Origin of the sequence: Kribbella antibiotica (genome assembly GCF_004349055.1) — a bacterium.
GTDB lineage: Bacteria > Actinomycetota > Actinomycetes > Propionibacteriales > Kribbellaceae > Kribbella > Kribbella antibiotica.
Genome location: NZ_SMKX01000030.1, coordinates 1 through 57016 on the forward strand (window position 1 = coordinate 1; position 57016 = coordinate 57016).

Sequence of the window (57016 nt, forward strand, 5' to 3'; positions counted from 1 at the left end):
CCTGATGGCCTTGGCGTTCCACAAAGATCAGGTTGCAGCGCGGTCCTGGGCGGCCAGTACGGCGTCGGCGTGCCGGGCGGCCCAGTCGCCTAGGGCGTTGATGGGGATGAGGAGGTCCTGGCCGGCGGGGGTGAGCGAGTACTCGACGCGGGGTGGGGCTTCGGCGTACCGGTGGCGTTCGGCCAGGCCGTTGGTTTCCAGGCGGCGGAGGGTTTCGGTGAGGACCTTCTGGCTGATGCCGCCGATGTGTTTACGCAGGTCGACGGGGCGGGCTGGGCCTTTGCTGAGGGCGTAGAGGACGACCATGGGCCAGCGGCCGCTGATGAGTTCGACCGCGACGCGCGCCTGGCAGTCGGCGTAGAAGGTCATAGGCTCATTCTGCCTGGCTGATGGGCACCGGATGGTGTCTTTCGGCCGGGCTAGCGTCGTGGCCATGCGAATCGGGACAGTGGGGAATGGTGGGATGGCGGAGGCGCTCGGGCGGCACTGGGTGCGGGCTGGGCACGAGGTGATGATCGGTGGGCGGGATCCGGAGCGGGCGGCTGCGACGGCCGCGCGGATTGGTGCTCATGCGGGTTCGTTGCGGGAGGCAACGTCGTACGGCGAAGTGGTGTTGCTGGCGGTTCCGGCCGAGGTAGTGGTGGAAACCGTCGCTGGGTTGGAGGTTGCGGCGGGCAAGGTGCTGATCGACTGCACGAACGCGATCGATCATCGGGACTTCACCCTCGCCCGCACCGCGACGGCGGAGGCGGTCAGCGGCGTGGCCCCTCACGCGCAGGTGGTCAAGGGATTCAATCTGGCGCCGGACACGGTCTGGCGGGATGGGGCAAAGGGGCTTGGCGTGCCGCTGTGTGGTGAGTCGGCGGCGGTGGAGCGGGTCGCCGAGCTGGTTCGGGATGTGGGTGGCGTGCCGGTGGCGGCCGGTGGACTGGTGCGTGCCCGGCTGCTGGAGGCGACGGCCGCCTTCGCGATCGGGATCTGGGCCAGCGGCGGGGACGTCCGAGGACTCTTCGCGCCACTCAGCGCAGCCATCGGTACGGCGGCTCCCAGCGCCTAGCACCGCGGCCCGGGGCTCAGCTTTCCCGCCGGCGGGCGAACAGTTCGTTCAGCTCGCCTTGGGGAATCTGGTCCTTCGCGAAACCGATCGTGCCGTGGGTGGCGAGCTCTTCGGCGCTGCGGCGGATGAAGCCGAGGGCGGCGCGGGCGATGCTGCCGCCGAGGCTGATGCGTTGCACCCCGGCCGCAAGCAAATCGGGGACTGTGAGGGTTGACGAGCCCAGACCGATCACCACGTTCACTGGACCGTCGACCTCGCGGACGATGGTGCTGATCGTGTCGAGGTCGTTGACTCCCGGCACGTACAAGCAGTCGGCACCCGCGGCGCGGAAGCGGTTGGCGCGGTCGATGGAATCGGCCAGCGAGGTGGGCGTCCGCAGCAGCTGCCCGTCCGTCCGGGCGGTCAGGACGAAGTCGGGCCCGGCCGCCTCGCGTGCTGCGACGATCCGGTCGACGGCGAGCTCGACGTCGTACAGGTCGTGGCCGTCGTAGTCCTCGATGTTCCCGCCGGCCAGTCCCGCGGCGCGAGCCAGCGTGATCGTCTCGGCAACCCGCGCGGGCGCAGCGCCATACCCATCCTCAAGATCACCACTAACCGGTACGGCGACCGCCGCCGCGATCTGCTCCATCCGCTCGAACATGTCGTCTCGCGACACGCTCGGCGCCCCGTCCGGCAGTGTGTGATCACCCTTGGCCAACGAGAACGCGATCCCGGCGCTGGTTGTCGCGATCGCCGAAAACCCAGCAGCAGCTAGCAAAACCGCACTACCCGCGTCCCAGGCATTCGGCATCACAAACCCGGTCGGGGCCTCGTGCAACGCGCGAAATCCACTCATACCGTCATCCTGTCACCGCCCACGGACAGTTTCGCTAGCGAGGCTGATGCCGGAAGAACAGCTCGCGGTCGAGTGAGTCCGGCCATGGGCGTGACCGGCGAGGCGAGAGACCGTCGCAGTCCTCGTAGCGGTCCGGGCTCGCCTCGATGATCCCCTCGCCACTTGTCGCGGCCGGTAGCCCCGCAACCAGTCCGGCCAGCCTGTCCGTCCTGATGTCGCCGACCACGGTGCTCCAGTCACCATGGTCGGAGTAGCTGAGCGGGACTGCCCGGTGGGTGCGGAACAAGGCGCTCAGCTCGGCATTGGCCGCGCGAGGCGCCTCGACCGAGAACCGCTCGACCGGCGTGCACACCTGAGTTCCTGCGCGCCGCAGAGCCGCAGCCAGTACGACGGCAGTCAGCAGCCGGAAGTCTTTCGCCGTACTGGGCATGGACTTGTCGAAGGACCCATGCGACTGACTCTGCCGCGCCCAATAGCCGGTCCGGGTGATACCCACGACGGCATCCGGGATCTCCCAGCCAGACAGGCCGTGCCGGAGCTGCTCGTGGATCGACTCCTCGATCGCCGTGAAGAACGACCGGGGCATCGACCCGAGCTCAACGTCCAGCTCGATAGTGATGCCGGTCCCGGGCGCCGCCGGGCCGACCCGGAGACCGATGGTGGCCAGATACGGATTGTCGTCAGTCGCAATCACATCGAACGCCGTCCCCGTCGACGCGACCCGCTCGATGCAGACCATCCCGGTGTCTCCGAACTCGACCGGTACGCCGTACGTCGTGGCCAGCACCTCGGCCAGAACCTCCTTCTGTACCTCACCAAGCAGCTCGACGGTCAACTCGCCGCTCTCGCTGTCGGCACCGAGCTGGATCATCGGATCGATCTCCTGCAGTTCCCGCAGTGCGGTCCCCAGCGCCGACACCTGGGCCGGAGAGGTCGCCCGCACCACGGCGTGCATCGTCGCCTTGCGCGTCACCGACGTCTGGCGGTACCCGATCTGCCCGATGCCGTCGCCGATCCGCGCGTCGACCCAACCACGCACGCGAGCGATGTCACCGGCTCCGGCCTGTCGCGCGGTGGCGAACCCATCCGGCGTGGCCACCTCGATGGCCTTCACTCGCTGCGGTTCGCGGCCGGCGACGCTGATCCGGTCGCCGACCCGCAGGTCGCCGGACCACAACCTCAACAACGCGGAGCGCGGCGTACCGGGTTCGGACTCGACCTTGAACACGACCCCCGACAGCTTCTCGTCGACGGACTCCCGGTCCGGCGCTAGCTGCGCGAGCGCGTCCTGCAGTTCGGCGATGCCCGCTCCCGAACGGGCTGAACCGGCGACCACCGGCCACAGCCGCGCCTCACGCGCCTGCTCCCAGCCGGTGGTCTCCAACTGCGACCGGGGTGGCGGATCACCGGCCAGCCAACGCTGCAGTGTCCGATCGTCCAGGTCGGCGATCAGCCCTAGCAAGTCAGCTGGCCGCGCCAGATCGAGCAGCGGCATCCCGGTGCGCGCCCGCAGCGCGGCCATCGCCCTGTCCGGGTTGGACTCCGGCCGGTCGGTCTTGTTCAGGAAGACAATCGTCGGGATGCCGAGTCGCCGCAACGTCCGGCCCAGTACGACGGTCTGCGGCTGCACGCCCTCGACCGCCGACACCACCAGGATCGCCGCGTCGAGCACGAGCAGCGAACGCTCCACCTCGGCCACGAAGTCCGGGTGCCCCGGCGTGTCCAGGACGTTCACCTGGGTGCCGTTGAGCTGGAACGACGCAACCGCCGCCCGCACCGTGATACCGCGGCGGCGTTCGACATCCATCGTGTCGGTGGCGGTGGTCCCGGCGTCGACACTGCCGAGGTGGTCGCGCGCACCACCGGCGTACAGGAGTCGTTCGGTCAGGGTGGTCTTGCCGGCATCGACATGGGCCACGACCCCGAGGGTGATCGGCGTGTTCACAACAGCAGACATGGGCAGTTCCTTGAGCAGCGCGCCGGAGACGGCACTGGTGGTCACGGGAACGGCGACCCCAAGAAAGGGGATACGCCGGTGGATCCCGAAGGATCACCGTGATCGTGAGTGCATCCGACGTCCACCGGATCGGTCACCCGATGGCATCACTCGAAGGAATGCACACTGCTCAAGCTGAACGACGCATGGCAAAAACGTAGCACAAGCAAAAGCCGCCCGCCCCGGAATTAACCGGGACGGGCGGCCTGCAGTCTGAGCGCTACTGGATCTGTGAAGCGGCGTCCTCGTCCAACAGCCACAACGTGCGGTTGCGGCCCTTGGGAGCGGAGGCGGGCAGAGTGCTCGTCTCCTTGAGGGCCTCGGCAACTGCCTCGGCCTTGTCGACGCCGGAGACGACGAACCAGACCTCGCGGGACCGGTTGAGCGCCGGAACCGTGAGCGAGACCCGGGTCGGCGGCGGCTTGGGGGAGTCGTGCACGGCGACTGCCGACACGTCGACGACCTCAAGCTGCGGGTAGCCCGGGAAGAGCGAGGCGACGTGGCCGTCGGGACCGACCCCGAGCATCAGTACGTCGAAGGCCGGTACGGCGCGGCCCTTGACGTCGCTGAGCGCGGAGATCGTGGCGGCCAGTTCGGTCGCGTACGCATCGGCGGCAACTTCGGCGGTCTGGCCGGTATCCGCGGGCATCGGGTGCACGCGGGCCGGGTCGAAGTCGACGTGGTTGAGCAGCGCGTCACGCGCCTGGGTCTCGTTGCGCTCAGGATCGCCGGGCGGCAGGAACCGCTCGTCACCCCACCAGAACTCGACCCGCTGCCAGTCGATCGTCGCCGACGCCGGCGACTCCGCCACAGCCTTGTAGATCGCCGCGGCAACCCGGCCACCGGTCAGGACCACTTGTGCGACCCGACCGTTGCTCTGGGCATCGACCAGCGCCGTGATGAACCGCGCCGCCACGGCGTGCGCCAGTGCCGTCGAGTCCCGGTGGATCAACAGCTCGGACTCGACTGCGCGCTCCGGGCCGGTCATGACCGACCCGCCACGCGCTTGCCGGTCGCCTTCTTGGCCGGTGCCTTATTCGCCACAGTCTTCTTGGCCACGGTCTTCTTCGCAGTCGCCTTCTTGGCCGTCGAACGAGTCGCGGTCGAGCGAGCAGCCGAAGGCTTGGCCGTCCGCTTCGGCGCAGGGGCCTTCTTCGCGGACGCGTTCTTCGACACCGCCGCCTTCTTCGCGGCACTCGCCTTCTTGCCGCCGGCGTGCGCCTCGAGCTCGGCTGACGCGGCCTTGCCTGCGACCGCTGCGGTCTTCGCGGCCGCCTTGCTCACCGCAGCCTGCGTCGAACGGCGATCCGCCTCGCTGACCGTCTTGGCCGAGGCAGGCAACTTCTCCCGCTCCACCATGCAGGCCAGCGTCTTCGCGTACACGTCGTCCGGGTCGAGTCGCCGCAATTCCTCGCTCAGCAACTCGGACGGCGTACGGCGCTTGAGCGCGACCGGACGGTCCGGCGCACCCGGAATCGAGAACGTCGCCACGGATCCGTCGGGCCGCGTCAACGCGATCGGCCCCGACGCCGTGAACATCCGTACGGCGGTGATGCCCGGACCGCGCGAGTTCTTGTGCTCAACCGGAACGCCCAGCCGGCATTGCAGCCAAGCCGCCATCAGGTCGGCCGAAGGGTTGCCCTTCGCGGAAACGACCTCGGCGGCCAGCACCTTGGTCGGGTACTGATCCAGGGCCGCCGCCATCAGCGCACGCCACGGCGTGAGCCGCGTCCACGCGAAGTCGGTGTCACCAGGCGCATAACCCTCAGCGCGGGCGGGGAAGTCGACGGTCGCCCGACGACCCGAGGCAGCGTCGGTGACCCGACGGCGAGCGAGCTTGCCCAGCGGGTCCTCGGCCGGAACCTTCGGTCCGCCACCCGGCCACCAGACGACGACGGGGGAGTCCGGCAGCAGCAGCGGCGTGATGACCGACTCGGGAACCCGGGCCAGCTCACCGTGCAGCCGCAGCAACACAGCCTCGCCCGGAACGCCCTCGCCGACCCGGACCTCTGCATCCAGGCCGGTAGCGCCACGCCCCGGCCGCAGGATCGCGACCAGTACGCGCGACGGGTGCTCGCGACCGGCTTCGTTCGCAGCCTTCATCGCATCGTGGTGCGACGCCTCGTCGACGACGACCACGATGGTGCCGACCATGCCCATCGCCGGAGAGCCTGCGCTCCGGCGGGCCTTCAGCAGCGCCGATGCGATCCCGCTCGACGTCGTGTCGGTGAGGTCGATGATCATGGCCGCCTCCACGTGCGTCCGTCGCGGGCCAGCATCTCGTGCGCCGAATCCGGGCCCCAGTCACCGGAGGCGTACTGCTCCGGCGTGCCGTGCTCGGCCCAGTAGTTGATGACCGGGTCGAGGATCTTCCAGCCCAGCTCGACCTCGGTGTGCTGCGGGAACAACGGCGGGTCGCCGAGCAGCACGTCCAGGATCAGCCGCTCGTAGGCTTCCGGCGACGACTCGGTGAACGAACCGCCGTACTGGAAGTCCATGTTCACGTCGCGGATCTCCATCGACGTACCGGGCACCTTGGCGCCGAAGCGCATCGTGATGCCTTCGTCCGGCTGGATCCGCAGGACCAGGGCGTTCTGGCCCAGTTCCTCGGTCTCGGTCTTGGTGAACGGCAGGTGCGGCGCGCGCTTGAACATCACCGCGACCTCGGTCACGCGACGGCCGAGGCGCTTGCCGGTGCGCAGGTAGAACGGGACGCCGGCCCAACGCCGGGTGTCCACGTCGACCCGCATCGCGGCGAAGGTCTCGGTCGCGGAGTGCGACGGGATGCCGTCTTCCTGCAGGTAACCCTTGACCTTGCTGCCACCGGCCCAGCCGGCGGCGTACTGCCCGCGGGCGGTGTGCAGGTCGAGGCGCTCAGGCAGCTTGACCGCTGCGAGCACCTTCTTCTTCTCCTGCCGCAACGACCACGCGTCGAAGGAGACAGGCTCCTCCATCGCGACCAGTGCAAGCAGCTGGAGCAGGTGGTTCTGGATCACGTCGCGGGCTGCGCCGATGCCGTCGTAGTACCCGGCCCGGCCGCCAATGCCGATGTCCTCGGCCATCGTGATCTGGACGTGGTCGACGTAGTGGCTGTTCCAGACCGGCTCGAACATCGCGTTCGCGAACCGGAGCGCCAGCATGTTCTGGACGGTTTCCTTGCCCAGGTAGTGGTCGATCCGGAAGACCGCCTCGGGCGGGAAGACCGACTCGACCACGCGGTTCAGCTCACGAGCGCTCTTCAGGTCGTGGCCGAACGGCTTCTCGATGACGACGCGCCGCCATGAGCCAGGCTTCTCTTCGGTCAGGCCGTGCTCGGACAACTGCTGCACGACCTGCGGGAACAGGCCCGGAGGGATGGACAGGTAGAACGCGTGGTTGCCACCTGTCCCACGGCTGATGTCGAGCTCGTCCACGGTCTCGCGCAGGCGCTTGAAAGCCTCGTCGTCGGTGAGGTCACCGGGGACGAAGCGGAAGCCCTCGGCAAGCTGCTGCCAGACCTCCTCGCGGAACGGCGTCCGCGCGTGCTCCTTGACCGAGTCGTGCACAATCTGCGCGAAGTCCTGGTTGGTGAAGTCGCGGCGGGCGAACCCGACCAGGGCGAAGCCCGGGGGCAGCAGCCCCCGGTTCGCCAGGTCGTAGACCGCCGGCATCAGCTTCTTCCGCGCCAGGTCCCCGGTGACACCGAAGATGACCAGGCTGCACGGCCCGGCGATCCGCGGCAGCCGCCGATCCTGCGGATCGCGCAGCGGGTTCACCGGGCCGACCGGCCCGTCGTCAAGCTCAGCGGTCATCAGCCGCAATCCTCCTGGTTACTTACTTCGTGAACAGAGAAAGCAATTGCTGTACGCCGCTCGCCGGATCGGTCAGGTGCAGTCGCAGCACCGGACGGTTGCGGTCGGCAAGCACATTCGCGTCGCCCGCGGCCTGCGCCGAGATCAACGTACCGAAGGTGAACGGGCGATCCGGGATCTCCACGTCGGCCGGGTGCGCCGCCGTGATCTGCAGGAACACGCCCTCGGGGTGACCGCCCTTGTGGTACTGGCCGGTCGAGTGCAGGAACCGCGGTCCCCACCCGAAGGTGACCGGACGACCGGTCTGGCCGGCGATCGCGGGGCGGATACCGATCAGGTCGGCGTCCCGCTCGGAGTCGAGATACGCCATGACAGCCACGTACCCAACTTCGTCGAGCTGACCCAGCAGTGCGTCGACCGCGCCCTGGAGCGAGTCCACACCGTCGAGCAGACCCTCAGATCCGCGTACCTCGACAGCGCCGTCGGTGAAGGCAGCAGCCTCCGGCTCCGGCTGGGCGTCGAGCAGGCCACGCGTGGCCTGCTTCGCGCTCTCGACGTCCGGCTGGTCGAACGGGTCGATCCCCAACAGGTAGCCGGCGACAACAGTCGCCACCTCCCAGAGCAGGAACTGCCCGCCGAGCGAACCCGACGTGAGTGCAGTCGGCACGCCACTGGTCGGCTTGCCGGCCAGCAGTGCGTTCGTCAGGTCAGCAGCCTCGCTGGTCAGCTCGGGCGCGCCCAGCTCGACAGCGACCGGCAGTACGCCAGTGCCCTGCTTACCGGTGCTCTCGGCAATCAACTGCTCGGCCCAGTCCGGGAAACCGACGATGTCGGACCCGTCGGCCGTGATGATCGCCTTGTCCCGGCCCTCAGAAGCAGCCAGTACGGCGCCCAGCCACAACGCCGGGTTGTCGGTCGAGTCGGCCTGCAACGCCGGAGCCGCCTCGGCCGCCTGGTCGAGCAGATCGGCGATGTCCGCACCGGCGAGACCGGACGGCACCAGACCGAACGCGGTCAGCGCGCTGTAGCGGCCACCCACGTTCGGGTCGGCGAGGAACGTCTTGCGGTAGCCCTCGTCGGCCGACAGCTTCTCGAACGGCGAACCCGGGTCAGTCACGACGACGATCCGCGATGCCGCGTCGATCCCGGCCTCGGTGAACGCCTTCACGAACGTACGGCGGTGGCTGTCGGTCTCGACGGTCCCACCGGACTTGCTCGACACGACCACGACCGTCTTCGACAGGTCACCGGCCAGCGCACGGGCGACGACACTCGGGTCGGTCGAGTCCAGCACGACCAGGTCCACACCCGCCGTACGGGTGATGACCTCGGGGGCCAGCGACGAGCCGCCCATGCCGGACAGGACGACGCGGGTGACGCCTTCGGCGCGCAGCGCGGCCTGCAGGGCCTCGATCTCGACCAGCAGCGGCCGCGAGGTCTCGTGCAGGTCCACCCAGCCGAGCCGGATCGAAGCCTCGGGCTCGGCGTCCGGGCCCCAGATCGTCGCGTCCTTCGCGGCGATCCGGGAGGCGATCTTGTCCTCGACGAGCTTGCTGACGACCTCGGACCAGTCGCCGTTGTGCGTGGTTACGGCAGTCACTTGGCGGCACCCTTCAGGGCTGCGGTGACGGTGTCCTGAAGCTCGGACCACGAGATGTCGAACTTCGAGACGCCTTCGTCCTCGAGGATCTGGACGACCTCGTCGTACGAGATGCCCAGCTTCTCCAGGTCGTCGATCACCTTGCGGTCACCGGCGTAGTCGCCGCGGACGGTGTCCCCGGTGACCTCGCTGTGCTCCTCGACGGCCTTGATGGTTGCCTCAGGCATCGTGTTGACGACACCGGCGGTGACCAGCTGGTCGACGTACAGGGTGGGGGAGTACGACGGGTCCTTGACGCCGGTGGAGGCCCACAGCGGACGCTGCGGCTTCGCGCCGGCGGTCTCGATCGCGCGCCAGCGGTCGCTGGCGAAGATCTCCTCGTACGCCTCGAAGGCGAGCCGGGCGTTGGCGACTGCTGCCTTGCCCTTCAGGGCCTTCGCCTCGTCAGTGCCGATCGCGTCGAGCCGCTTGTCGATCTCGCTGTCGACGCGGCTGACGAAGAATGACGCCACGCTGGCCAGCTTGGTCACGTCGTGACCGTTGTCGATCGCCTGCTCGACGCCGGACAGGAACGCGTCCACGACCGCCTTGTAGCGCTCGAGGGAGAAGATCAGCGTCACGTTCACGCTGATCCCGGCGGCCAGCGTCGCGGTGATCGCGGGCAGGCCCTCCTTGGTGGCGGGGATCTTCACGAGCACGTTCTCGCGCCCGACGATCTCCCACAGCTCCTTGGCCTGGTCGATCGTCTTCTGCGTCTCCCGGGCGAAGCCGGGCTCGACCTCGATCGAGACCCGGCCGTCCTGGCCGTCGGTGTCGTCGTAGATCGGCTTGAACAGGTCCGCGGCGTCGCGGACGTCGCTGGTGGTGATGACGCGGATCGCCTCGTCGGTCGAGATCCCCTGCGCGGCGAGCTTGCCGATCGTCTCGGCGTACGCGTCGGCGTCCGAGACGGCCTTGGCGAAGATGCTCGGGTTCGTCGTCACACCGACGACGTGCTTGTCCTCGATCAGGGCCCGCAGGCTGCCGCTGTTCAGGCGCTCACGGGACAGGTCGTCGAGCCAGATGGAGACACCCGCGTCGGCGAGTGCTTTCAAGCGATCAGTCATTGTCCGATGCCTTCTTCCGGAATCTTCTGTTGTGAGGTGAGTTCAGTGAGCGTCGGCCGGTCCGACCGGACCAGCTGCCGCGCGCTTCGGCGGTACGCCGGGACCGGAGATGCCGGCCGCCGTCGCGATGCTGTCCTTGGCTGCCTGGACGACCGCGGCAGTCGTGATGCCGAACTCGTCGTACAGCTTCTTGTAGTCGGCCGAGGCGCCGTAGTGCTCGATGCTGACGCTGCGTCCGGCGTCGCCGACGATGGCGTGCCAGCTCTGCGCGATCCCGGCCTCGACCGAGACCCGGGCCCGCACATCGGCCGGGATGACCGACTCGCGGTAGGCGTCGTCCTGCTCGTCGAACCACTCGCGCGACGGCATCGACACGACCCGGGCGTTGATGCCCTCGTCGGCCAGCTTGGCGCGGGCCTCGACGGCCAGCTGCAGCTCCGACCCCGTGCCGATCAGTACGACGTCCGGCGTGCCCTCGGTGTCGAGGAGCGTGTAAGCGCCCTTCCTCACGTTCTCGGTCGTCGCGTAGCCGTCGACTCCGCGCGGGAAGGTCGGGACGTTCTGGCGGGTCAGCGCCAGCGCGGCCGGCCGGTCGTTGTTCTCCAGTACGGCGGCCCAGGCGGCCGCAGTCTCGTTGGCGTCGCCGGGGCGGATGACGTCCAGGCCCGGGATCGCCCGCAGCGCCGAGACGTGCTCGATCGGCTGGTGGGTCGGACCGTCCTCGCCGAGGCCGATCGAGTCGTGCGTCCAGACGTAGGTCACGGGCAGCTTCATCAGCGCGGCGAGCCGGACCGACGGGCGCATGTAGTCGGAGAAGACCAGGAACGTGCCGCCGTACGGACGGGTGCCGCCGTGCAGCGCGATGCCGTTCAGGATCGAGCCCATGCCGTGCTCGCGGATGCCGAAGTGGAGGACGCGGCCGTACTCGTTGCCCTGGAAGGCCTCGGTGGAGTGCTCGGCCGGGATGAACGACGGCTCACCCTTCGGGGTGGTGTTGTTCGAACCGGCGAGGTCGGCCGAACCGCCCCACAGCTCGGGCAGCTCCGGCGCCAGTTTGGTCAGCACGTCACCGGAAGCGGCGCGGGTCGCGACACCCTTGGCGTCGGCCTCCCAGCTCGGCAGGGCGTCCTTCCAGCCCGCCGGCAGCTCCCGCTTGGCCAGCCGGGCGAACAGCTCGGCGCGCTCCGGGGAGGCGACCTGCCACTTCTCGAACTCGGCGGTCCACGCGTCCTGGAGGGCCTGACCACGCTCGACGGCCTGGCGGGTGTGCGCGATGACCTCGTCGGCGACCTGGAAGTTCAGGGCCGGATCCCAGCCGAGGATCTCCTTGGTCGCGGCAACCTCTTCCGCGCCCAGCGCGTTGCCGTGCACCTTGCCGGTGCCCTTCTTGGTGGCCGACGGCCAGCCGATGATCGTGCGCAGCCGGATGAACGTCGGCTTCTTCGTGACCGCGTTGCCGGCCTCGATCGCGTCGTACAGGGCCTGGACGTCCTCGACGTACTCGGAGCCGCCGTTGGTCCAGTCGACCGTGCGGACATCCCAGCCGTACGCCGCGTAGCGGGCCGCCACGTCCTCGGAGAACGCGATGTTGGTGTCGTCCTCGATGGAGATCTCGTTGTCGTCCCAGATCACCGTGAGGTTGCCGAGTTGCTGGTGACCGGCCAGGCTCGAGGCCTCGGCCGAGACGCCCTCTTCCAGGTCACCGTCGGACGCGATCACGTAGACGTGGTGGTCGAACAGGCTCTCGCCCTTGGCGGTCTCGGGGTCGAACAGACCCCGCTCGCGGCGGGCGGCCATCGCCATCCCGACCGCGTTGCCGACACCCTGGCCGAGCGGGCCGGTGGTGGTCTCGACACCGTCGGTGTGCCGGTACTCCGGGTGGCCCGGGGTCTTGGCGCCCCAGGTGCGCAGCGACTCCAGGTCGTTCAGCTCCAAGCCGAACCCGGCCAGGTAGAGCTGGATGTACAGAGTCAGGCTGGAGTGCCCGGCCGACAGGACAAAGCGGTCGCGGCCGGCCCAGTGGGAGTCGGCAGGGTTGTGCCGCATCACCTTCTGGAACAGCAGGTACGCCGCCGGCGCCAGGCTCATCGCCGTACCGGGGTGGCCGTTGCCGACCTTCTCCACGGCGTCCATCGCGAGGACCCGCACGGTGTCTACCGCGCGCTTGTCGAGCTCGGTCCAGTCAAGCTTGGGGCTGGTCTTCTCCGTCACGCCGGCGGCGCTCCTCTCGATGGCTGTCAACACCCGGGCTGGTGCTCGTTCAGGAGCCTACTCGCCAGCACGTTTCAGGCGTCTCACAGATCAGCAACTCGGACATGAACGTCGTTGTTCCCGTTGTTGGCCGGGGTCTGTCAGATCACATTCGCCGACTCACCCTGGGGGGTGGTCAAGCCCCTCCTACGGGGCGTCGTAGACTGTCGAACCGTCAGCGCCGGTCCCCGGCGTCAACCATTATTTTCGAGGTGTTCGTGACGGCCGTCGACCCGCGTCCAGCCGCGACGACGTCGTACCCGTCGCCGCTGCCGGACTCTTCCGAACTGGTGAGTCCGTCGCTGCGCGACGTGGTCAAGGCGTACGTCGGCCTGACCAAGCCACGCATCATCGAGCTGCTCCTGATCACCACGGTGCCGGTGATGTTCCTGGCCGCCGGGGGAGTCCCGGGCCTCGGCGTCGTCGCGTGGACCCTGATCGGCGGCATCCTCGCCTCCGGCAGCGCCAACACGATCAACTGCGTGCTGGACCGCGACATCGACGAGCAGATGCGCCGCACCCGCCGCCGCCCGCTGCCGCGGCACGCGGTCAGCCCGCGCTCGGCGACGGTCTTCGGCATCGTCCTCGGCGTGCTCGCCACGCTCGAGCTCGGCTTCTTCGTGAACTGGCTGTCGTCGGGTCTCGCGCTCGCCGCGAACCTGTTCTACGTCTTCGGTTACACCATGTGGCTGAAGCGCCGGACGGTCCAGAACATCGTCTGGGGCGGAATCGCCGGCTGCTTCCCGACCCTGATCGGCTGGACCGCGGTCACCAACGACCTCGCCTGGACCCCGATCGTCCTGTTCGGCGTCGTCTTCTTCTGGACGCCCCCGCACACCTGGTCCCTGGCCATGCGCTACCGCGAGGACTACGCCTCGGTAGACGTCCCCATGCTCCCGGTCGTCGCGACCCCGGTCGCCACGGCCCGCCAGATCATGGCGTACTCCGTGGTCATGGTCATCACCTCGATCGCCCTCTGGCCCGTCGCCGACACCGGCTTCGTCTACCCCGTGGCCGCGGTCGTCCTCGGCGTCGTCTTCCTCCGCGAGGCCCGCGCCCTGCTGCTCCGCGCCCACACCGGCGCCGACGGCGCAGCCCTCCGCCCCATGCGCCTCTTCCACTTCTCCAACATCTACCTGGCTCTGTTGTTCATCGCCGCAGCCATCGACCCCCTCCTCCGCTAAAAACGCCTCCGGCGCGGTCGCTCGACGCTTGGAATGCGAAGGCTTTCGGAGTGGGTGTACTCAGCGGGTGCGGTTGGGTGCGCATAGTTCTGCCCTTTTGAGCCTTGACCGGCACGGGGTGTGGTGTTGCGATGTTGGGGTCTGTGGAGGGGCTCCGCGTCTGGGGAGACGCAGATTCGCAGGGGGTAGGACCGTGGGCGCACGAATACGCATTGCTGCTGCCGCAGCGCTGGCACTGACAGGGTCGTTACTCGTTCCGGGGCAGGCCGAGGCGGGCGGTGTACTGAGGCCTTTGGCAACGAATCTGAACGGTCCACGGGGTGTGGCGACGTACGGACACAAGGTGATCTACAGCGTCACGGACGGCTCGGTCTACGCGACCGATGGTCACCGGCGGTGGAAGCTCGGGCAGGTGCCGGGCGGGTTCCCGCCGGCGATCGACACCAACGCATGGGGTACGACGTACGCGCTGACCGGCGCGGGCGGTGAGCCGGGTCAGCCACTCCCGCCAGGTGGGGCGACCCTGTTCCGGCTGCGCCCCGGCAAGTCGCCGATCGCGGTCGCGAACATCGCGAAGTACCAGTCGAAGGACCCGGACCCGTACAACCTGGCCGACCCACCCACCGAGTCGAACCCGTACGGCGTCGCGGCGCTCAAGGACGGCACGGTCCTGGTGGCCGATGCCGCCGGCAACGACCTGCTCCGAGTCTGGCCGAACGGGAAGGTCAAGACCGTCGCCCGGCTCAAGCCGCGCGTGGTGAAGACGCCGGCCGGTCTCGGCCCGGACGCACCGCCGGCCGGCACACCGATCCCGAGCGAGGCGGTGGCCACGTCGGTCACGGTCGGCTCAGACGGCTACTGGTACGTCGGCGAACTCCGGGGCTTCCCGGCCACCCCCGGTACGTCGCAGATCTGGCGGATCAAGCCTGGTTCAGTCAACGCAGTCTGCGACCCGGTGAAACCGCGCAAGGGCAACTGCACCCGGTACGCCGACGGCTACACCTCGATTGTCGACCTCGCCGGTGGTCCGCACGGCAAGTTGGCGGTGGCGCAGCTGGCGCGTGAGAGCTGGCTGAAGTTCGAGATGGGCGGTTCGCCGATCGGCTCGCTCATCGTCCAAGACAAGTGGGGCCACCGAAAAGAGCTAGCCCGCGGCAAGCTCAACCTGCCCGGCGGCGTCGCCTACAACCGCTGGGGTGACCTCTTCGTCTCCACCCCGATCTTCGGCCCAGGCGCTGTCTATCGAGTCAGGTAGTTCAGTTCGTTTGTGTGGGTCTATCGCCGGTACGGCGGGGATGGCTGGCCGCCGCACCGGACAAGCCGGGCACGTTGTCTGTGGCTGGTCGCCGCGGCGGCCGCGTTACAGAAAGAGCTTGGCTGGGGCCGGCGCGGGGTTGAGGTACTGGCGAGGTCGGCGATCGCGCTCGCGCCGATTGAGGTGCTCGCTATGGCTGAGGTGGAAAAGCAGCGCCAGTGTGGAAACTCCACGTCGCCATTTGCACAAAACGTTCCACCCAGCTCACCGGGTGGGCTGGTAGGTGGGGCTGGGGAGCTTTACCCGTCATTTCAGGTCAGTTTCGCTCCCCAACTCGGCCGGATCTCGACGAATCGGGCGCTGGGGAGTTCCACCGGCGTACCCGCCTGCCGATTCGCACTACGCGGGACTTTTTCGGGTCTATACGCCGAAAAACTCACATGTAGTGAAGACCAGCGAGTCCAGCCGGGCCAATAACCGGGGGCTTGAACAAGAAACAGTGGGCTTGGACAGGTAATTACTTGTTCAAGCCCACCGCCAAGCCCACAAGCCCCCGACAAGTGGCAGTCCGGGCGGCGAAAAAGCACCGACCAACGAGGTGGACCGGTCAGCCGGGCGCGGCAGGACCCCATCCCTCCTTGCCAGCGCTTTTCACCACAGAGGTGGGTCACCTTTTCAGGCCTCCCCACTACCGGCCGCAACCATAGCGAGTACCTCAATCGGCGGGAACGCGATCGCCGACCTCGCCAGTACCTCAACCAGGCACCCGGCCCAGCCAAGCTCTTTATGTAACGCGGCCGCCGCGGCGACCAGCCACAGACAACGTGCCCGGCTTGTCCGGAGCGGCGATCAACCATCCCGCCCCGTACGCCGCCAGCCCGCCACGAACACGGTGTGCGACCCCACACGCCATACCCCAGACTAGGTCGCAGGCGTTCCGCGTTCGGCGTACACCGCAGTCACCAGCGCGATCAGCAGCGCCGCGAAGAACATATGAATCAGCACCAGCACCCAAGGCAGATGCGTGAAGTACTGGGTGAACCCCACGACCCCCTGCAACAACTCAGCGGCGAACAGCCACGCGGCTAGCTTGCGCAGCGTGCGGGACGTGGCCGTGACTCGGGTGGCGATGACCAGGGCGATAGTGATGCCGAGCAAGCCGAAGACAACATCGGCGTGCAGTTGGCTGATGAGTGTCTCGTCCAAGCCGTTGCGGCCGGTCTCGGGATCACCGGAGTGTGGACCGGCGCCCGTGACCAAGGTGCCGATGGCAACGGTTAGCCAGACAGCGACGACGGAGGCAGTTGCTAGCGCGCGCACGACCGGGGGAGTGTGCGGATAAGGGCTCGTCCGGGAGCGGCGCATCATCGACACGGTCAGCGTGATGATGATCGGCGAGACCAGGAAGTGCGCCGAGACGATCCACGGGTTCAGTCCGGTGAGGACGCTCACACCACCGATGACGGCCTGCAGCGGCACACCGAGTGCGGCCGCGGTCGCGAGACGACGGAGGTCGCGGCGGATCGGGCGGTAGCGCATGACAGCGAGCCAGGTGCCGATCGCGACGAGCGCGACGACGAAGCCGAGCATTCGGTTACCGAACTCGATCGCGCCGTGCATCCCGAGCGCGGCATGCGGCACGTACGACGAGTCGGTGCACGACGGCCAGGTCGGGCAGCCGAGCCCCGAACCTGTCAGGCGGACGAGACCACCGGTGACGACGATGCCGATGTTGACGATCACCGACGCCCAGCCCCAACGCCGTACGGCGTCAAGCGAAGGCTCGGGCACCAGGCGCCAGAATCCCTTGACTGGCTCGGTAGCAGGGGGCGGGGTCTCCACGGTCATCACCGGCACACTCTAAAGGTCAGTCCCATCGGAAGGTTCGGGAGACCAGGTAGCCCAGGACTCCGGCCCACAGAGCAAGCGACAGTGCGGCGGCCCACGGGATGATGCCGTCGACGGTTGAATGGGACAGCCCGGTCGCCAAAGCCGCGCTAGGCAGCAGGCGGACGACGGACTGCATCCCCTCCGGATATTCGTCGACTGGTGTCATCACGGCACCACCGACGAGCAGCAGCAGGTAGATCAGGTTCGCGGCCGCCAGCGTGGCCTCGGCGCGCAGTACGCCGGCCATCAGCAAACCGAGTGACGCGAAGGCCGCCGTACCGCAGAGGACAGTGAGAACCACGCCGACCACAGCCTGAGCGCCGCCGACCGGCTTCCAGCCGAGAGCAAAACCAGCACCGACCAGTACGGCGAATTGGATCACCTGCACGATCAGTACGGCGCCGATCTTCCCGGCGAGCAGTCCACCACGTGACAGGGGAGAAGCGCCGAGCCGCTTGATCACGCCGTACCGGCGTTCGAATCCAGTCGCGATCGCCAGCGAGGTGAACGACGACGACAGCACAGCGAGCGCCAACACCCGCGGTACGGCGTCGTCGATCGGCCGCGCATCACCAAGCGGGAGCCGGTTGCCGAGACCGGTCGCGCCGAGCAGCAGGAGCAGACCAAGCGGAATGACCAGCGCGAGCAGCAACTGCTCGCCGTTGCGGATCAACAGCTTGAACTCCATCCGCGTGTGCGCCAGCACCTTGCGGCTGAACGGCGCACTCCCGGGCTGCGGAGCGTAGGTCGTCATGAAATCTCTCGCTTAGGGGCCGTCAGTTCGAGGAAGACGTCCTCGAGTGACTTGGTGTGGTGCTCAGTCAGCGCGTCCGGCGTGCCCGAGGCGATCACCTTGCCGGCCGACATCACGTGAACCTGGTCGGACAGTTGCTCGGCCTCATCCATCGCGTGCGTAGTCAGTACGACGGTCACGCCGTCATCTCGCAGATCGCGGATCAGCTGCCAGATCTCGCGGCGACCGAGCGGGTCGAGCCCGGTCGTCGGTTCGTCGAGGAACGCGATCTCCGGCCGACCCACGATCGCCAGCGCCAGCGACAGCCGCTGCTTCTGCCCACCCGACAACCGCCGGTACGGCGTACGTCCGCACGTACCGAGGTCGAGCCGGTCAACGAGCGTGTTGATGTCGAGCGGATGCGAGTGCAGCGTCGCGACGTACCGCAGCATCTCCAGAGCGCGGACCCCGGACCAGGCGCCGCCGTCCTGCAGCATCACGCCGATCCGTGGCATCAATTCGTCGTGGTCGGCGATCGGGTCCAGCCCGAGCACCCGGACACTGCCGGAGTCCGGCCGCCGGAATCCCTCGCAGGTCTCCACAGTCGTGGTCTTGCCGGCACCGTTGGGGCCGAGCACAGACGTGACGGTGCCGCCGGTTACGGTGAGACTGAGCCCGTCGACTGCGGCCTTCTCGCCGTACCGCACGACGAGGTTCTCGATCTCTACCGCGACTGGCACAACCGCAGCATAGAGAACCCCTGGACGTGACCTCGCTCACGCCCACCTCTAAGGCCCAGCGGCGGGTCGTGAGCCGGTTAGGGCAGCCTTATTTGAAGGGCTCTCCGAATTAAGCCACACTGATGTTGTGAAAACTTCCGCGACCCCTGTGAAGGGAACTGCCGCGGCGTCTGCCGGCACCGGCAGCGCGCGGGACGAGTCCACCCGGGACCGGGTGGCCCGGTCGATCCTGACCAACGGCCCGTCCAGCGCCGCGGTGCTCGCTGAGCGCCTCGAGCTGACGCCCGCCGCCGTCCGGCGGCACCTCGACCACCTCCTCGACGAGGGCCTGGTCGAGTCCCGTGAAGAGCGTGTCTACGGCCCTCGCGGCCGCGGCCGCCCTGCAAAGGTCTTCGTGCTGACCGACTCCGGCCGGCATGCGTTCCACCAGGCGTACGACGACCTGGCCGCCACCGCGCTGCAGTTCATCGCGGAGGCCGGCGGGGAAGAGGCGGTCGCGGAGTTCGCGCGCCGCCGCGCCGTCGAGGTGGGACAGCGGTACCGGGAGCTGATCGATGCCGCTCCCGAGAGTGACAAGGCGGAGGCGCTGGCCCAGGCGCTCACCGGCGACGGCTATGCCGCCTCCACCGCAGTCAAGGGTCAGGGCACTCAGCTCTGCCAGCACCACTGCCCGGTCGCGCATGTGGCCGAGCAATTTCCCCAGCTGTGTGAGGCCGAGACCGAGGTGTTCGCCACCTTGCTCGGCCGGCACGTCCAGCGGCTGGCCACCATCGCCCACGGCGACGGTGTCTGTACGACGCATATCCCGGGACCGGCAGTGAACTCTGCCAGCCCCGTTTCCTCTGTATCCGACGGCGAATCTGCGAGGACTGCACGATGACGCAAACCGCTCACCCGGAGCTCGATGGGCTCGGTACGTACAAGTTCGGCTGGTCCGACAGTGACGCTGCCGGCTCCGTCGCCAAGCGCGGAATCAGTGCCGAGGTGGTGCAAGGCATCTCGACGCTGAAGAGCGAGCCCGAGTGGATGCTCGACCTGCGGATGAAGGGCCTGAAGCTCTTCGACCGCAAGCCGATGCCGTCGTGGGGTGCCGACCTGTCCGGCATCGACTTCGACAACATCAAGTACTTCGTCCGGTCGACGGAGAAGCAGGCCACGAGCTGGGAAGAACTGCCCGAGGACATCAAGAACACCTACGACCGGCTCGGTATCCCGGAGGCGGAGAAGCAGCGTCTCGTCGCCGGCGTCGCCGCGCAGTACGAGTCCGAGGTCGTCTACCACCAGATCCGTGAGGACCTGGAGGAGCAGGGTGTCATCTTCGTCGACACCGACACCGGCCTGCGTGAGTACCCGGAGCTGTTCCAGGAGTACTTCGGCTCCGTGATCCCGGTCGGCGACAACAAGTTCGCCGCGCTGAACACGGCCGTCTGGTCCGGCGGCTCGTTCATCTACGTGCCCAAGGGCGTCAAGGTGGACATCCCGCTGCAGGCCTACTTCCGGATCAACACCGAGAACATGGGCCAGTTCGAGCGGACGCTGATCATCGTCGACGAGGACGCCTACGTCCACTACGTCGAGGGCTGCACCGCGCCGATCTACAAGTCGGACTCGCTGCACTCCGCGGTCGTCGAGATCATCGTGAAGAAGGGCGCCCGCTGCCGCTACACGACGATCCAGAACTGGTCGAACAACGTCTACAACCTGGTCACCAAGCGCGCCACCTGTGAGGCCGGCGCGACGATGGAGTGGATCGACGGCAACATCGGTTCCAAGGTGACGATGAAGTACCCGGCCGTCTACCTGATGGGTGAGCACGCCAAGGGCGAGACGCTGTCGATCGCGTTCGCCGGCGAGGGTCAGCACCAGGACGCCGGTTCGAAGATGGTGCACAACGCGCCGTACACGTCGAGCTCGATCATCTCGAAGTCCGTCGCCCGCGGTGGCGGCCGGACGTCGTACCGGGGTCTGGTCGAGGTCGCGCCGGGTTCGCACCACAGCAAGTCCACGGTCCGTTGTGACGCGCTGCTGATCGACTCGATCAGCCGCTCCGACACCTACCCGTACGTCGACGTCCGCGAGGACGACGTCGCGATGGGGCACGAGGCCACCGTCTCCAAGGTCAGCGACGACCAGCTCTTCTACCTGATGAGCCGGGGCATGGCCGAGGACGAGGCAATGGCGATGATCGTCCGCGGCTTCATCGAGCCGATCGCCCGCGAGCTCCCGATGGAGTACGCGCTGGAACTCAACCGGCTCATCGAGCTGCAGATGGAAGGGGCCGTCGGCTGATGTCGACTGACACTCTGGTTGCCACTGGCAACAAGGCGCATTCGCACGGACCGGGCTCCCCGGTTCCGCTGCAGGCCCGGAGCGAGCGGCCCACGTCGTACGACGTCGACGTCTTCCCGGTGCCGCACGGCCGTGAAGAGGAGTGGCGCTTCACGCCGATCAAGGCGCTGAAGTCCCTGTTCGAGGACTCCGAAGGCACCGAGACGCCGAAGATCGACGCCTCGGGCCCGGAGCGGGTCGAGATCGAGACCGTCGTCGCCGACGCGCTCAAGGTCCTGATCCCGCAGGACCGCGCGTCCGCGATCGCCTGGAAGCAGTCCCCGGCCGCCCTGGCGATCCGGATCCCGAACGAGGCCGAGCTGACTGAGCCGGTCCACGTGAACGTGGCCAGCCTCGGCGGCCGCGGCTACACGCACCTGATCATCGAGGCCGGCCGGCACAGCCGCGGGCTCGTGATCATCGATCACACCGGTGCCGGCGAGCTGAGCAGCAACGTCGAGATCAAGGTCGGCGACGGCGCCGAGCTGCGCGTCGTGAGCATCCAGCAGGGTGACCACGACTCGCTGCACCTCGCCCAGCACGACTCGCTGATCGGCCGCGACGCCAAGCTCAAGCACGTCGTCGTGACGCTCGGCGGCAAGGTCGTCCGCATCAACGCCAACATCCGGTACGCCGGTCCTGGCGGCGACGCCGAGTTCCTCGGGGTGTACTTCGCCGAGTCGGGCCAGCACCACGAGCACCGGCTCTTCGTGGACCACGAGGCCACGAACTGCAAGAGCAACGTGCACTACAAGGGCGCGCTGGCCGGTGACAACGCCCGCTCGGTCTGGATCGGCGACGTACTGATCCGCGCGGCCGCCGAGGGCACCGACACCTACGAGCTGAACCGCAACCTGCTCCTGACCGAAGGCGCTCGCGCCGACTCGGTGCCGAACCTGGAGATCGAGACCGGCGAGATCGAGGGCGCGGGTCACGCGTCCGCGACCGGCCGTTTCGACGACGAGCAGCTGTTCTACCTGCAGGCGCGCGGTATCCCTGAGGATGCAGCTCGTCGGCTGGTCGTGTCCGGCTTCTTCAACGACATCATCGGCAAGATCGGTGTCCCCGAGGTCGTCGAGCACCTGCACGAGGTGATCGAAACCAAGCTGGCCCGCACCGCCGCGCTGACCGAGTCCGCGCTGCGTAAGTCTAATGAGCCGGTCCTCGGCCAGTGAGCGACAGCTTTGAGCGCGCCTGCGCCGCCACCGACGTACCGGACGAGGGAGTCGTCTCGGTGGAGATCGGTGGCGTCGAGGTCGCGGTCGTGAAGAGCGAAGGCCAGTACTTCGCGGTGCGCGACGAGTGCTCGCACGCGCAGATCCAGCTGTCCGAGGGTGACGTCGGCAACTGCGAGATCGAGTGCTGGCTGCACGGGTCGCGTTTCGACCTGCGCACCGGCGAGCCGCTGAGCCTGCCCGCGTACGACCCGGTGCCGGTCTACCCGGTCCGCCTCGACGGCGACGACCTGTTGGTAGACGTCAAGAACCCCCTGAACCAGGCTTCCTAGTTAAGACACGGAGATAGAAAACCTCATGGCGACACTCGAGATCCGCGACCTGCACGTGTCGGTCGACACCGAGAACGGCCCGAAGGAGATCCTGCGCGGCGTCGACCTGACCATCGCCGGTGGTCAGACGCACGCGATCATGGGCCCGAACGGTTCCGGCAAGTCCACGCTGGCGTACTCGATCGCCGGCCACCCGAAGTACAACGTCACCAGCGGCACCGTGACGCTGGACGGCGAGGACGTGCTCGACATGTCCGTCGACGAGCGCGCCCGGGCCGGTCTGTTCCTGGCCATGCAGTACCCGGTCGAGGTCCCCGGTGTGTCGGTGTCGAACTTCCTGCGCACCGCCAAGACCGCCATCGACGGCGAGGCCCCGAAGCTGCGGACCTGGGTCAAGGACGTCAACAAGGCGCTGTCCGACCTGGACATGGACGCCGACTTCGGCAACCGCAACGTGAACGAGGGCTTCTCCGGTGGTGAGAAGAAGCGCCACGAGATCGTCCAGCTGGAGCTGCTCGACCCGAAGATCGCGATCCTCGACGAGACCGACTCCGGCCTCGACATCGACGCGCTGAAGATCGTCTCCACCGGCGTCAACCGGTTCGCGGAGAAGGGTGACAAGGGCGTTCTGCTGATCACCCACTACACCCGGATCCTGCGCTACATCAAGCCGGACTTCGTCCACGTCTTCGTCGACGGCAAGGTCGCCGAAGAGGGTGGCGCCGAGCTCGCCGACGAGCTCGAGGCGAACGGCTACGAGCGCTTCCTGAAGGCGACTGCCAAGTGACCGACGCCCGGACATTCAGCAGTCCGCTGGACCTGCAGTCGGTCCGGGCGGACTTCCCCATCCTCTCGCGTGAGCTTGCGGGTGGGTTCCCGCTGGTCTACCTGGATTCGGCCAACTCTTCGCAGAAGCCGGTCCAGGTGGTCCAGGCGATCTCCGATCACTACCTGAAGCACAACGCGAACGTGGCCCGCGCCATGCACCAGCTCGGTGCCGAGGCAACGGCGGCGTACGAGGGTGGTCGCGACAAGGTGGCGGCGTTCATCGGCGCCACCAACCGCGACGAGATCGTCTTCACCAAGAACGCCTCCGAGGCGCTCAACCTGGCCGCGCACACGCTCGGCGCCGGATTGAAGCCGGGCGATGTCGTGGTGATCTCCGAGATGGAGCACCACAGCAACATCGTCCCGTGGCAGCTCGCGTGTGAGCGCAGCGGCGCGACGCTGAAGTGGTTCGGTGTCACCGAGGACGGCCGGCTCGACCTGTCGAACATCGACGAGCTGCTCACCGAGCAGACCAAGGTCGTCTCGCTGACCTGGGTGTCGAACGCGCTGGGCACGATCAACCCGATCGCCGAGATCGCAGTCAAGGCCAAGGCGGTCGGCGCGACGGTTGTCGTCGACGCCTCGCAGGCCGTGCCGCAGTTCCCGGTTGACGTCTCCACGCTCGGCGTGGACATCCTCGTCTTCACCGGGCACAAGGCCGTCGGCCCGACCGGCATCGGCGTGCTCTGGGGCCGGTACGACCTGCTCGCTTCGCTGCCGCCGTTCCTCGGTGGTGGCGAGATGATCGAGATCGTCCGGATGACGGGGTCGACGTACGCGCCGCCGCCGGCTCGATTCGAGGCCGGTACGCCGCCAATCGCGCAGGCCGTTGGTCTCGGCGCAGCACTGGATTACCTGTCCGGGATCGGCATGGACAAGATCGCTGCGCACGAGCACGCGATCGTCGAGTACGCGCTCGAAGGGCTGAAGACGGTTCCGGGGCTGAAGCTGCTCGGGCCGACCGACGCTGTCGATCACGGTGGCGCCATCAGCTTCGAGCTGGCCGGCGTCCACCCGCACGACATCTCGACCGTGCTGGACACGCGAGGAATCGCCGTACGGGCTGGTCATCACTGTGCACGTCCGGTCCATGAGCGGTTCGGAATGCAATCGTCGACCAGAGCGTCTTTCTACCTGTACACGACTCCCGAGGAGATCGACGCGCTCGTCGACGGCCTCGGATTCGTCCGGTCTTTCTTCAAGGTGGACTGAACCATGCAGCTGGACAGCCTTTACCAGGAGATCATCCTGGATCACTACCGCACCCCGCACCACGCGGGGCTCGCGGACCCGTACGACGTGGAGGTGCACCACGTGAACCCGTCCTGCGGGGACGAGGTCACGCTCCGCGTCGAGCTCGACGGTGACACCGTGAAGGGTGTCACCCACCACAGCGTCGGCTGCTCGATCAGTCAGGCGGCGACGTCGGTGATGTCGGACCTCGTGATCGGCAAGCCGGTCGCCGAGGGAATGGCGACGTACGAGAAGTTCCTCGAGCTCATGCAGAGCCGCGGCAATATTGAGCCCGACGAAGAAATCTTGGAGGACGGCGTCGCCTTCGCGGGCGTCGCGCAGTTCCCCGCCCGCGTGAAGTGCGCACTGCTGGGCTGGTCGGCCTGGCGCGACGCCACCGCGCAAGCGCTGGCCGCCAATGAAGGAGTGAAGAATGTCTGACCAGACCGACGAGAAGATCGAGCTGCCCGAGGTCGACCTCGAAGCAGCCGCCGCGGCCCAGGCCGCCGGCGCGACGCCGGGCACGACCCCGCCGCCGGTCGAGGACGTCCTCGAGGCCCTCAAGGACGTCGTCGACCCCGAGCTCGGCATCAACGTCGTCGACCTCGGCCTGATCTACGGCGTCACCGTCGACGACAGCTCGACCGCGATCATCGACATGACCCTGACGTCCGCGGCCTGCCCGCTGACCGACGTGATCGAGGACCAGACCCGGATGTCCCTCGAGGGCCTGGTCAACGACTTCCGGATCAACTGGGTCTGGATGCCGCCGTGGGGCCCCGAGAAGATCACCGACGACGGCCGCGACCAGCTCCGCGCCCTCGGCTTCAACGTCTGAGCGCAGTACTTTCAGCACCACACCAGCCAAGCCCGGGGCATGCACCCCGGGCTTAGCCATGCCGGCGTCCCGCCATCCCGCACACCGAACCCACTCGCGCCTCCTCGCCCCCGCCGACTGGGTTCACTCGGCGATCGCCCTGTGCCCCGCCGACTGGGTTCACTGGGCGGTCGCTCTCCGCGCGCCCACTGGGTTCAGTCGCGTGATGCCCGGTCGCGCTCGTCGAGTGGGTTCAGTGTGTTGAGTGTGCCGAGTGTGTCGCCGACAAGCGCTTTCCGGCGACACACCCCGTTCGGTCGACCCAGTGGGTTCAGTCGCGGACCTCGGCGGGCGCCCAGTGGGTTCAGTCGCGGGGCCTCAGTCCGCCCGGTGGGTTCAGTGGGTTGGGGTGGTGGGCGAGTGGCGGCAGTGTGTCGAGTGTGCGGAGTGTGTCGCTGGCAAGCGTTTGTCAGCAGCATTCTGCGTTCAGTCGACTCAGTGGGTTCAGTGGCGGGGCCCTCAGCCCGCCCGGTGGGTTCAGTCGTGGGGACCCAGGGCCGCCCGGTGGGTTCAGTGGCGGGGACCGGCGGGCGCGCAGGGTGGGGTCGGTGGTGAGGGTGATGGGTTAGCGTCGGGTGGTGACTCGGATTGTGGCGGTGGGGCCGGAGCGGTTGGATCGGTGGCTTACTGGGTTTGGTGAGCGGCATGGCGAGGTCCGGTACGACGCGACGCCGGCGACTGTGACGGCTTCGGCGGCGGATGGGTCGGTGGCCGTGGTGGAGGTGCCGTTCGGGCCGCTAACGGAGTTCAGCCGTGAGGGGCTGGTTGCGCATGTGCTGGGGGAGCATCGGCTGGGGCTGCTGCTGGTACGGCGGGGTGGCTATGGCGCGGGGGTTTTCGTGGGCGCCAAGCTGGTGGCCTCGAAGGTTGGGTCGCGGCATGTGCAGGGGACGACGAAGGCTGGTGGGTGGTCGCAGCAGCGGTTCGCGCGGCGGCGCGACAACCAGGCGCGGGAGGCGTTCGCGGCAGCGACAGAGGTCGCCGTACGGATTTTGGCTGGGGCTCGGCTGGATGCGTTGGTGTGTGGGGGAGACCGGCGCGCGATCGAGACTGTGCTGGAGGACCCGCGGCTGAAGGGCATTGCCCAGCTGGTCCGGCCGCCGTTTCTCGGGGTGGCGGATCCGAAGCAGAAGGTGCTGGAGGCAGCCGGCGTGGATGCGCGGGCGATCCGGATCGAGCTGACCGAACCTCAGGAGTAGAGCGCGCGGAAGTCGGCGAGCGTGCCTTCGTAGTACTGCAGGTCGTCGAACAGCTTCGCGCGGTGCACGAGCTGCGGGCTCTCGACCAGCGCCTGGCGACCGAACGACGACCAGATCGCCGACTCCGGCATCACATCCGCATCCTCGGGCAGGAACTTCAAAGCCTCCCGTACGGCGTAAGCGGCGTACTCCCAGTTGAGCTCCACAACCGAGCGGTCCTGGTCAGGTTGCCCGGTGTAGGACATGTCGGCCGTCAACGCCCGCCGACCAAACGTCGACGCGAGAATCGACCACTGCGCCGCATCGAGCAGCGTCGACACCCCGAGCCCGAACGGCAGCCCGAGCTTGCGAGCCGCCTCTTCACTCACGTACGCGATCTCGATCGCACCCGCGGCCGAGTTGTACGTCCAGGAGGTCTCGCCCTCGACCAGGTTGATGCCGGCCTGCAGGTCCGGCGGCGGGACCGCGGGCGCGGACGAATCCGCGGCGGTGAGCACGCTCTCGTAGACCTGCGCTTCGGTCAGTGTCCTGGCGGTCAGCATCAGTGGTGTCGCTCCTGTTCCCGGGCCGGCTTCGACCCTACCGTGACCGGTTTGGGCGTGGGCTGCGGCCGCAACTGCTGGGCGGTCGTGCTGTAGTCGAGCCCCTTCAGCATGCTCGCCGGTACGCCGTTCTGGACCAGCGACTCGGCGACTTTCGCGTTGAAATCCTCGTTGGGCCCCAGCGCGTTGTGGACCTGCCGCAGGTCGACCCGGTTCTGCGCCATCAGCGCGATCCGCTGGTCGAGCCCGGCGAACGCCGATCCGAATCCGCGGTCGCCGCCGATCATCTTCCCGTCCGGCAGCGCGACGTACGTGTCCTCGCGGCCACGATCGAGCACCGACACCACGACCGTTGTCTGCTCGGACTTGGCCTTGGCGATCGCATCCACCAGCGGCTGATACGGCTCGTACACTTCGTTGCCTGCGGCATCTTGCTGAACGGCGCTGGCCCGGATGTCCGCGGCGCCGGGCTGGGCGATCTCCAACTGGGCCCCGGCGAGGGCGGCATCCGCGGAGGCGCCGGTCTCCATCTTGCGGAGCGCCTCAAGATACTCGTGCGTGAGCATCTTGACGAAGTACTGGCCCTTCGCAGCGTCAGGAATCTCCTTGCTGCGCTTGTCTTTCGCGATCGTGACGTCGTAACTGACAGGAATCCGGACGGTGACCAGCTCGCCCTCCTCGAACTTACTGGTCTCCAGCCGGTTCCCATAGGAGTCCGAGTTCTGCTCCTTCACCTGCTCACCCACCGAGCCGCTGACCGAGATCGGCCCGCCGCTCGCCCCGGCGTTCACGCTGCCAGGGCCGAGGTGACTGCCGGTGCTGGAAGTCTTGGCCGACGTCTCCCGCCGGCTGACCGCGCCGGTCTGCGCATCACCGATCGGATCCTCGGCGAGCTCGAAGCCGGTCATCCGCGCGTTGATCGTCACGGCGACCGTGCCCGACCCGTTTCCGCGAGTCGCCAGCGGCGGCAATCGCAGACCGGCCGTGCTCGTCAGGTCGCCGAAGTTCGCCTTCATCGCGGTCGCCTGGAGATAGCCGTCGAGCGTCCCCGAGTGCTCCGCGACCCCGGCCTCCCCGAGCACGCCGGGATGAGCGAGCTCGGCGGACAGGACGTCGTACAGCTGGTTGGTTCTGGCGTCGCCACGCCCGTACGGCGAGGTGCTCTCGACGATCGCGCTCTCGGTGACCTGGATCGGCCGGTGTTCGACCTGCTCGGCGGTCTGCGGGCGCGTGCCGGGCTCGCGGATGAGCTGGCGCGGCGCGTGCAGCGTGACCTCGGCTGTCACCTGACGGGGAGTGGCGACGGTCGTCCGCTCGTCGGGAGTCGTCCGGCCGAGCTTCCAGGCCGTGCTCGTCATGGCTGCCGCTCCGGCGCCGCGGAGCTTGACGACCTCGGATGTGAAGACGACCTGACGCCGTACCTCGGCGAGATCGAAATGGCCGGTCCGCGCGACCGTCGCGTTCTGCAGAGCGCTGCCCGCCGAATCGGTCCGGCTGCGCTCAGCCGCCGCCCCAACATTGCCGTCACCCGCGCTGCCGCCGGCACTCGCGCCGTACGTCGTGCTGTGGCTCACCGACTGCTCTTGGCCGCGATACGCGTAGGCCTGGTCGAGACCGATCGCCGGTACGGCGGGGATTTCCGGCGTACCGTCCACCGTGTACGAATCGACGTACCGCGCGGTGATCCGCACCTGATAGAGATCAGGCACTTGCCCATCGACCGGGACCTCGACCGTCGCGACGAAACCGCGCGGACCGAGCATGTTCTCGAAGCTGCCCTGAAACGCATCCGGGTTCAGGTTGACCCGCAGCGCCGGTGCCAACAGCTTGCTGTCGGCAAGCACCCCAGGCGCGATCTCCTCGAACTGCGGCCGCACCAGCTCGAACAGGTTGACCTGCCCGTCGGGCCCCTCGATCGACTCAAGCTGCGCCGAACCAAGACTCTCCTCGTACGCCGGTCCAAGGTCGACCGGGGTGCGTTGCGCAGCCAGCGTCTCGGTGGCGCGCAGCCGCTCCTCGACCTTCGTGGACTGGCTCGGTGCTTGCCCGCTGGCCTCGAACACCTTGGCGACAAGCTTCTCGGTGTCGTGCTCGGCAGCGAGCCCGGTCGTGACGCCGGCCCGTTCCTTGTTGTACCGCCGGACGAAACCGGTCGCGACCTGCGGTTCCATCGTCACGCGGTCATTCAGATAGCGCTCGGCGACATCAGCCACGACCGGCAGCGGCAGGTCGAGCTTGCCGCTCGCATAAAGCGCGAGCGCCCGCCGCTCGGCCATAGCCTTCTGCGCCAGGGCGTCATCCAGCGGAATCGTCTGTACGACGGTTCCCTGGCTGTCGACGATGTCGGCCTCCAGCTCGTAGCGCTCAAGCAGTTCGTAGTGGGTGCCAGTGTTGACCTGCAGCCATTCCTGACCGGTTGCTCGACTGGTGCTGCGGGATTCCGACGTACCGGCGTTGCGGCCGAGGGACGCCGTACCGAGCACTGCTGAGCTGTCGGCGTTGACCTGACCGCCGCCGCCTTCGACGCCGACCCCGCCTGAGGTCGACGTACCGGAGGTGAAGCCCGCGTCGGTGAGAGTCAGGTTGACGTTGGCGGTGTTCTGCTGGCTGACGGCCAGGAACTGCTGGTCGACCGCGCGGCCGCGGAGCACGACCTTGTACTCCTGCGCGCGGATGCTTCGGTCGTGGACGGCTTCGGCGGGGTTGGCCGGTGGCGGGGTGACGATCATCGGCACCTCGAAGCTGCCGTTCATCCAATCCGGATGCGCGACGAGGCTCTCCGAGGACAACGCGGCGTGCAGTTGCAGCACGGCGCTGGAGTCTTTTCTGAAGGCCTCCGACTCAGTGAAGATCCGGTCGGCCGGATTCCCGGCGTCGACGGCAACGGTGATCGCCTGCCGGACGGCGAGGTCGCTCGGCGCCTTCGCCGGTTTGGTGAGATCCGGCTCAGCCCGCGTCAGCGAGCTCTCGTAGGCGAGATCGACCGAACCCTGTACGTCGGCGATCGGCTCGGCCTGGCCCAGCTCGCGGAAGGTGATCCGGACGCCTTGCCGAAGCACGTCGAGCGGTTCGGTGCTCTCGGTCAGCGTGACCCGGTTGACGCGTCGGCCGCTCGTCCACGACAAGCTGCGGCCGAGCGCGTTCCGGTTGAGCTTCAGACCGAACTTGCCCGCGAGCCCGCGCAGACCCGAGTTCGGGCCGTCGGCCGCGTTGACGCCGGCGGACAGCGGCATGGACCTCGAGCGGCTCGACGAACGACTGGTCGCGCCCGAGGCGATGCCGAGTCTGACCACGTTGCGCCCAGGCGTCGTACCGCGGCCGGTGACGTCGTTGAAGTCCTGCTCGACGCCCAGCCGGAAGTGCCGGTACTCCGGCGTCCGGCCGGTGTGCTGGTTGACGAGGGTGACTGGGATGCCGCCCTGGCAGGCCTGGTTGATACCGGCCTGGATGCGGTGCGCGGTGATGTTCTGGACGATCCGGTCGTAGTTGGCACGCTGACCCGCGTAGTGCAGCTCATCGGCGAACTGCGCCTTGGGCAGAGGCTGGTGGTCGTCGTCGAGCGGCGGCACGAGGCCCATCGCGCTCAGGTTGGCCAGCGCGTCCAGCTGGGCCTGGTCCGCGCCCTGCAGGTTGGAGGCGAGCGCCTTGCCCGGGCCACGCATCTGGTTCGGGCCGTCGCCAAGCCAAGGCGGCAGGGTCTGCGGGCCGGTCGGCGGCTCGGGGTCACCACGCAACAACGCGCGTCCGTCTTGGTCGAACCGCGTTGCGCCCGCCTCATCCCGCCGTACGGCGGCTGCCGCAGCAGGTCCACCCGCGCGCAGCAGGTCGTTCTCGGTGATCCGGAGCCGGCCTTCGCAGACGTCGTCGACGACGATCGGGTCCGCTTTGCGATCGGTCAGTTTGCGCAGCGTGGCCTTGACCTTGAAGTCGACGAGCACGCCTTGTGTCGGACCTTGGTCGCGATGGACGGTCGGGGTGATCGCCGTCGTACTGACGTTTTGGCCGCCGGAGTGGCTGACGTTGCGCCCGGCGCCGACGCCTGGCGTCACGTCGAGCGTGGTCGAGCCGACGTTGTGCAGCGGGTTGAGGCCGACTCCGGCCGTCGCGGTCACCGAGGTGCTGTAGTTCTCGCTGGCGTTGATTCCGGAGAAGTCGACCTCGACGGCCTCCTTCCAGACCTCGTTGCTCGATTCGCCGCTCAGCTTGGCCGTGCTCCACACGGGCTCGAACTCGAGAGTCAGCTCGTAGCCGGGACGACCGTCGACCGAGATCGGCCGGGTGAACCCACCGGGCTTGGTGAACTCGTGCAGCAACCTGGTCGTGTCGCCGGTGATCATGCCGTTGATCTGGTCGTAGCCGACGCGATCCAGGTCGGGTACCTGGCTGACCAGGCGATCGCTGAGGACCTGCAGGCCGTTGATCCGGTTGACGGTGTGTGGCGGGAAGTTTTTCTCGACCTCATCGCCCCGGCCGAGGTCCTTGAGCGTCACGGTCTTGGCGGGCGGCTTGACCGTGTAGGCGCTCGGCACCCACGTGAGTTGCTGACCGGCATCGGCGGTCTCAGGCGTCGACCACGGCTCGGTGGGGGAGTTGCGGACCTCGATCTCCCACTCGCCGGTCCATTGGTAGAGCAGCGACTCGCCTCGGTCGTCATCGACATGGCCGAACTGACCGTGCTGGGAGAAACCCGAGCCCTGGGTCAGCGCCTTCCCATGCGTGACGTCACCGCGCGGAGCGATCACCTGGCCGATCGTGTTCACCACGCTGCCTGGGGGTGCGGCTGCGAGGAGCGGTTGCAGGTTGACGCCGTACGACGTAGTTGATGAGTGGCTGCTGGTGATGCCCACGCCTTGGCCGCCGGCGCCGACCGTGCCGGTCATCTGCTCGGCGAGGTCATAGTCGCGGTCGGCGACCTCGGTGAAGTCGCGGCGCTTCATCTTTAAGCGGACCTGCGCGAAGTCGGGGCCGACCGGGACGACCATGCCGTCCTTGGACATCAGCCGGCGGTACTCGGCGTTCGGGATCGCGCGCGGCGCGCGGTCGTCGAGCCGGTGCTGGATGCCTTGGGCCGTTAGTGCTCTGTTGATGTCGTCAGTGGGGACAAGGAGCGGGGGACCGGTCGGTACGCCGGTCTCCAGGACGTCCTTGACCGGCATCGCCTGCGCGGTGCTTGCTTCGTAGACCTCGGCCCGGTCGGCCGCTTCGGTGGCCAAGGCGGTGAGCTCGGCAGGCGGCGTACCGGGGGTCTCGATCGCGGTCTGCAAGTCGCGGTAGCCGGTCAGGGTGTGCTGTGCGTCCTCGGCCGCCTGACGATAGGCGCCGGCGAGTTCGATGTGCCGCTGCGCTTTGTTGCTGGCAGCAACTGCTTCGACGCGGAATCCTCGGGCTCGTTCAGGGGCGCCGAGGTCGCGCAGCTGCTCCTCGGCAAGCGCCTTCCCCTGCAGGTCGGCAGCCTCGGTGGTGGCTTCGGCGGCCGTGGTCACCTTCTTGTCGGCCAGCTTGGTGAGCTCGGCGACCGAGGATTCGAGCTCACCGATCTGGTTGACGACCTGCTGGCGGAGCGCGGTCGGCGGGTTGGCCGCACGCAGGCGCTCGGCAGCGCGCCCCAGGGCGATGGCGTCAGGCGCCGATCGCGCATCCGGCCCCCACGGGAGCTCGGGGAGCGCGCCACCGCGCCGCTTGATCGTGGTGGCGAGACCTTCGAGATCTCTTCTGATGTCGGTGACCGGTCGGCCTGGGGTGACCTGCGCTTGCCGCCATTCCTTCGAGAGCAGCTGGTACGTCGCGAAGTCCGCGCGCAGGCGGATGTCGCGGCGCTCGGGGCCGAACGCGTAGCGCAGCCGACCGAGCATGCTGGTCGGTCTCGTGCGTTCGGCGGCAACCTCCTGCGTCATCAGGCTGATCTGGTGGGTCCAGATCTGCGCGAGTTGCGCGTCGGCGACGTTGGGGGAGATGCGCAGTACGTGCGGGTCTTCCGGCGTACCGGCGCTGAGACGGCCTTGCGCGAGCAGTGTGCCGACAGTTGAGGCGATCTCGACGCGGACGTGTTGGGGTTGTTCGCCTGATGCGGTTTGGAGAACGACGAGTCCGGAATCGACCGTGGGGTTGGTGTTCAGGCCGACGTCGTCCGCGGTAAGACTCGCGAGGTGTTGGAGTGCGATGTCTGAGGTGAGCTCGTTTGAGCGGATCGTCGGGACGAGGCTGGTGGCGTCGACTGCCCGAGTGAGCGTGCGTCGTCGGGATAACCGCCGCTGCGGTCCAGCGCTCATCCCACTCGCGCCCGCCCCGCTCGTGGTACGACTGATGGTTTGGGCTGCCGCGGCAACGCGGGTGACCGAAGCCGACCTTGCGTCACCGGGGAAAGTGAGAAGACGCGCCGCGGCTTCCGGCGATTCCTCGGCAGCGCTGCGGAGCGCGACCCGCAACATCGCGCGGGCCTCATCCTGCTGGGATTGGTCCAACCCCGGGGCCGCGAGCAATCGATCCAGCGCAGCAGCCGCGCCGAGACCAGGCAATTCGTTGCGTGAACGCGCCGACTCCGCGCCGAGCAGGGCGACCGCCTCGGCGACGATCCGCTCGTCGCGGACCTGATCGGCGGCGCGCCGGGCGAGATAGGTCTGCAACGACTCGGCGAGCTGAGCGGGCAGGACGTCGTACCGGCTGGTCAGCCAGACGCGGCCGTCGCGCAACGGGACAGCGGCCGGCCAAGCGATCCCCAACGCGGTCGCGATCGCCGTCCGGGCACGGGTCTGCGGGTCGGTCACCACACCTCCGAGAGTCGTCTGGCCGGGACGCTAGCAAAGATCCGGTTACTCGCCAGCTACTCACAGCATCCGTTCTGTTAACGATTTACGACCAGGGCGGGGGCCTAGACCAGTTTTTCGGCACGGCGCCAGGGTCGCAGGCCGGTAACGGCCGCCGCCGGTTGGCGAGATTGGCACCGCGATGCCATTACGGTAGGCGCGTGAGTCTCTCGTCCTCCACGCGCAGCCCTGCCCCCAACGCCCGCGGTAAGGGCCGACCGGTCGGCGGTGGTACGAACCGCCTCCCGAGCAACCGAGAGCGGCGGCCAGCTCTGGCCGCGCTGGCGGTGATCCTGATTCTGCTCGGCGCTGCCGGGTCCGCCTTGATCGCCGTGACCAGCGGCAACCGCGACGCGTATGTCGTGATCAAGGTGAAGGAGCTTCCTCCCGGCCACCAGATCGTCGAGAACGACTTGGACAGTGGTGACTTGGCCGGCGAGACCGGTGGTTTGGTCAAGTGGGCTGACCGGAAGCAGGTCATCGACAAGTACACGACCGGCTGGCTCTACAAAGGTCAGTACGTGGGCGGCGACAGTGTGAACGCCACTGTGCCGATTCCGGCGGGTGGAGCGCAGGTTGGTGTTGTGCTCGAAGCCGGCCGTGCGCCTTCTGACGGCATCGACCCCGGCGACATCGTGTCGGTCGTCCGGGTTCCGACCGGTAGCCAGGACAGCGTCGCCGCATCGACGATCGTGTCGGCTGCCTACGTGATGTCTTCAGACGGCGACATCGTCCCCCAGCCGGGCACCAAGGTCACCGTTGACAAGCTCAACGTGACCATTCTCGTGCCGCTCGGCAAGGCCACCACCGTCGCGGCCGCGGCGTCCGCGAAGACGCTGGTGCTGGTGAAACTCGCCCCAGGCACCAAGCCCGACGTACCGCGTAGCAACGGGGGCGGCTGATGGCACTCGTCGCGCTGGCAAGCGCCAAAGGATCTCCTGGCGTCACTACTGCCAGTCTCGTGATCGGCGCGCTCTGGCCGCGACAGGTGTTGTTGGCCGAGTGTGACCCCTCCGGCAGCGATGTCGGTATCCGGATGACCGCACCTGGCGGTACGCCGCTCAACTCCGATCGCGGTCTCGTCAGCCTCGCGGCCGCTAGCCGCAAAGGCCTCGGCGACGAGGTCGTCATGCAGCACAGTCAGCAGCTCGACGGTGGGCTCGACGTACTGCTTGGTGTGCGCTCGCCGGAACAGGTCGGCGGAATGGGCGGTCTCTGGCATCCGCTGGGCGTCACGTTCAACCAGATGCAGACAGGCGACGTACTGGCTGACTGTGGCCGGATCAGTTCGACCTCGCCGCAGCTGCCGATCATTCACTCGGCACGGCTCATCGTGATGGTGTGCTCGGCGACCGGTTCGTCGGTGGCGCATCTGCGCGAGCGGCTGGCGACGCTGGTGCACCACGTCGACGCACAGCTCGGCGTGATCGTCGTCGCGGATCCGAAGAAGCGCGACGCGGTGAAGCAGGTGTGGTCGGTGCTGGACGCGATGTCCGCGCCGGTGCGGCACCGCTGGCATCTGGCGCTCGACCCGGTCGGTGCGGCGTTCTTCGAAGGGCAAGGTCATGGCCGGCTCGAGAAGACCCAGCTGATCCGCTCGGCGACCGACATCACCGCCGAGATGGCTTCGCTGGTCTCAGCCCAGCATGGTTTCGACATGGCGCAGGCCGCGTTCCCGCAGGGGGAGTGGAATGAGCGCTGACCAGGAGCTGGTTCGCCGGCTGCGGTCCCAGGTGGCCGACCGGCTGAACGAACAACGCCGTCGGGACCAGGTGAACGGCGTACCGCCGATGAGTGCCGAGGACGAGCGGGAGTACGCGCGCTCGTTGATCGTGCAGGTGCTTGAGGACCACGCTCGCTACGAGCTGGCCGAAGGCCGGACACCGCCGACCCCCGACGACGATGCGCAGATCGCGGGCGCGATCCACTCGGCGCTGTTCGGTGTCGGGCGGCTGCAACCGCTGATCGACGACCCTGAGGTCGAGAACATCGACATCAACGGCTGCGACCAGGTTTTCGTCCAGTACGGCGATGGTCGCGAAGAGCGGCCCGGTCCGGTGGCCGAGAGCGATGACGAACTGGTCGAGCTGATTCAGGTGCTGGCGGCCCACGCCGGTCTGACCAGCCGTCCGTTCGACTCCGCGAACCCCCAGCTGGACCTGCGGCTGCCGGACGGCTCGCGTCTGTCCGCGGTCATGGGCGTCACCTCGCGGCCCGCGATCTCGATCCGGCGCGCGCGCCTCGGCCGGGTCTACATCCGCGACCTGGTGGCCAACGGCACCTTTACCGAGGACGTCGGTCAGTTCCTCACCGCTGCGGTGCTGGCGCGGAAGAACATCATGATCGCCGGGGCGACGAACTCCGGGAAGACCACGCTGCTCCGCGCGCTCGGCAATGTGATCCCGCCGCACGAGCGCCTGATCACCGTCGAGCGCTCACTGGAGCTCGGTCTCGGGGAGTTCAAGGATCTGCACCCGAACGTCGTTGCGTTCGAGGAGCGGCTGCCGAACTCCGAAGGAATGGGCGCGGTCGAAATGGCCGACCTGGTCCGTCGTTCGCTGCGTATGAACCCGTCGCGCGTCATCGTCGGTGAGGTGCTGGGCGACGAGATCGTCACCATGCTGAACGCGATGAGCCAGGGTAACGACGGCTCCCTGTCGACGATCCACTCGAACAGCTCGATGGAGGTGTTCAACCGCATCAGCACCTACGCGATTCAGGCGACAGAGCGACTGCCGATGGAAGCCACCCAGATGCTGATCGCCGGCGCGCTCGACTTCGTGGTCTTCGTTCGCAAGCAGAACGACTACCAGCACGGCGGTGGCCTGAGCCGGTACGTCGAGAGCATCCGCGAGGTGACTGGCTGGGACGGTCGAGTGCTGTCCAGCGAGGTGTTCGCGCCTGCGCCGGACGGTCGCGCCGCGGCACACGCGCCGATCGCCTGTATGGACGAACTCGAGTACTACGGGTATCGACCCGTCGTACACGGAACGTGGGCGTGACGAGATGAGCATGGAAACTCTGCTGGCCCTGGTCTGCGGTGCGGTGGTGGGCGGCGCGATTCTGCTGCTGATCATCGCGATTCGCGGGACCGAGCCACGTGACGAGACACCGTCGATGTTCCGGCGCGGCTCGAGCGCGGAGAACCGCAAGAACCTGATCCGGATCGCCGTCGGGATCGGCGTCGGCCTCGTCGTACTGGTGGTGACGCAGTGGCTCGTGCTGGCCGCGGCGCTCGGTCTGCTGGCTGCGCTGGCGGACCGATTCTTCGGTGGTGCCGGTGAAGAGCGGCGGTCCATTGAGCGGCTGGAGGCGTTGGCCACCTGGACCGAGGCGCTGCGTGACACGATCGCCGGTGCGGTCGGTCTGGAGCAGGCGATCCCGGCGACTGCTGTGAACGCGGCCCCGGCGATCAAGCCCAGCCTGAACCTGCTGGTCGACCGGCTGCGCATCCGCGAACCGTTGCCCTCGGCACTCATGCGGTTCGCCGACGACCTGGACGACCCCGCCGCCGACCTGATCGTGGCGGCGCTGGTTCTGAACGCACGGCTGCGCGGCCCCGGTCTGCGCGAAGTGCTCAGCGCGCTGGCCGACTCGGCCCGCGAAGAGCTCGACGTACGGCGGAAGGTCGGCGCCGAACGGCGGTCGACCCGGCGGTCGGTGCAGGTGGTGGTCGCGATCACCCTGCTCGTGGCGGCCGCGTTGGTGCTGTTCAATCCGGAGTACGTCAAGCCGTACACGAGTTTCATCGGGCAGTTCGTGCTGTTCATCGTGATCGCGTTGTATGCGGTCGGCCTGGTCTGGCTGCGCCGGCTGGCCAAGATCGAGGTACCCGAGCGGTTCCTGATCGGTGGCAGTCAGAAACCGGCAGACCAGCGGATGGAGGTGGTGGGCGGATGATGTGGGCTTTCGTGACCGGTGCTCTGGTTGGCCTCGGTGCCTACCTGTTGGTGCGGATGCTGATCCGGCCGCGGGCCAATGTGCTTTCGACCATCGCCCGCATCGACGCGGGGCGCGGTGGCGGCGGTGCGACCACGAGCGCCGCCGGAGAGCGCGTTCTCGGTGGCATCGACCGAGCCCGCGAAACGCTCGGCCAGCGCCTCGAGGCCGAGGCCAACGCGCGCGGCTGGGCGTTCGGCAAGCTGCGCCGCGACCTCGCGGTGATGAACCAGCCGTTCGCCGCGATGCTTGCGACCAAGGTGTTCTTCGCGCTCGGCGCGCTGATCTTCATCCCGGTCGTGATGTTCCTGTTCAGCGCGATCGGCTTCGCGGCGCCTGGTGCGACTCCGGCGATCGTGACGCTGGCCGCGATGGCCTTCGCGTTCTTCCTGCCTGACCTGGCGCTGCGGCAGGAAGCAGAGGCACGGCGGCGCGACTTCCGGCATGTGGTCGGCAGCTTCCTCGACCTGGTCGCGATGAACCTGGCTGGTGGCCGCGGTCTGCCCGAGGCTCTGATGACGGCGTCGACCATTGGCGACCACTGGGCGATGGCGCGGATCCGGCAGGCGCTCGCGAACGCGCGGCTGATCGGCATCACGCCGTGGGACGCGATGGCGCGGCTCGGCGATGACCTTGGTGTCGAGGAATTGCGCGACCTGGCCTCGGCGCTCGCACTGGCCGGTGACGAGGGTGCGAAGATCCGCGCGTCGCTGCTGGCGCGTGCCGCCTCGCTGCGGCGCAAAGAGCTTGCCGATGTGGAAGGTAAGGCGGGTGAGCGGTCGCAGTCGATGCTGGTCGCCCAGTTGGTGATGTGCGCCGCGTTCATGCTGTTTCTCGGATTTCCGGCCGGGATCGCGATCCTCGGCAGCTGAAGGCGGGTACGGATCCGTAGCACGGTTCTGTCCGTCGTACAGGGCATACTGAGGCCAGCCCCGGCCTCATGCGGCGTTGGATTCAAGAAATGGAAGGCATGCGAATGAACACCGAACTGCAGTTCTGGCGCACGATGGCTGGCTACGCCGTCGCCCGCGCGCACGCGCAGCGGGCGCGCGCGAAGCAGGGCCGCACGGAGCTCGGCGCCTCGGCGCTGGAGTGGGCCATCATCTCGGCGATCCTGGTCGCCGCCGCGCTGGCCATCGGCCTCGTGGTGCGTCGTGTCATCGACAAGCGCACCGGCGAGATCGAGAACGGCTGACCCACTGTGCCGGTCCGCCCCCCGACCGCCGCACGCGCCCGCCGGCGCCGGATCGCACGCCTTGCCGCGTGGCGATCCGAGCGCGGCGCGAGCGCGCTGGAGCTGGCGATCCTCGCGCCCATGATCATGGCGCTGATCTTCGTCTCGATCCAGACGGCGCTGTTCCTGTACGGCCGCTCGGTCGCGCTGAACGCAGCCCAGGAAGGCGTTTCCCGCCTGCGCCTGGTGCAGCCGCCGGTGTACACCCAGGCGGTGGGGGAGAAGGTCCGCGGCGACATCGAGGAGTACGCCAACCAGCTGGGCGGCACGACGCTGCAAAACGCAGTGGTGGCACCGCCGACGTACAACACTCCTGAGGGCATGGTGTCGTTCACTGTCAGTGGCGACACGGTTTCGCTGGTCCCGGGGCTGAAGCTTCACGTCGAGCGGACGGCGAACGGGCCGATCGAGCAGTTCGGGGCAGACAAGTGAATCTCCGTCAGTTGTTGCGCAAGGCCCTGATTGTCAGGGCCCGCTCTGAGCGGGGTGCGCTGGCGCTGGAGATGGCGGTGCTGGCGCCGATCCTGCTGATCCTGTTCATGTTCCTGCTCGCCTGCGGCCGCTACTTCCAGACCTCGTCCCTGCTGGAGAGCGCCGCCCGCGACGGCGCCCGCGCCGCCAGCATGTCGCGCTCCCAGGCCGACGCCCAGAGCCGCGTCAACGACGCCGTTACCCGCACCATGAGCCAGGCCGTCGCGTCCTGCGCGGGAACCGCCTCCGGCACGCTCACCACCCCGCTCGTCGCGGGCACCCCGCTCTCGGTCGAGGTCACCTGCACCATCGACTACCGCGACCTGAGCTTCCTCGGCCTCAGCGGCGACACCACCATCACCAAGACCTTCACCTCGTCGGTCGACCCGTACCGGGGTGTGCGCGATGGCTCCTGAGACCCACCGCTCCCGCATCGTGGAGTTCGTCCGCATCGATGCCTCCAGCAACGACCGCGGTCGCTTTCCGCAGGGTGCCTTGAGCCCCGCCGTGGCCATCCTCGCCGTGATGATCTTCGCCCTGGCCGGCCTCGTCCTCGACGGCGGCCGCCAGCTAGGCGCCCGCTCCCGGGCCGTCGGCTACGCCCAGGAAGCGGCCCGCGTAGGCGCCGCCACCATCGAGCTGAACGACGCCGAAGCCAAGATCGACACGGTGAAGGCGGCCACCGCCATCGCCGCCTTCTGCGCCCAGGTCGCGGCCAACGACCCCTCGGTCACCTCCTGCGCCCCCACCAAACTGACGGCGGACCAAGTGGACATCTCCGTCGCAATCGCCAACAAAACAACGTTCCTGGGCCTCATCGGCAAAACAACGCTGAAGTCGACCGGCACTGGAACGGCACACGCCGAGCAGGGCGTCGAGAAGAACAACGACAGCCCGACCATCCCGCCGATCTTCATCACGCGGCAGCCCGGCGGACCGGGCTGGACCATCTCCAGTACGGCGGTCCCGCCGAACCTTCCGTGCCCGGCAAGCTGGACGATGGGGTCACCGACTCCGACCTGGACGCTGGCGCCGCTCCCGTTCCCGGCGAGCTGCACGCCGAGCATTACGCCGACTCCCACTCCTACTCCGACAGACGGTGAGGAGAGTCCGACCAAGGCGCCGACGAAGACTCCGACCAAGACGCCACCCGGTGGCGGCGCACCAGCCGGCATCCTGCCCCCGCAGAACTCCCTCCCACCGAGCCTCGGACGCTAAGGATCATCGTGCGCAGTCTTACTTTGACGGTCGCCGCGCTGGCGGGCGCTGCCCTGCTGGCCGGTTGTGGCGGTGCCGCGAATGATGGCGGTAGCCCGGTGCCTGTCGGTGGTAGCTCGAGCTCAACGACCACCGGTACGCCGTCGGCGACACTTTCTGCGCCGACGGCCGTGCCCTCGGATTCCGTGCAGCCGACCAGCGCCCCGCCGAAGAAGGCTCAAGTCATCATGGTGGCGGGGAACTTCGCGTCGAACCCGGCCGTCCAAGGGCTCGTGCAGAGCTACCCGCTGTACTTCCAGTCGCTGGTCAGCAAGGACGACAAGATCCTGCGCACGCAGTTCCCGTCGTTCTTCTACTCGGATGTCTCGCAGGCCATCGTCGACGCACGGACCCAGGGCTGGGTGATGAAACCGCCGGGCAGCGTTGTCGTCCGTGGCGTACAGAACCAGCCGAACAACATCGTCCGGGTCACTACGTGCAGGTCGCAGACCACGCAGTACTGGGATCCGCGTGGAAAGAAGTGGTCGGTGGTGGCGCCGAACGGGACGCCACAGGTGATCGACATGATCAAGACCGGACTGGGCTGGAGGCCGTACAAACTGGCGCCCTCGAGCGGCGCGAAATGCGCAGGAGTGCGCTATCCGGCCTAGATCGGAACGGCGAAATTCACATATCGAACAGGTGACGGCATACCGGACAACGGGCACTATGCACCTTGACATAGATAATCTGCGATGAGACTAGCCTGGGGAGTGAGGATGCGTAACCGAGTGAGTCGCGGACTGGTCGCGCTGGGCGGTGTGTTCGCCCTGCTGATGGCCTTTCCCGCCTCGACCGCGACCGCGGACACCATCCAGACGGGCAACAACGTCTGCACGATGTACGTGAACGCCGTCGGGTTCGGGGCCTTCTGCAGTTCCGGCGAGGCGTACTACCCGGGGCCCGCGGGCGGTCCGCCGCCGACCTGGCGCGACAAGCTCAACGGTCAGGTGTTCATCCCCTGCAAGGACTTCCCAGTACCGGACGGCATCACCCTGCCGAAGCCTCCTGAGGGCAAGAAGTGGGTTCTGCGCCTGTCGATCACGGACTACAACCTTGACACGGTGAACGGTGGCAACAAGGCGCACCTCGAGCGCGCCATCGTCCCGGTGAGTCCGGAAGAAGCACGGCAGTGCCCGGATCGCGACTACATGGAGAAGTTCTGGTGGCAGTTCGGGGACAGCTACCCGGATCCCATCCTGCAGGTGAAGCCGACGTACACGCCGCGCGTCAACGTGCCGGCCTACTTCACGCTGACGCCGGACAGCGCGATCGTGCAGAAGACCGACCCGACGAAGGTCGACCCTGAAGACCTCAACGGGGGCCTGTACGACGCAACGCACAATCTGATCATGCGTGGCTTGGTCGTCGAGATGAAGGTCGATCCGGGCGACGGCACCGCGCCGTTCACGTGCCCGATGGGGATCACGCCGCTCGACGATCCGGACGGGTATGACGAGAACAGTGACCCGTACACGCAGCTGAGCACCTGCAAGCACATCTACAAGAAGTCCAGCGCGAGCCAGCCGGACGCTATGTACACGGTGAAGCTCGACATCACCTGGGAAGTTTCGTACTGGATCAACTCGGGCTCGCAGTGGCAGCCGATCGGCCGCGCGCATGTCCAGGCTGTGCAGCGGTTGCCTGTGCAGGAAGTGCAGGCCATCGGTGGCTGACGTGGGGACGGGGACAGAGGAGCGAGCATGGTGAAGACGAGCGAGCCGTTGCGGTCGGCGCGGTTGCCGCAGCAGCGGTCGGCCAGTCCGGGGACGGATCGGCTGAAGGGGTTCGTGGCGCTGCTGGCGATCCTGGCGATCGTCGGCGGGGTGCCGTATGTGCTGCTGCGCTTCTTCGGGACGCCGTGGCCGGACCAGGTGCCGAACTGGAACGTCCTGATGTCGGAGCTCGACATCAAGGCGATTCTGGGCATCATCGCGTTCTTCATCTGGGTGGCGTGGGCGCATTTCGTGGTCTGCCTGATCGCTGAGGCAATCGCCGAGATCCGCGGTCATGGCCTGTCACCACGGATCCCACTCGGCGGCGGTTCACAGGGTCTCGCACGGCGGCTGATCTCTGCCGTCGTACTGATCGCTGGTGCTGCAGGCGTGGGTATGCCGGTTGCCAGCGCGGTCACGACCAGCCCGGGCACGGTTCCGACGTCGGTTTCGGTTGTTCAAGGTGGGGAGCACGAATCCACCTCGTCGTTCCGCCAGACCGAGAAGCGGAGCTCTGTGCTGTCGGGTTCGGCTCACCAGACGAAGACGACTACCGGCGTACGGACGAACAACGACCAGACTGGTCAGGTCGTCAAGTACACCGAGGTTCGTCCGCCGCATGGCCGGAACTATGACTGCTTGTGGGACATCGCTGAGCGGTATCTGGGGGAGGGTCGCCGCTACAAGGAGATCTACGACCTCAACCACAACAAGCTTCAGCCTGACGGTCGCCGCCTGACGAACCCGGATCTGATCCTGCCGGGCTGGCAGGTTCGCCTGCCTGCCGACGCCAAGGGCGCGGGCGTGCACACGGTGCGCGTGAACGTCGACGCACCGGGCAAGAGCCAGGTGGTCAAGCCCGCCCAGACGCGTACTGCCGCGAAGCCGACGAAGGCCGTCACTCCCGAGCACAGCACGCGCTGGGCCGAGCAGGGCACCGAGTCGGGGTCGTCGGTCGCGATCGGCGGCGTTGCTGCTGATCCGGGCGCCAAGAACATCAAGCCGGGCGACCCGGTGGAGAACCCCGCGACCGCGGGCGACCCGGTCGCGGCTCCGGTCGCGGCCGACCAGGGCTTCGACTTCACGCAGGCCGGCGTCTACGGCTTCGGCGGCACGCTCCTCGCCGCCGGTCTCGCGCTGGCGCTGAAGCGCCGCCGCGGCTGGGCGCAGGGACCGGGTCCGAAGGCTGTCGGCCACCGCCAGACCGAGGTCGGTCTGCGGCTTGCGTCTGACATCCCGACTGCTCAGTTCGTCGACAAGGCGCTGCGTCAGCTCGGTGCGGACATGGCCAAGGACGGCCGCCCGATGCCGAAGGTTGTCGCCGCACTGGTGACCGAGCCTGCGCTCACGCTCGTCCTCGACCCGTACGAGGCGCAGTCCGCTCCTCCTGGCCCCTGGCAGGCAATCGCCGAGGGGACGCGCTGGACGCTGCGCCGCGGGTACGCCCCGACCGGCGAGGTCGACGCACCAGCGCCGTACCCGACGCTGGTGACGATCGGTCAGAACGCCGACGGCGCGACCGTGCTCGTCGACCTCGACACCGCGAACGGCATCGTCAGCTTCGGTGGCGTCAACGCGGCCTCCCGCAACGTGGTCGGTTCGCTGGCGGTCGAGCTCGCCACCAACCTGTGGTCCGAGGGCGCGCACGTCAGCATGGTCGGTTTCGGCGACGACCTCACCACGCTCGCCCCGGGTCGCCTGAGCTACTGGCTCCGGCTCGACGCTGCGCTCTCCGAGGTCACTCGTCGTACGGACGCTCAGTCCCAGGCTTGCGACCGGCGGAACGCTGGTTCGGTCGCCGAGGCCCGCACCACCCACCCGGACCCGCTGCTGTGGGGTGCGGAGATCGTCTTCGTGTCCGCGCCGCCGTCACCGGAGGAGCAGGACCAGCTGAACCGCCTCGCCGAGGACCCGAAGCGGGGCGTCGCAGTCGTCGTAGTCGGTGACGTGCTCAACTCGCCGTGGCGCTTCGTCGTCGACGAGAAGAACCAGGCCGTCTGCCGCCTGCTCGGCCTCGAGGTCGAGGCGCATGCCGTCACGCCGGAGCAGGTCAGCGAGCTGGTCGGCCTGTTCGACGCGGCCGACTCCGACGCGCTCGACAAACGCCGTACGGAGCAGAACATGCCGGCGTACGAGTTCTCGACTACCGACCTCAGCCTGCCCGCGCCGGTCGAGGTCGACCTGCTCGGCCCGGTCGAGGTGGACGCCCGCGGCCCCATCGACGACGGCCGGATCGCGCTCTCCACCGAGATCATCGCGTACCTGGCCAGCCAGGACTACGGCGTCCATCCGAACGTCCTGGCCGGCGCCATCTGGCCCCGCGGCATCAGCGACGAGCTGCGCGACGCCGCCCTGGAGCACACTCGCCGCTGGGTCGGCAAGGACGCCATGTACGCCGACGAGTCCGGCCGCTGGATGCTGAACCGCAGCATCGTCCGCGTCGACTGGGACGTCTTCCGCACCCTGGCCAAGCAGTCGACGATGCAAGAGGACCCGAGAGCAGCCCTCTCGACGGCTCTCGGCCTCGTCCACGGCACCGCCTGGGCCAACCTCCCAGCCGGCCGCTACTCCTGGCTGGCCGCCGCCGGCATCGAACGCCGCATGGCCGAAGCAGTGGTAGACGCAGCCCTCAAGCTCGCCGAAGCCTCCCTAACCCACAACGACGGCCAAACAGCCCGCACAGCCCTCCAAACGGGCCTGTCTTTCTCCCCGGCCTCCGAGGACCTCTGGCGAGCCACCCTCCGCCTAGCCGCCCACTTCGGCAGCTCCCAAGACGTCACCAACGTAGCCACCCAGCTCTACGCCTCCCTGGCCAAACACGGCGCCCCCCGAGGCCCAGAGCCCGAAACCGACGCCCTGGTAGACGAGCTCCTCCCTGGCTACCACCGCCCCGCCCAGGTCGCCTGACCCAGAACGACAAACGCCCTGCACTTCCTCACGGAGGTGCAGGGCGTTCCCATTTCCCTGCCTAGCCACCCAAATCCGGCCGAACGTCTCAGGGGTCAACCCCTGAGATGGTGCGGTGGGCGGACTACAGGGTGCTGGCGGACCAGGTGTCGCAGGTGTTCATGTCGCCGGAGTCGAGGCCGGTTTTGAACCAGCGCATGCGTTGTTCGGCGGTGCCGTGGGAGAAGGACTCGGGGTTGACCTGGCCCTGGGTCTTTTCCTGGATGCGGTCGTCGCCGACGGAGGCGGCGGCGTCGAGGCCGCGGGAGATGTCGTCGTCGGTGAGGTCGAGGATGAAGGGCTTGCCGTTCTTGGCGGGGACCGTGGTGGCGTGGTTGGTCCAGATGCCGGCGAAGCAGTCGGCCTGGAGCTCGGAGCGGACTGAGTCCGAGGTGGGGCCGGAGCGGGTTTTGATGCGGCCGAGGATGCCGTAGAGGTTCTGGATGTGGTGGCCGTACTCGTGGGCGATGACGTAGGCCTCGGCGAAGTCGCCGCCTTCGGCGCCGAGCTCGGTCTGGAGGGTTTTGAAGAAGCCCAGCTCGAGGTAGACGCGCTTGTCGGGCGGGCAGTAGAAGGGGCCGACGGCCGCGGTGGCGGGGCCGCAGCCGGTGCTGACCTGGCCTTCGAAGACGCGCATGGGCGCTTTGACGTACTTCTTGCCGCGGCGGGGGAGCTCGGCGGACCAGAAGCCCTCGATCGAGTTCTGGTCGGCCACGAAGCGGCACTCCGCGCTCGTGGTCACCTTGAGACAGCTGTTGAGGCTGCCGGGGCCGGTGTTCTGGCTGGTGGGCTGCTCGGTGCCGTCGCCGCTGAGGCCGGGGATGCCGCCGTTCAGCAAGACGATGATGACGAGCAGGATGATGCCGCCGATCCCGCCGCCGACCGGAATCATGCCGCCGGGCAAGCCGCTGCGGCCACCGCCACCACTGCCGCGAGTGTCCTCGATACCGCTGGTGTCGAGATCCGCGTCGGGATTGAATTTCACGTGAGTCGTCGCGGACCGTAGAGGTGTCGCGACTTCCTCCTTTCCGAGATCAGGGACTGTCGGTCCCGGCTGCTTGGATCATTCCATGTCCCGGTTCCGCCTGTACCCAACTCCCACCCAGGAGACGGCGTTATTGCAGCACTGCACCCATGCGCGCTACCTGTGGAACCTGGCACTTGAACAGTGGTCGATGTGGACTCGCGACAAGGGCCCGACGCCGAGATTCGCCGAGCAGTGCAGACAGTTGACCGCTGCCCGGGCCGAGTTCGGCTGGTTGCGGGCTGGCTCGCAGACCGTGCAGCAGCAGGCATTGCGGGACTTTACTCAGGCGGTTGAGCAGTTCTACGCCGGGTCTGGCGGAAGGCCGAGTTGGCGCAAAGCCGGGCAGCACGAAGGCTTTCGGATTGTCGGCACGCAGGCGGCTCGGGTCATCAAGCTGAGCCGCAAGTGGGCTGCGGTAAAGGTGCCGAAGATCGGTTGGGTTCGGTTCCGGCTGTCCCGAACTGCTCCCTCTGCGAAGTCCTATCGCATCAAGTGTGACCGGCTCGGCCGCTGGTATCTGGCGTTTGCCGTGATCCCGCCGCCGATTCCCGCGCCCGGGACAGGGAAGACCGTCGGAGTGGACCTTGGGGTTGCCGTGTCGGCCGCCCTGTCGACCGGTGACCTCTTGTCATGTCCCGTGATCTCGAAGAGCGAGCGGGTGCGTCTCGAGCGCTTGCAGCGTCGCCTCGCCCGATGTCGCCGAGGTTCCCAGCGGTGTCGGCGGGTACGAGTCGCGATCGCGAAGCTGCACGCCCGGGTACGGGACCGTCGGAAGGATTGGATAGAGAAGACCAGCACCGATCTTGCGCGACGGTATGACGTCATCCGAGTTGAAGACCTACGGATCACCGCGATGATCAGGCGGCCGAAACCCAAGCCGGATCCTGAGCATTCAGGTGGCTACTTGCCAAACCGGCGACGAGCTAAAGCGGGCCTCAACCGGGGCATCCTTGCCAGTGGATGGGGGCTGCTGGTCCGCAGGTTGGAGGAGAAGGCCCCGGGACGTGTCGAGAAAGTCAACCCTGCCTTCACATCGCAGACCTGCAGCGTCTGTGGGCATTGCGCACCCGGAAATCGCGAGAGCCAAGCGAAGTTTCGGTGCGTTGCCTGCGGGCACCAGGCGAATGCGGATGTCAACGCGGCAGTCAATATCGCGGCCGGACGGGCCGTCAGCGCACGCCGAGAGGTGCCCCAATTGGCCTTGCCGAAGCGTGAACCTCAGCCGACCGCCTCCGGGCGGTAGCTGGAATCCCCGGCCCTTAGGGTGGGGGAGGACGTCAAACCGCATACACTAGTGCTCAGAGCGAGGGATGTAAGGCGTGTCGTGAACCGCGTTGCCGATCCGCCACCTGTACGCCCCCAAGCCTTGAGGACACCTGCGCCGCCATGATCACTGTCTCCAACCTTGAGGTGCGTGTCGGTGCCCGGCAGCTTCTCGCTCCTGCGTCGTTCCGGGTAGGCCCGGGTGACAAGGTCGGGCTGGTCGGGCGGAACGGGGCCGGCAAGACCACGCTGACCAAGATCCTGGCCGGTGAGGGGTTGCCGGCGAGTGGGTCGGTGACGAAGTCGGGCGAGATCGGGTATCTGCCGCAGGATCCGCGGACGGGCGACCTCGACGTACTGGCTCGGGACCGGATCCTGTCCGCGCGCGGGCTGGACGAGGTTGTGCACCGGATGCGTCAAGCGGAGAAGTCGATGGCCAGCGCGGATGAGAAGACGCGCGCCAAGGGCATGCGGCGGTATGAGCGGGCCGAGGCTGAGCTGCATGCAGCCGGCGGGTACGCCGCTGAGTCGGAGGCCGCTCGGATCGCGGCGAACCTGGGCCTGCCGGATCGGGTGCTCGGACAGCCGTTGCACACGTTGTCGGGTGGTCAGCGGCGGCGGGTTGAGCTGGCGCGGATTCTGTTCGCGCAGGCGGAGACGCTGCTGCTCGACGAGCCCACCAACCACCTCGATGCGGACTCGATCGTCTGGCTGCGCGACTTCCTCAAGACGTATCCCGGTGGCGTGATCATGATCAGCCACGATGTGAACCTGCTCGAGGAGACGGTCACCCGGGTCTTCCACCTGGATGCGAACCGGGCCGAGATCGACGTCTACAACGTCGGCTGGAAGGTCTACCTGACGCAGCGTGAGCAGGACGAGCGCCGCCGTAAGCGGGAGCGCTCCAACGCCGAGAAGAAGGCGACCCAGCTCGTCGACCAGGCGAACAAGATGCGCGCCAAGGCGACCAAGGCCACGGCGGCGCAGCAGATGCTGAAGCGCGCCGAGCAGTTGATGTCGGGGCTCGAGGACGAGCGTCGTTCCGACCGCGTCGCGAAGATCTCGTTCCCGTCTCCGGCTCCGTGCGGCAAGACGCCGTTGATGGCGAAGGAGCTGTCCAAGTCGTACGGCTCGCTGGAGATCTTCACCGACGTCGACCTGGCGATCGACCGCGGCTCGCGCGTCGTCGTACTGGGGCTGAACGGTGCCGGGAAGACGACACTGCTGCGCGTCCTGTCCGGGGTCGAGAAGTCGGACACCGGTGAGGTTATCGACGGTCACGGGCTCAAGCTCGGCTACTACGCCCAGGAGCACGACACCCTGGACGTGGACCGGACGGTCCTGGAGAACATGAAGACCGCCGCCCCGGATCTGAATGAGACCCAGGCGCGCAGTGTGCTCGGTGCGTTCCTGTTCTCCGGGGACGACGCCGACAAGCCTGCGAGCGTCTTGTCGGGTGGGGAGAAGACCCGGCTGGCGCTGGCCACGCTGGTTGTCTCGGCCGCCAACGTGCTGCTCCTCGACGAGCCCACCAACAACCTGGACCCGGCGTCGCGTGAAGAGGTGCTGAACGCGATCCGCTCGTACAAGGGCGCGATCGTGCTCGTCACCCACGACGAGGGCGCCGTACAGGCCCTGGAGCCGGAGCGCGTGCTGCTGCTCCCGGATGGCGTCGAGGACCTGTGGACGAACGACTACGCCGACTTGGTGTCGCTCGCCTAAGCTACCGCAGGGTAATGTACGGCGTATGACTGATCTCGGACTGCGGTTCTCGGTGGATGGCTCAGTGGCTCGCGTCGTACTGGACCGGCCGGAGGTGCGCAACGCGCAGACCCCGGCCATGTGGAGTGCGCTGGGCGAATTCGGCCGGTCGCTGCCGGACGACGTACGGGTGGTTGTGCTGTCGGGGGAGGGGCCGTCGTTCTCGGCGGGCCTCGACCGGCGGCTGATCATGGGCGACAACGACCTGGGTCAGGAGCCGTTGCTGTCCATCGGCGCGAAGCCGACCGAGGAGGTCTACGAGCTCGTCAAGGAGTTCCAGGCCGGCTTCACCTGGCTGCGGAACCCGAACATCATCAGCATCGCGGCCGTCCAGGGTCACGCGGTCGGAGCCGGGTTCCAGCTCGCGCTCGCCTGTGACCTGCGGGTGCTGACGCCGGATGCCAAGTTCAGCATGCGCGAGCTGTCCCTCGGCCTGGTCCCCGACCTCGGTGGCACGCAGCCGCTGGTCCAGCTCGTCGGCTACTCCCGTGCGCTCGAGATCTGCGCAACCGGGCGCTGGGTCGAGGCGGCTGAGGCCAAGGAGATCGGTCTCGCGAACATCGTCGTACCGGCCGACGAGCTGGCCGCAACGGTCAAGGACCTGACCGACGCCGTACTGACTCCGCTCGCCGGCGCCATCCGCGAAACCAAGGCGCTGCTCCTGGGCGCAGCGGACCGCTCCTACGCCGACCAGCTGAAGGCCGAAGGCGCCGCCCAAGAACGCCGTCTCAAAGAACTCCTCGCCGCCTTCGGCTGATCAGTCGCCCTGCAGGTGCAGCTCCAAGCCCTCGCCCAGTGCGCACCGCTCGGCCAGCGCCAGGACGGCTGCGAGCAACTCGCGCTCGCCGTCTGAGGTCGCTGCGCCGAGCTCGGTGCTGAGCTCGGCCAGCAGTTGCTCCATCTCGGCCGACGTGAGCGCCAGATCGGCGTACGGATCAACGCGGCTCAGCAGGGGCAACGCGCTGCGCTGGCAGAGGCGGGCAAACAGATCGGCAGCATCCGGTACGACGGCCAGTTGCGTCAGCCGCCGTCGTCGCGGGCTGCTCCCGGGCTGGTCGACCTGGAACAGCGCTACGTCCACGCCCACGTCAGTGCCAGTTGCTTACTTGTACGTCGTTGGGGGCGGGGTCGCCGGTGCCGGTTTCGACGAGCTTTTTGAGGCTCATCAGGAAGGTGGCCCACTTCGTGCTGCAGTGGTACATGAAGGGGACCTGCTCCTGCCAGCCTTCGTGGCGGAACATGACGATCGCGTAGTCGTCCTCCTGGGTGAGGTCGAAGCGGACGTGCGTGCCGATCCACTCGGCGGGGCCGTCGACGACCTCCCAGCGGACGAGCTCGCCGGGGATGCTGTCCAGGACCTTCATGTCGAAGCCGCCGGCCGCGCCGAAGCGGAACTTGATCACGCCGTCGGTGGCGTGGGTGTCCTCGGTCCACCAGGCGGCCAGGCCGTCGATGGTGTCGAGGGACTTGTAGACGTCGTCGACCGAAGCCAGGACGCCGATGCGGTGCAGGATGTCCACCATGTTGCTTACCTCTTTCTGGCCTTCTGAATGGATGCAGCTTGGATGGCTTCTGCCATCCGCTTGATGCGTTGCAGGCGGCCGTCCCAGGCGTCGCGGACGGTCGAGAGTTGTGCGACTGCGCGGGCGAGTTGCTCTTCGTCGACCGTGTAGATGCGTTCGCGTCCGGCGACGGTGGCGTGCACCAGCCCGATACGTTCCAGTACGGCGAGGTGCTTCGCGACCGCCTGCCGGGTGACCGGGAGTCGTTCGCTCAGCGAGGTCGCCGTACCGCCGCCGGCCGCGAGCAGGAGGTCGAGCATCTCCCGCCGGGTCGGGTCGCCGATCGCCGACCAGAGCTCGTCGTCGATGCTCAAGCGACTTTCTCCGCGTACGGCGCCAGTCGCGGCAGGAAGTGGTTCCAGCCGGTCGTGTGCGACTCGAACAGTTCGTCGCCGGTGGGGATCTCGTCGAACCCGGTCTCGCTGAACCGCAGCAGCGTGCCGTCGCCGTCCGGGATCAGCTCGAACGTCGCGAGCACCGAATTGCCCGTGGCCGGCACGTTGCCCACGCCGTACGACCAGCGGAAGGAGAACTTCCGCGGCGGGTCGGCGTCGACGACGGTCAGCGCCTCGACCTTGTCGGTCCCGAAGGTGATCGTGCCGGCCGCCCCCGGTACGGCGGTCAGGTCGGCGTCGTCCGGCCACCACCCGCGCAGGTGTTCCGGCGTACTGACGACCTCGTAGACGACCTCGGGGGAGGCGTCGATCCGGATGTCGCGTGCGATGCTTCGAGTCATTGCCGTCTCTTTCTTTCGCAACCTTTTGTTGCACATGACGATAGTAGATCCGGCGGCGATGTGCAACCAGTGGTTGCGTATCGGAAGATCTGCGGGACCTGACGTGTTGTGAAGGTTCACGCGAAGAGAGGTCAGTGGATGTCGGGTATGGGTGGCGGGATGCCGATGGGCGCCGCGAACTGGCGGCGGATGGACTCGTCGGTCAAGGATCAGAAGCTGGCCAAGGGGACGCTGCGCCGGATTGCCGCGTTCGCGAAGCCCTACAAGGTGCAGATCACGCTGTTCCTGCTGCTGGTGATCGTGGCGGCGGTCCTCGTCATCGCGTCGCCGCTGCTGTTCAAGAAGATCGTGGACGACGGCATCATCAAGGGGAACGGCGGTCTGGTCACCGCGCTGGCCCTGGTGGTCGCCGGGCTGGCGGTCGTCGAGGCGGCGCTCGGGCTGATGCAGCGCTGGTTCTCGGCGCGGATCGGTGAGGGTCTGATCTTCGACCTGCGCACGAAGGTGTTCGCGCACGTCCAGCAGATGCCGGTCGCGTTCTTCACCCGCACGCAGACCGGCGCGCTCGTCTCCCGGCTCAACAACGACGTGATCGGCGCGCAGCAAGCCTTCACCTCGACGCTGTCCGGCGTGGTCTCGAACGTGATCAGCCTGATCCTCGTCGTCGGCGCGATGCTCGTGCTGAGCTGGCAGTTGACCCTGGTCGCGATCCTGATGCTGCCGATCTTCCTGATTCCGGCCCGCATCCTCGGCCGCCGGCTCGCCTCGATGACGCGCGAGCAAATGAATCTGAACGCCGGGATGTCGACGTCGATGACCGAGCGGTTCAGCGTCGGTGGCGCGCTCCTGGTGACGCTGTTCGGCCAGCCCGCGATCGAGAACCGCGATTTCGGCGAGCGCGCCGGTGAGGTGCGCGACCTGGGCATCCGGATCGCGATGCTCGGCCGAGTCTTCTTCACCGCGCTGACGCTGGTCGCCGCGCTGGCAACAGCTCTCGTGTACGGCGTCGGTGGCAACCTCGCCGTACGTCAGACCCTGACCGTCGGGACGCTGCTCGCGTTGGTTGCGCTGCTCGGTCGTCTCTACGGCCCGTTGACCGCGCTCTCCAATGTCCGCGTCGATGTGATGACTGCGCTGGTGTCGTTCGAGCGTGTCTTCGAGGTGCTCGACCTGGAGCCGATGATTCGCAATGCGCCGGAGGCGACCGACCTGCCCAAGGATGCGGCGAGTGTCGAGTTCGACCATGTGGCGTTCGCGTATCCGACCGCCGAGCAGGTCTCGCTCGCGAGTCTCGAGTCGGTTGCCGTGCTGGACAAGCGCGTCTCCGCGCCAGTCCTCGAGGACGTGAACTTCGTCGTACAGCCTGGTCAGATGGTCGCGCTGGTCGGCCCGTCCGGTGCTGGCAAGACCACGATCACGAATCTGGTCGCCCGCCTGTACGACGTCAGTGGGGGAGCCGTCCGGATCGGAGGAGCCGACGTACGGGATGTGACGCTGCAGTCGCTGCACGACCGGATCGGATACGTCACGCAGGACGCGCACATGTTCCACGACACGATCCGCGCGAACCTGAACTACGCCAAGCCCGATGCGACCGACGCGGAGATGATCGAGGCCTTGCGATCGGCGCAGGTCTGGGAGCTGGTGGAGTCGTTGCCGGACGGTCTGGACACCGTCGTCGGGGATCGCGGTCACCGGTTGTCCGGCGGTGAGCGGCAGCGGCTCGCGATTGCGCGGTTGTTGCTGAAGGCACCGCAGATCGTCGTACTGGATGAAGCCACGGCACACCTGGATTCAGAGTCCGAGGTGCACGTCCAGCGGGCGCTCGACACGGCGCTGGAGGGCCGGACGTCGCTGGTGATCGCGCACCGGTTGTCGACGGTCCGCAACGCCGACCTGATCCTGGTCGTTGACCACGGCAACATCGTCGAACGCGGGACACACGAACAGCTCCTCGCGCGCAATGGCGAGTACGCCGATCTCTATCACACCCAGTTCGCAGAGACCGCGCTACCGTTGACCTGAGCCGAGTGGAGGGATGCGGATGATCAAGCTGGCGCTGGTCCTCCTCGCCGGGTACGCGGGCTACAAGGTCGCCTACCACTCCGAAGACGGCCAGCACTACGGCAAGGTCGGCGACCGCGTCCTGCGGACGTCGTTGTCACTGCTGATCGGTGCGCTGGCCGCGGGCATCACCTACGTGGCCCTGTTAAACCGCTAGGACTGCGGCTCCTGCTCCAGCAGATGCAGGACCGGGACTTTCAGGTGCCGGCGGGCCGAGTTCGTCCAGTCCAGGTGGAAGAACTCCGCAACAACATGTGGCCGGGTCAGGATCACGACCTCCTGGCCTGTCGATGCCTCCACAGTTGCAATAAGCGCGTCGATCGGCCGGTCGTGGGTGATCCCGCCCTCAGCGGTCTGCCCGAGATCACGCAGCCGCTGCACGCTCCGGCCGCTGCACCCCTTGGCCTCGCTGTCGATCGCCTTCTGCGCCTCGGCCAGATCCTGCCGCTGCGTGGCAAGCCCCGGGCCGTAGAGATCAGCCGTGCCGAGCGCGCTGATCGAGGCCTCCACGCCGGCCTCGGCGTTGTGGCACGGCACCAGCACGTGGTACTTCACCTCATCAGGCATGTCCTCGTGCAGCTCAACCACACGCTTCGCGTCCGGCTCCGACAGTTCCTGTTCCACGAGCAGTACGACGTCGTACATGGCGCACCTCCAGGTCACGTAGACCCATAGTGCCCCCGTCGTGCGTCCACATGCTCAACTGGATCGTTCCAGTCACCTGATCTTGACCAAGGCTCCGAGACGCCAGCCATCCCTTTGAGCACCGATCAGTCATCAGACGCCCCTCGAAACGACTGAACCGTGCTCAAGGCTTGTGCCGGGGTCAGGGGTGGGTGAGTGCTTTGCGGCGGCCGTAGGTGCGGAGGGCTCGGAGGAGGTCGATCTCGCGGAATGCCGGCCAGTACAGGTCGCAGAACTCGATGTCGGAGTGTGTTGCTTGCCAGAGCAGGAAGTCGGACATGCGCAGCTCGCCGCTGGTGCGGATCACCAGGTCGGCGTCGGGGAGGCCGGGTACGTAGAGGTGCCGGGTGATGTCGTCCTCGGTTAGCTCTGCGGCAACGTCGGTGAGGTCGCGGCCGGAAGCCGCTGCCTCGTCCAGTACGCCGCGTAATGCGTCGACCACCTCGAGCCGACCGCTGTAACCAATCGCAATGGTCAGGTCGCCGGCGTTCACTCGGTCGCGGGTCGCCTCGACGGCTTCCTTGAGCGCGCGGGCGGTTGAGTCGGGGAGAAGATCCAGCTGCCCGGCGACATGCAGTCGCCAGCGGTGGTCGCGCCGTACGTGGTCGGCAATGACGGTCTCGGCCAGCTGCATGAGGTAGTCGACTTCGGCGGAGTCGCGTCGGCTGATGTTGTCTGCTGAGGCGACCCAGGCGGTGACGCAGGTGATGCCCGCGCCGGCGCACCACGTGAGGAACTGCTCGAGGTGCTGGGCGCCGAAACGATGACCCAGCCGTACGTCGCTCAGTCCGGCCTGGCGTGCCCAGCGGCGGTTGCCGTCCATGACGATCGCGACGTGCTTCGGCTGGGGGAGTTTTGCGACTTGGCGGCGCAGCGAGCGCTTGTAGAGTCCGTAGATCATCAGCTGGTCGCACTCGTCAGTACGTCGGCCAGGTCGAACTTGACCGGCTCTTCGAGCTGCTCGTAGTTGCACGACTCGGGCGTGCGGTCCGGGCGCCACCGCACGAACTGAGCCGTGTGGCGGAAGCGGACGCCTTCCATGTGGTCGTAGCGGACCTCGACAACACGCTCGGGGCGCAATGGAGTGAACGACAGATCCTTGCCGGCCTGCCAGCGACTGCCTTCGGCGTTGCGCGGCGTACGGGTTCCTTCTTCTTGTTTGGCCCACGCCCACGGGTGGTCGTCGAACGTGGTGACCAGCTCCTGCATCTCCTCGAACAGCTCCATACGCCGCTCCATCGGAAACGCGCCGATCACGCCTACGCTCGCGAGCGTGCCTTCGGAGTTGTAGAGGCCGAGCAGTAGCGAACCGATTCGGTCGGGGCCACTCTTGTGCAGCCGGTAGCCGGCGACCACGCAGTCCGCCGTACGCTCCGGCTTCACCTTGAACATGGTGCGCTTGTCCGGCAGGTAGAGCCCGTCGAGCGGCTTCGCGATCAGCCCGTCCAGCCCCGCGCCCTCGAACTGCTCGAACCACTGCCCAGCGGTGTCGTGGTCGGTCGTGGCCGGCGTGATGTGGATCGGCGGCTTCGCTTCCGCGAGCGCTCCCAGCAACGCCGTACGACGCTCTGCGAACGGCCGCTCGGTGAAGTCCTCATCACCCAGCGCCAGCAGGTCGAACGCGACGAACCGCGCCGGCGTCTTCTCCGACAGCATGTTCACCCGGCTCGCGGCCGGGTGGATCCGCTGCTGCAACGCCTCGAAGTCGAGCCGATCACCCGACTCGCCAATCACGATGATCTCCCCGTCGATCGCGCAGCGCTCGGGCAGATTCGCCTTGAGCGCCTCGACGAGCTCCGGGAAGTACCGGGTCATCGGCTTCTCGTTCCGGCTCCCGATCTCCACCTCGTCACCGTCGCGGAAGATGATCGAGCGAAATCCGTCCCACTTCGGCTCGTAGCTCAGCTCGCCGCGGGGAATCCCCTTCACGGGCTTCGCAAGCATCGGCTTCACCGGCGGGTTCACTGGCAGGTCCATCCCGCCATTCTCACTCACCATCAACCGCACCGGACCGCACTGCGGCCTTCGAGTTGAAGGACGATCGGATGCAGTGCAAGTAGGGCACGGCCCGCGAGGTCTGTGGACAGTGGCCCGGAGTGGTCGGACAATGGTGCGATGACCTCGGCCCCGCTGACCAGCACGCGTCCGTCGGACGCGGAGCGGGATCGTGCGCTCGCGATCTTGCGGGACGGTGCTGGGTCGGGCCGGTTGTCGCACGACACGTTCATTCGGCGGATGAATTTTGTGCTGGGTGCGCAGAGCCGGGGTGAGTTGGCCTCGGTCGTCGAGGATCTGCCGCGTCAGGAACCGAGGCTGAAGGCGTTCGCCCGTCAAGTGAGGGCTCGGACGAAGCGGCTCGAGGTGTGGCGGCGGCTTGAGGACGTCCTGGGGATTCCGCTGGCTCCGCGCGAGTTGCCCGTCGTACCGGTGCAGAGTTTGGCGCTGCCGCCGGCTGGTTCGCCGACTGTGCGGGTCGGCCGCGGCGACGGCGCAACGCTGAGGCTCGCCGATATTTCGGTGTCGCGGTGCCACGCTGAGCTTCGCCACGTCGGGGACGGCTGGATGGTGCGCGATCTCGGCTCGATGAACGGCACCGAACACAA

Annotated in this window: 52 protein-coding genes (1 of these 52 cut by a window edge); 30 read left to right on the top strand and 22 right to left on the bottom strand. The window is 67.6% G+C overall.

Features of this window, described 5'->3' with window-relative positions:
• Nucleotides 1–27: 27 nt before the first annotated feature.
• The gene (locus E1263_RS13030; protein WP_132167527.1) at nucleotides 28–369 is read right to left on the bottom strand and encodes a winged helix-turn-helix transcriptional regulator; all 342 of its coding nucleotides are present in this window, start codon (nucleotides 367–369) and stop codon (nucleotides 28–30) included.
• 64 nt (nucleotides 370–433) lie between these two features.
• Here E1263_RS13030 and E1263_RS13035 point away from each other — a divergent pair, with 64 nt between their 5' ends.
• Nucleotides 434–1057 (top strand): NADPH-dependent F420 reductase, encoded by a 624-nt coding sequence (locus E1263_RS13035; RefSeq protein ID WP_132167528.1) that lies wholly within the window; start codon nucleotides 434–436, stop codon nucleotides 1055–1057.
• A 16-nt stretch (nucleotides 1058–1073) separates the two neighbouring features.
• On the opposite strand, the gene E1263_RS13040 is transcribed toward E1263_RS13035, so the two are convergent.
• The 8 genes from E1263_RS13040 to tkt form a co-directional block, all read right to left on the bottom strand.
• Nucleotides 1074–1892, bottom strand: coding sequence for an isocitrate lyase/PEP mutase family protein (locus tag E1263_RS13040; protein WP_132167529.1), 819 nt, complete (start codon nucleotides 1890–1892; stop codon nucleotides 1074–1076).
• A 34-nt stretch (nucleotides 1893–1926) separates the two neighbouring features.
• Nucleotides 1927–3849 (bottom strand): elongation factor G, encoded by a 1923-nt coding sequence (locus E1263_RS13045; protein WP_132167530.1) that lies wholly within the window; start codon nucleotides 3847–3849, stop codon nucleotides 1927–1929.
• Between the two features lie 259 nt (nucleotides 3850–4108).
• A complete protein-coding gene (pgl, locus tag E1263_RS13050; protein WP_132167531.1) occupies nucleotides 4109–4876 on the bottom strand; it encodes a 6-phosphogluconolactonase in 768 nt (255 codons plus the stop codon).
• The gene (locus E1263_RS13055) at nucleotides 4873–6132 is read right to left on the bottom strand and encodes a glucose-6-phosphate dehydrogenase assembly protein OpcA (RefSeq protein WP_132167532.1); all 1260 of its coding nucleotides are present in this window, start codon (nucleotides 6130–6132) and stop codon (nucleotides 4873–4875) included. Before E1263_RS13055 ends, pgl begins: the two co-directional genes overlap by 4 nt.
• Nucleotides 6129–7679, bottom strand: a complete 1551-nt coding sequence (gene zwf, locus E1263_RS13060; protein WP_132167533.1) for a glucose-6-phosphate dehydrogenase — start codon at nucleotides 7677–7679, stop codon at nucleotides 6129–6131. The genes E1263_RS13055 and zwf overlap by 4 nt, the downstream gene beginning before the upstream one ends.
• 22 nt (nucleotides 7680–7701) lie before the next feature.
• On the bottom strand, nucleotides 7702–9279 hold the full coding sequence (locus E1263_RS13065) for a glucose-6-phosphate isomerase (RefSeq protein WP_132167534.1): 1578 nt from the start codon (nucleotides 9277–9279) through the stop codon (nucleotides 7702–7704).
• On the bottom strand, nucleotides 9276–10385 hold the full coding sequence (tal, locus tag E1263_RS13070) for a transaldolase (protein ID WP_132167535.1): 1110 nt from the start codon (nucleotides 10383–10385) through the stop codon (nucleotides 9276–9278). Before tal ends, E1263_RS13065 begins: the two co-directional genes overlap by 4 nt.
• Before the next feature lie 42 nt (nucleotides 10386–10427).
• Complete coding sequence (tkt, locus tag E1263_RS13075) at nucleotides 10428–12596, bottom strand: transketolase (RefSeq protein ID WP_272949661.1); 2169 nt, start codon at nucleotides 12594–12596, stop codon at nucleotides 10428–10430.
• Between the two features lie 251 nt (nucleotides 12597–12847).
• Here tkt and E1263_RS13080 point away from each other — a divergent pair, with 251 nt between their 5' ends.
• Nucleotides 12848–13819 (top strand): heme o synthase, encoded by a 972-nt coding sequence (locus tag E1263_RS13080; RefSeq protein ID WP_165956594.1) that lies wholly within the window; start codon nucleotides 12848–12850, stop codon nucleotides 13817–13819.
• A gap of 292 nt (nucleotides 13820–14111) precedes the next feature.
• On the top strand, nucleotides 14112–15074 hold the full coding sequence (locus tag E1263_RS13085; RefSeq protein WP_165956595.1) for a ScyD/ScyE family protein: 963 nt from the start codon (nucleotides 14112–14114) through the stop codon (nucleotides 15072–15074).
• A gap of 921 nt (nucleotides 15075–15995) precedes the next feature.
• Here the strand turns inward: E1263_RS13085 and E1263_RS13090 are convergent.
• From E1263_RS13090 to E1263_RS13100, 3 genes are read right to left on the bottom strand one after another with little or no spacing between them, the layout of a single operon-like run.
• Nucleotides 15996–16922 (bottom strand): COX15/CtaA family protein, encoded by a 927-nt coding sequence (locus tag E1263_RS13090; RefSeq protein ID WP_132167585.1) that lies wholly within the window; start codon nucleotides 16920–16922, stop codon nucleotides 15996–15998.
• A 19-nt stretch (nucleotides 16923–16941) separates the two neighbouring features.
• On the bottom strand, nucleotides 16942–17718 hold the full coding sequence (locus tag E1263_RS13095; protein WP_132167538.1) for an ABC transporter permease: 777 nt from the start codon (nucleotides 17716–17718) through the stop codon (nucleotides 16942–16944).
• On the bottom strand, nucleotides 17715–18437 hold the full coding sequence (locus tag E1263_RS13100; protein ID WP_132167539.1) for an ABC transporter ATP-binding protein: 723 nt from the start codon (nucleotides 18435–18437) through the stop codon (nucleotides 17715–17717). Before E1263_RS13100 ends, E1263_RS13095 begins: the two co-directional genes overlap by 4 nt.
• Nucleotides 18438–18564: 127 nt before the next feature.
• Between E1263_RS13100 and E1263_RS13105 the strand changes: the two genes are divergently transcribed.
• The 9 genes from E1263_RS13105 to E1263_RS13145 all read left to right on the top strand — a co-directional run bounded on the left by E1263_RS13105 (nucleotide 18565) and on the right by E1263_RS13145 (nucleotide 26409).
• Nucleotides 18565–19317: a helix-turn-helix transcriptional regulator gene (locus tag E1263_RS13105; protein ID WP_238161213.1), complete on the top strand. Its 753-nt coding sequence runs from the start codon at nucleotides 18565–18567 to the stop codon at nucleotides 19315–19317.
• Entirely contained in the window at nucleotides 19314–20726 is a 1413-nt protein-coding gene (gene sufB / locus E1263_RS13110) for a Fe-S cluster assembly protein SufB (protein ID WP_132167540.1), read from the top strand. The genes E1263_RS13105 and sufB overlap by 4 nt, the downstream gene beginning before the upstream one ends.
• Nucleotides 20726–21940, top strand: coding sequence for a Fe-S cluster assembly protein SufD (gene sufD, locus E1263_RS13115; protein WP_238161214.1), 1215 nt, complete (start codon nucleotides 20726–20728; stop codon nucleotides 21938–21940). The genes sufB and sufD overlap by 1 nt, the downstream gene beginning before the upstream one ends.
• Nucleotides 21937–22272: a non-heme iron oxygenase ferredoxin subunit gene (locus E1263_RS13120; RefSeq protein WP_132167542.1), complete on the top strand. Its 336-nt coding sequence runs from the start codon at nucleotides 21937–21939 to the stop codon at nucleotides 22270–22272. The genes sufD and E1263_RS13120 overlap by 4 nt, the downstream gene beginning before the upstream one ends.
• A 25-nt stretch (nucleotides 22273–22297) precedes the next feature.
• Nucleotides 22298–23059, top strand: a complete 762-nt coding sequence (gene sufC, locus E1263_RS13125) for a Fe-S cluster assembly ATPase SufC (RefSeq protein ID WP_132167543.1) — start codon at nucleotides 22298–22300, stop codon at nucleotides 23057–23059.
• Nucleotides 23056–24312: a cysteine desulfurase gene (locus E1263_RS13130; protein WP_132167544.1), complete on the top strand. Its 1257-nt coding sequence runs from the start codon at nucleotides 23056–23058 to the stop codon at nucleotides 24310–24312. Before sufC ends, E1263_RS13130 begins: the two co-directional genes overlap by 4 nt.
• Before the next feature lie 3 nt (nucleotides 24313–24315).
• Nucleotides 24316–24774, top strand: a complete 459-nt coding sequence (gene sufU, locus E1263_RS13135) for a Fe-S cluster assembly sulfur transfer protein SufU (protein ID WP_132167545.1) — start codon at nucleotides 24316–24318, stop codon at nucleotides 24772–24774.
• Nucleotides 24767–25171: a metal-sulfur cluster assembly factor gene (locus tag E1263_RS13140; RefSeq protein ID WP_132167546.1), complete on the top strand. Its 405-nt coding sequence runs from the start codon at nucleotides 24767–24769 to the stop codon at nucleotides 25169–25171. Before sufU ends, E1263_RS13140 begins: the two co-directional genes overlap by 8 nt.
• Before the next feature lie 617 nt (nucleotides 25172–25788).
• Nucleotides 25789–26409: an acVLRF1 family peptidyl-tRNA hydrolase gene (locus tag E1263_RS13145; protein WP_238161215.1), complete on the top strand. Its 621-nt coding sequence runs from the start codon at nucleotides 25789–25791 to the stop codon at nucleotides 26407–26409.
• Here the strand turns inward: E1263_RS13145 and E1263_RS13150 are convergent.
• Both E1263_RS13150 and E1263_RS13155 read right to left on the bottom strand, forming a co-directional pair.
• Entirely contained in the window at nucleotides 26400–26951 is a 552-nt protein-coding gene (locus tag E1263_RS13150; protein ID WP_132167547.1) for a hypothetical protein, read from the bottom strand. The two genes, E1263_RS13145 and E1263_RS13150, sit on opposite strands and share 10 nt — an antisense overlap.
• The gene (locus E1263_RS13155; RefSeq protein WP_132167548.1) at nucleotides 26951–33715 is read right to left on the bottom strand and encodes a hypothetical protein; all 6765 of its coding nucleotides are present in this window, start codon (nucleotides 33713–33715) and stop codon (nucleotides 26951–26953) included. Before E1263_RS13155 ends, E1263_RS13150 begins: the two co-directional genes overlap by 1 nt.
• A gap of 200 nt (nucleotides 33716–33915) precedes the next feature.
• Between E1263_RS13155 and E1263_RS13160 the strand changes: the two genes are divergently transcribed.
• From E1263_RS13160 to E1263_RS13215, 12 genes are all read left to right on the top strand, one after another.
• A complete protein-coding gene (locus tag E1263_RS13160; protein WP_132167549.1) occupies nucleotides 33916–34656 on the top strand; it encodes a hypothetical protein in 741 nt (246 codons plus the stop codon).
• Nucleotides 34656–35456, top strand: a complete 801-nt coding sequence (locus E1263_RS13165; RefSeq protein ID WP_132167550.1) for a CpaE/TadZ family protein — start codon at nucleotides 34656–34658, stop codon at nucleotides 35454–35456. The genes E1263_RS13160 and E1263_RS13165 overlap by 1 nt, the downstream gene beginning before the upstream one ends.
• Nucleotides 35446–36756, top strand: a complete 1311-nt coding sequence (locus E1263_RS13170; protein WP_132167551.1) for a TadA family conjugal transfer-associated ATPase — start codon at nucleotides 35446–35448, stop codon at nucleotides 36754–36756. Before E1263_RS13165 ends, E1263_RS13170 begins: the two co-directional genes overlap by 11 nt.
• Nucleotides 36757–36766: 10 nt before the next feature.
• A complete protein-coding gene (locus tag E1263_RS13175) occupies nucleotides 36767–37654 on the top strand; it encodes a type II secretion system F family protein (protein WP_238161216.1) in 888 nt (295 codons plus the stop codon).
• The gene (locus E1263_RS13180) at nucleotides 37651–38565 is read left to right on the top strand and encodes a type II secretion system F family protein (protein ID WP_132167553.1); all 915 of its coding nucleotides are present in this window, start codon (nucleotides 37651–37653) and stop codon (nucleotides 38563–38565) included. Before E1263_RS13175 ends, E1263_RS13180 begins: the two co-directional genes overlap by 4 nt.
• 104 nt (nucleotides 38566–38669) lie before the next feature.
• Nucleotides 38670–38888: a hypothetical protein gene (locus tag E1263_RS13185; RefSeq protein WP_132167554.1), complete on the top strand. Its 219-nt coding sequence runs from the start codon at nucleotides 38670–38672 to the stop codon at nucleotides 38886–38888.
• 6 nt (nucleotides 38889–38894) lie between these two features.
• Entirely contained in the window at nucleotides 38895–39359 is a 465-nt protein-coding gene (locus tag E1263_RS13190; protein ID WP_238161217.1) for a TadE/TadG family type IV pilus assembly protein, read from the top strand.
• Nucleotides 39356–39814: a TadE/TadG family type IV pilus assembly protein gene (locus tag E1263_RS13195; protein ID WP_132167555.1), complete on the top strand. Its 459-nt coding sequence runs from the start codon at nucleotides 39356–39358 to the stop codon at nucleotides 39812–39814. The genes E1263_RS13190 and E1263_RS13195 overlap by 4 nt, the downstream gene beginning before the upstream one ends.
• Complete coding sequence (locus tag E1263_RS13200) at nucleotides 39804–40616, top strand: Tad domain-containing protein (RefSeq protein ID WP_132167556.1); 813 nt, start codon at nucleotides 39804–39806, stop codon at nucleotides 40614–40616. Before E1263_RS13195 ends, E1263_RS13200 begins: the two co-directional genes overlap by 11 nt.
• An 8-nt stretch (nucleotides 40617–40624) precedes the next feature.
• On the top strand, nucleotides 40625–41266 hold the full coding sequence (locus E1263_RS13205; RefSeq protein ID WP_238161218.1) for a hypothetical protein: 642 nt from the start codon (nucleotides 40625–40627) through the stop codon (nucleotides 41264–41266).
• 108 nt (nucleotides 41267–41374) lie between these two features.
• The gene (locus E1263_RS13210) at nucleotides 41375–42331 is read left to right on the top strand and encodes a hypothetical protein (protein WP_132167557.1); all 957 of its coding nucleotides are present in this window, start codon (nucleotides 41375–41377) and stop codon (nucleotides 42329–42331) included.
• A gap of 27 nt (nucleotides 42332–42358) precedes the next feature.
• The gene (locus E1263_RS13215; RefSeq protein ID WP_132167558.1) at nucleotides 42359–45277 is read left to right on the top strand and encodes an AfsR/SARP family transcriptional regulator; all 2919 of its coding nucleotides are present in this window, start codon (nucleotides 42359–42361) and stop codon (nucleotides 45275–45277) included.
• Nucleotides 45278–45401: 124 nt separating this feature from the next.
• Here E1263_RS13215 and ypfJ read toward each other — a convergent pair whose 3' ends face one another.
• A complete protein-coding gene (gene ypfJ, locus E1263_RS13220; protein WP_132167559.1) occupies nucleotides 45402–46301 on the bottom strand; it encodes a KPN_02809 family neutral zinc metallopeptidase in 900 nt (299 codons plus the stop codon).
• Between the two features lie 85 nt (nucleotides 46302–46386).
• Here ypfJ and E1263_RS13225 point away from each other — a divergent pair, with 85 nt between their 5' ends.
• From E1263_RS13225 to E1263_RS13235, 3 genes are all read left to right on the top strand, one after another.
• Nucleotides 46387–47586, top strand: coding sequence for an RNA-guided endonuclease InsQ/TnpB family protein (locus E1263_RS13225; protein ID WP_132167560.1), 1200 nt, complete (start codon nucleotides 46387–46389; stop codon nucleotides 47584–47586).
• 143 nt (nucleotides 47587–47729) lie between these two features.
• A complete protein-coding gene (locus E1263_RS13230; protein WP_132167561.1) occupies nucleotides 47730–49328 on the top strand; it encodes an ABC-F family ATP-binding cassette domain-containing protein in 1599 nt (532 codons plus the stop codon).
• 25 nt (nucleotides 49329–49353) lie between these two features.
• Complete coding sequence (locus E1263_RS13235) at nucleotides 49354–50124, top strand: enoyl-CoA hydratase/isomerase family protein (RefSeq protein WP_132167562.1); 771 nt, start codon at nucleotides 49354–49356, stop codon at nucleotides 50122–50124.
• On the opposite strand, the gene E1263_RS13240 is transcribed toward E1263_RS13235, so the two are convergent.
• The 4 genes from E1263_RS13240 to E1263_RS13255 are packed head-to-tail and all read right to left on the bottom strand — an operon-like array spanning nucleotide 50125 to nucleotide 51665.
• A complete protein-coding gene (locus E1263_RS13240; RefSeq protein WP_132167563.1) occupies nucleotides 50125–50448 on the bottom strand; it encodes a hypothetical protein in 324 nt (107 codons plus the stop codon).
• 7 nt (nucleotides 50449–50455) lie between these two features.
• Complete coding sequence (locus E1263_RS13245) at nucleotides 50456–50890, bottom strand: SRPBCC family protein (RefSeq protein ID WP_132167564.1); 435 nt, start codon at nucleotides 50888–50890, stop codon at nucleotides 50456–50458.
• A 5-nt stretch (nucleotides 50891–50895) separates the two neighbouring features.
• Nucleotides 50896–51243, bottom strand: a complete 348-nt coding sequence (locus E1263_RS13250; RefSeq protein ID WP_132167565.1) for an ArsR/SmtB family transcription factor — start codon at nucleotides 51241–51243, stop codon at nucleotides 50896–50898.
• Nucleotides 51240–51665, bottom strand: a complete 426-nt coding sequence (locus E1263_RS13255) for an SRPBCC domain-containing protein (RefSeq protein WP_132167566.1) — start codon at nucleotides 51663–51665, stop codon at nucleotides 51240–51242. The genes E1263_RS13250 and E1263_RS13255 overlap by 4 nt, the downstream gene beginning before the upstream one ends.
• A 147-nt stretch (nucleotides 51666–51812) precedes the next feature.
• Here E1263_RS13255 and E1263_RS13260 point away from each other — a divergent pair, with 147 nt between their 5' ends.
• Nucleotides 51813–53690: an ABC transporter ATP-binding protein gene (locus E1263_RS13260; protein ID WP_132167590.1), complete on the top strand. Its 1878-nt coding sequence runs from the start codon at nucleotides 51813–51815 to the stop codon at nucleotides 53688–53690.
• 19 nt (nucleotides 53691–53709) lie between these two features.
• Complete coding sequence (locus E1263_RS42690) at nucleotides 53710–53886, top strand: hypothetical protein (protein ID WP_165956596.1); 177 nt, start codon at nucleotides 53710–53712, stop codon at nucleotides 53884–53886.
• On the opposite strand, the gene E1263_RS13265 is transcribed toward E1263_RS42690, so the two are convergent.
• The 3 genes from E1263_RS13265 to E1263_RS13275 all read right to left on the bottom strand — a co-directional run bounded on the left by E1263_RS13265 (nucleotide 53883) and on the right by E1263_RS13275 (nucleotide 56390).
• A complete protein-coding gene (locus tag E1263_RS13265; protein ID WP_238161219.1) occupies nucleotides 53883–54392 on the bottom strand; it encodes a hypothetical protein in 510 nt (169 codons plus the stop codon). The genes E1263_RS42690 and E1263_RS13265 overlap by 4 nt on opposite strands.
• A 163-nt stretch (nucleotides 54393–54555) precedes the next feature.
• Nucleotides 54556–55314, bottom strand: coding sequence for a polyprenyl diphosphate synthase (gene uppS / locus E1263_RS13270; RefSeq protein WP_132167567.1), 759 nt, complete (start codon nucleotides 55312–55314; stop codon nucleotides 54556–54558).
• Nucleotides 55314–56390: an ATP-dependent DNA ligase gene (locus tag E1263_RS13275; protein WP_132167568.1), complete on the bottom strand. Its 1077-nt coding sequence runs from the start codon at nucleotides 56388–56390 to the stop codon at nucleotides 55314–55316. The genes uppS and E1263_RS13275 overlap by 1 nt, the downstream gene beginning before the upstream one ends.
• Nucleotides 56391–56528: 138 nt before the next feature.
• Between E1263_RS13275 and E1263_RS13280 the strand changes: the two genes are divergently transcribed.
• On the top strand, nucleotides 56529–57016 hold the 5' portion of the coding sequence (locus tag E1263_RS13280; RefSeq protein ID WP_132167569.1) for a DUF1707 and FHA domain-containing protein. 103 nt of this gene lie beyond the right edge of the window; only the first 488 of its 591 coding nucleotides appear in the window; its start codon is at nucleotides 56529–56531; its stop codon lies off the right edge, out of view.

What these genes read in the sequence shown, in the direction of transcription:
- E1263_RS13030 (WP_132167527.1), bottom strand. Translation starts at nt 369, where the DNA reads ATGACCTTCTACGCCGACTGCCAGGCGCGCGTCGCGGTCGAACTCATC.
- E1263_RS13035 (WP_132167528.1), top strand. Translation starts at nt 434, where the DNA reads ATGCGAATCGGGACAGTGGGGAATGGTGGGATGGCGGAGGCGCTCGGG.
- E1263_RS13040 (WP_132167529.1), bottom strand. Translation starts at nt 1,892, where the DNA reads ATGAGTGGATTTCGCGCGTTGCACGAGGCCCCGACCGGGTTTGTGATG.
- E1263_RS13045 (WP_132167530.1), bottom strand. Translation starts at nt 3,849, where the DNA reads ATGTCTGCTGTTGTGAACACGCCGATCACCCTCGGGGTCGTGGCCCAT.
- pgl (WP_132167531.1), bottom strand. Translation starts at nt 4,876, where the DNA reads ATGACCGGCCCGGAGCGCGCAGTCGAGTCCGAGCTGTTGATCCACCGG.
- E1263_RS13055 (WP_132167532.1), bottom strand. Translation starts at nt 6,132, where the DNA reads ATGATCATCGACCTCACCGACACGACGTCGAGCGGGATCGCATCGGCG.
- zwf (WP_132167533.1), bottom strand. Translation starts at nt 7,679, where the DNA reads ATGACCGCTGAGCTTGACGACGGGCCGGTCGGCCCGGTGAACCCGCTG.
- tal (WP_132167535.1), bottom strand. Translation starts at nt 10,385, where the DNA reads ATGACTGATCGCTTGAAAGCACTCGCCGACGCGGGTGTCTCCATCTGG.
- E1263_RS13090 (WP_132167585.1), bottom strand. Translation starts at nt 16,922, where the DNA reads ATGACCGTGGAGACCCCGCCCCCTGCTACCGAGCCAGTCAAGGGATTC.
- E1263_RS13095 (WP_132167538.1), bottom strand. Translation starts at nt 17,718, where the DNA reads ATGACGACCTACGCTCCGCAGCCCGGGAGTGCGCCGTTCAGCCGCAAG.
- sufB (WP_132167540.1), top strand. Translation starts at nt 19,314, where the DNA reads ATGACGCAAACCGCTCACCCGGAGCTCGATGGGCTCGGTACGTACAAG.
- sufD (WP_238161214.1), top strand. Translation starts at nt 20,726, where the DNA reads ATGTCGACTGACACTCTGGTTGCCACTGGCAACAAGGCGCATTCGCAC.
- sufC (WP_132167543.1), top strand. Translation starts at nt 22,298, where the DNA reads ATGGCGACACTCGAGATCCGCGACCTGCACGTGTCGGTCGACACCGAG.
- sufU (WP_132167545.1), top strand. Translation starts at nt 24,316, where the DNA reads ATGCAGCTGGACAGCCTTTACCAGGAGATCATCCTGGATCACTACCGC.
- E1263_RS13140 (WP_132167546.1), top strand. Translation starts at nt 24,767, where the DNA reads ATGTCTGACCAGACCGACGAGAAGATCGAGCTGCCCGAGGTCGACCTC.
- E1263_RS13150 (WP_132167547.1), bottom strand. Translation starts at nt 26,951, where the DNA reads ATGCTGACCGCCAGGACACTGACCGAAGCGCAGGTCTACGAGAGCGTG.
- E1263_RS13165 (WP_132167550.1), top strand. Translation starts at nt 34,656, where the DNA reads ATGGCACTCGTCGCGCTGGCAAGCGCCAAAGGATCTCCTGGCGTCACT.
- E1263_RS13170 (WP_132167551.1), top strand. Translation starts at nt 35,446, where the DNA reads ATGAGCGCTGACCAGGAGCTGGTTCGCCGGCTGCGGTCCCAGGTGGCC.
- E1263_RS13175 (WP_238161216.1), top strand. Translation starts at nt 36,767, where the DNA reads ATGGAAACTCTGCTGGCCCTGGTCTGCGGTGCGGTGGTGGGCGGCGCG.
- E1263_RS13180 (WP_132167553.1), top strand. Translation starts at nt 37,651, where the DNA reads ATGATGTGGGCTTTCGTGACCGGTGCTCTGGTTGGCCTCGGTGCCTAC.
- E1263_RS13185 (WP_132167554.1), top strand. Translation starts at nt 38,670, where the DNA reads ATGAACACCGAACTGCAGTTCTGGCGCACGATGGCTGGCTACGCCGTC.
- E1263_RS13200 (WP_132167556.1), top strand. Translation starts at nt 39,804, where the DNA reads ATGGCTCCTGAGACCCACCGCTCCCGCATCGTGGAGTTCGTCCGCATC.
- E1263_RS13210 (WP_132167557.1), top strand. Translation starts at nt 41,375, where the DNA reads ATGCGTAACCGAGTGAGTCGCGGACTGGTCGCGCTGGGCGGTGTGTTC.
- E1263_RS13215 (WP_132167558.1), top strand. Translation starts at nt 42,359, where the DNA reads ATGGTGAAGACGAGCGAGCCGTTGCGGTCGGCGCGGTTGCCGCAGCAG.
- E1263_RS13225 (WP_132167560.1), top strand. Translation starts at nt 46,387, where the DNA reads ATGTCCCGGTTCCGCCTGTACCCAACTCCCACCCAGGAGACGGCGTTA.
- E1263_RS13230 (WP_132167561.1), top strand. Translation starts at nt 47,730, where the DNA reads ATGATCACTGTCTCCAACCTTGAGGTGCGTGTCGGTGCCCGGCAGCTT.
- E1263_RS13235 (WP_132167562.1), top strand. Translation starts at nt 49,354, where the DNA reads ATGACTGATCTCGGACTGCGGTTCTCGGTGGATGGCTCAGTGGCTCGC.
- E1263_RS13245 (WP_132167564.1), bottom strand. Translation starts at nt 50,890, where the DNA reads ATGGTGGACATCCTGCACCGCATCGGCGTCCTGGCTTCGGTCGACGAC.
- E1263_RS13255 (WP_132167566.1), bottom strand. Translation starts at nt 51,665, where the DNA reads ATGACTCGAAGCATCGCACGCGACATCCGGATCGACGCCTCCCCCGAG.
- E1263_RS13260 (WP_132167590.1), top strand. Translation starts at nt 51,813, where the DNA reads ATGGGTGGCGGGATGCCGATGGGCGCCGCGAACTGGCGGCGGATGGAC.
- E1263_RS42690 (WP_165956596.1), top strand. Translation starts at nt 53,710, where the DNA reads ATGATCAAGCTGGCGCTGGTCCTCCTCGCCGGGTACGCGGGCTACAAG.
- uppS (WP_132167567.1), bottom strand. Translation starts at nt 55,314, where the DNA reads ATGATCTACGGACTCTACAAGCGCTCGCTGCGCCGCCAAGTCGCAAAA.
- E1263_RS13275 (WP_132167568.1), bottom strand. Translation starts at nt 56,390, where the DNA reads ATGGACCTGCCAGTGAACCCGCCGGTGAAGCCGATGCTTGCGAAGCCC.